General features: G+C 68.6%; 39 protein-coding genes and 1 riboswitch. Of the genes, 14 read left to right on the top strand and 25 right to left on the bottom strand.

The window, feature by feature from the left end; all coding sequences use genetic code 11:
- Positions 1 to 266 precede the first annotated feature (266 nt).
- From ASC91_RS07485 to ASC91_RS07475, 3 genes are all read left to right on the top strand, one after another.
- A complete protein-coding gene (locus ASC91_RS07485) occupies positions 267 to 1166 on the top strand; it encodes a hypothetical protein (RefSeq protein WP_056194594.1) in 900 nt (299 codons plus the stop codon).
- Positions 1167 to 1250: 84 nt separating this feature from the next.
- On the top strand, positions 1251 to 1958 hold the full coding sequence (locus tag ASC91_RS07480; RefSeq protein ID WP_056194592.1) for a response regulator: 708 nt from the start codon (positions 1251 to 1253) through the stop codon (positions 1956 to 1958).
- Positions 1952 to 3079, top strand: a complete 1128-nt coding sequence (locus ASC91_RS07475) for an ATP-binding protein (RefSeq protein WP_056194589.1) — start codon at positions 1952 to 1954, stop codon at positions 3077 to 3079. Before ASC91_RS07480 ends, ASC91_RS07475 begins: the two co-directional genes overlap by 7 nt.
- On the opposite strand, the gene ASC91_RS07470 is transcribed toward ASC91_RS07475, so the two are convergent.
- Complete coding sequence (locus ASC91_RS07470) at positions 3076 to 3972, bottom strand: AraC family transcriptional regulator (RefSeq protein ID WP_056194586.1); 897 nt, start codon at positions 3970 to 3972, stop codon at positions 3076 to 3078. The genes ASC91_RS07475 and ASC91_RS07470 overlap by 4 nt on opposite strands.
- A 97-nt stretch (positions 3973 to 4069) precedes the next feature.
- On the opposite strand from ASC91_RS07470, the gene ASC91_RS07465 reads away from it, so the two are divergent.
- Positions 4070 to 4813, top strand: coding sequence for an SDR family oxidoreductase (locus tag ASC91_RS07465; protein WP_056194584.1), 744 nt, complete (start codon positions 4070 to 4072; stop codon positions 4811 to 4813).
- Between the two features lie 4 nt (positions 4814 to 4817).
- On the opposite strand, the gene ASC91_RS07460 is transcribed toward ASC91_RS07465, so the two are convergent.
- Positions 4818 to 5306, bottom strand: a complete 489-nt coding sequence (locus ASC91_RS07460; protein WP_200955241.1) for a cupin domain-containing protein — start codon at positions 5304 to 5306, stop codon at positions 4818 to 4820.
- A gap of 76 nt (positions 5307 to 5382) precedes the next feature.
- On the opposite strand from ASC91_RS07460, the gene ASC91_RS07455 reads away from it, so the two are divergent.
- Together ASC91_RS07455 and ASC91_RS07450 are read left to right on the top strand one after the other, a co-directional pair.
- The gene (locus ASC91_RS07455; RefSeq protein ID WP_056194581.1) at positions 5383 to 6828 is read left to right on the top strand and encodes a PLP-dependent aminotransferase family protein; all 1446 of its coding nucleotides are present in this window, start codon (positions 5383 to 5385) and stop codon (positions 6826 to 6828) included.
- Positions 6829 to 6902: 74 nt separating this feature from the next.
- Positions 6903 to 7697, top strand: a complete 795-nt coding sequence (locus tag ASC91_RS07450; RefSeq protein WP_056194578.1) for a hypothetical protein — start codon at positions 6903 to 6905, stop codon at positions 7695 to 7697.
- Between the two features lie 666 nt (positions 7698 to 8363).
- On the opposite strand, the gene ASC91_RS07445 is transcribed toward ASC91_RS07450, so the two are convergent.
- From ASC91_RS07445 to ASC91_RS07435, 3 genes are read right to left on the bottom strand one after another with little or no spacing between them, the layout of a single operon-like run.
- Positions 8364 to 9161: an ABC transporter ATP-binding protein gene (locus tag ASC91_RS07445; protein ID WP_056194577.1), complete on the bottom strand. Its 798-nt coding sequence runs from the start codon at positions 9159 to 9161 to the stop codon at positions 8364 to 8366.
- Positions 9162 to 9165: 4 nt separating this feature from the next.
- Positions 9166 to 10071, bottom strand: coding sequence for a nitrate ABC transporter permease (gene ntrB, locus ASC91_RS07440; RefSeq protein WP_056194574.1), 906 nt, complete (start codon positions 10069 to 10071; stop codon positions 9166 to 9168).
- 2 nt (positions 10072 to 10073) lie between these two features.
- Positions 10074 to 11321 (bottom strand): CmpA/NrtA family ABC transporter substrate-binding protein, encoded by a 1248-nt coding sequence (locus tag ASC91_RS07435; RefSeq protein WP_056194571.1) that lies wholly within the window; start codon positions 11319 to 11321, stop codon positions 10074 to 10076.
- A 413-nt stretch (positions 11322 to 11734) separates the two neighbouring features.
- Here ASC91_RS07435 and ASC91_RS07430 point away from each other — a divergent pair, with 413 nt between their 5' ends.
- Together ASC91_RS07430 and ASC91_RS07425 are read left to right on the top strand one after the other, a co-directional pair.
- Positions 11735 to 15244 carry a DNA/RNA non-specific endonuclease gene (locus ASC91_RS07430; protein ID WP_056194568.1) on the top strand — a complete coding sequence of 1170 codons (3510 nt, stop codon included), beginning with the start codon at positions 11735 to 11737 and terminating at the stop codon, positions 15242 to 15244.
- Positions 15245 to 15255: 11 nt separating this feature from the next.
- Positions 15256 to 15624 carry a hypothetical protein gene (locus tag ASC91_RS07425; protein ID WP_056194565.1) on the top strand — a complete coding sequence of 123 codons (369 nt, stop codon included), beginning with the start codon at positions 15256 to 15258 and terminating at the stop codon, positions 15622 to 15624.
- Positions 15625 to 15753: 129 nt separating this feature from the next.
- Here the strand turns inward: ASC91_RS07425 and ASC91_RS30760 are convergent, their stop codons facing one another.
- From ASC91_RS30760 to ASC91_RS07400, 5 genes are all read right to left on the bottom strand, one after another.
- On the bottom strand, positions 15754 to 16371 hold the full coding sequence (locus tag ASC91_RS30760) for an ANTAR domain-containing response regulator (protein ID WP_056194563.1): 618 nt from the start codon (positions 16369 to 16371) through the stop codon (positions 15754 to 15756).
- A 39-nt stretch (positions 16372 to 16410) separates the two neighbouring features.
- Positions 16411 to 17388 carry an SRPBCC family protein gene (locus ASC91_RS07415; protein ID WP_056194560.1) on the bottom strand — a complete coding sequence of 326 codons (978 nt, stop codon included), beginning with the start codon at positions 17386 to 17388 and terminating at the stop codon, positions 16411 to 16413.
- A gap of 10 nt (positions 17389 to 17398) precedes the next feature.
- On the bottom strand, positions 17399 to 18682 hold the full coding sequence (locus ASC91_RS07410; RefSeq protein WP_056194558.1) for a TRAP transporter large permease: 1284 nt from the start codon (positions 18680 to 18682) through the stop codon (positions 17399 to 17401).
- Positions 18679 to 19296: a TRAP transporter small permease gene (locus ASC91_RS07405; protein WP_056194556.1), complete on the bottom strand. Its 618-nt coding sequence runs from the start codon at positions 19294 to 19296 to the stop codon at positions 18679 to 18681. Before ASC91_RS07405 ends, ASC91_RS07410 begins: the two co-directional genes overlap by 4 nt.
- 125 nt (positions 19297 to 19421) lie before the next feature.
- Positions 19422 to 20432: a TRAP transporter substrate-binding protein gene (locus ASC91_RS07400; RefSeq protein ID WP_056194552.1), complete on the bottom strand. Its 1011-nt coding sequence runs from the start codon at positions 20430 to 20432 to the stop codon at positions 19422 to 19424.
- A gap of 119 nt (positions 20433 to 20551) precedes the next feature.
- Here ASC91_RS07400 and ASC91_RS07395 point away from each other — a divergent pair, with 119 nt between their 5' ends.
- Together ASC91_RS07395 and ASC91_RS07390 are read left to right on the top strand one after the other, a co-directional pair.
- Positions 20552 to 22477, top strand: a complete 1926-nt coding sequence (locus tag ASC91_RS07395; protein WP_056194549.1) for a sensor histidine kinase — start codon at positions 20552 to 20554, stop codon at positions 22475 to 22477.
- Positions 22470 to 23075: a response regulator transcription factor gene (locus ASC91_RS07390; RefSeq protein ID WP_056194546.1), complete on the top strand. Its 606-nt coding sequence runs from the start codon at positions 22470 to 22472 to the stop codon at positions 23073 to 23075. The genes ASC91_RS07395 and ASC91_RS07390 overlap by 8 nt, the downstream gene beginning before the upstream one ends.
- 59 nt (positions 23076 to 23134) lie before the next feature.
- Here ASC91_RS07390 and ASC91_RS29300 read toward each other — a convergent pair whose 3' ends face one another.
- Positions 23135 to 23737 (bottom strand): hypothetical protein, encoded by a 603-nt coding sequence (locus ASC91_RS29300; RefSeq protein ID WP_157281282.1) that lies wholly within the window; start codon positions 23735 to 23737, stop codon positions 23135 to 23137.
- Positions 23738 to 24282: 545 nt separating this feature from the next.
- On the opposite strand from ASC91_RS29300, the gene ASC91_RS07380 reads away from it, so the two are divergent.
- Positions 24283 to 25032, top strand: coding sequence for a hypothetical protein (locus tag ASC91_RS07380; RefSeq protein ID WP_157281279.1), 750 nt, complete (start codon positions 24283 to 24285; stop codon positions 25030 to 25032).
- 218 nt (positions 25033 to 25250) lie between these two features.
- Here the strand turns inward: ASC91_RS07380 and ASC91_RS07375 are convergent, their stop codons facing one another.
- The 5 genes from ASC91_RS07375 to ASC91_RS07355 form a co-directional block, all read right to left on the bottom strand.
- Positions 25251 to 25688, bottom strand: coding sequence for a hypothetical protein (locus tag ASC91_RS07375; RefSeq protein ID WP_056194538.1), 438 nt, complete (start codon positions 25686 to 25688; stop codon positions 25251 to 25253).
- A gap of 16 nt (positions 25689 to 25704) precedes the next feature.
- On the bottom strand, positions 25705 to 26328 hold the full coding sequence (locus ASC91_RS07370; RefSeq protein WP_056194537.1) for a hypothetical protein: 624 nt from the start codon (positions 26326 to 26328) through the stop codon (positions 25705 to 25707).
- 12 nt (positions 26329 to 26340) lie between these two features.
- On the bottom strand, positions 26341 to 28068 hold the full coding sequence (locus ASC91_RS07365; RefSeq protein ID WP_157281276.1) for a hypothetical protein: 1728 nt from the start codon (positions 28066 to 28068) through the stop codon (positions 26341 to 26343).
- A gap of 543 nt (positions 28069 to 28611) precedes the next feature.
- Positions 28612 to 29868, bottom strand: a complete 1257-nt coding sequence (locus ASC91_RS07360) for an MFS transporter (RefSeq protein WP_056194532.1) — start codon at positions 29866 to 29868, stop codon at positions 28612 to 28614.
- Positions 29865 to 30608, bottom strand: a complete 744-nt coding sequence (locus tag ASC91_RS07355; protein ID WP_056194529.1) for a MerR family transcriptional regulator — start codon at positions 30606 to 30608, stop codon at positions 29865 to 29867. The genes ASC91_RS07360 and ASC91_RS07355 overlap by 4 nt, the downstream gene beginning before the upstream one ends.
- Before the next feature lie 240 nt (positions 30609 to 30848).
- Here ASC91_RS07355 and ASC91_RS07350 point away from each other — a divergent pair, with 240 nt between their 5' ends.
- On the top strand, positions 30849 to 31199 hold the full coding sequence (locus ASC91_RS07350) for a hypothetical protein (RefSeq protein ID WP_056194526.1): 351 nt from the start codon (positions 30849 to 30851) through the stop codon (positions 31197 to 31199).
- Between the two features lie 69 nt (positions 31200 to 31268).
- Here ASC91_RS07350 and ASC91_RS07345 read toward each other — a convergent pair whose 3' ends face one another.
- Positions 31269 to 32261 (bottom strand): hypothetical protein, encoded by a 993-nt coding sequence (locus ASC91_RS07345; protein WP_056194523.1) that lies wholly within the window; start codon positions 32259 to 32261, stop codon positions 31269 to 31271.
- 163 nt (positions 32262 to 32424) lie between these two features.
- Between ASC91_RS07345 and ASC91_RS07340 the strand changes: the two genes are divergently transcribed.
- Together ASC91_RS07340 and ASC91_RS07335 are read left to right on the top strand one after the other, a co-directional pair.
- The gene (locus ASC91_RS07340) at positions 32425 to 33135 is read left to right on the top strand and encodes a response regulator (RefSeq protein WP_056194521.1); all 711 of its coding nucleotides are present in this window, start codon (positions 32425 to 32427) and stop codon (positions 33133 to 33135) included.
- A complete protein-coding gene (locus tag ASC91_RS07335) occupies positions 33132 to 34442 on the top strand; it encodes an ATP-binding protein (RefSeq protein ID WP_056194518.1) in 1311 nt (436 codons plus the stop codon). Before ASC91_RS07340 ends, ASC91_RS07335 begins: the two co-directional genes overlap by 4 nt.
- A 34-nt stretch (positions 34443 to 34476) precedes the next feature.
- Here the strand turns inward: ASC91_RS07335 and ASC91_RS07330 are convergent, their stop codons facing one another.
- From ASC91_RS07330 to ASC91_RS07295, 8 genes are all read right to left on the bottom strand, one after another.
- The gene (locus ASC91_RS07330) at positions 34477 to 36291 is read right to left on the bottom strand and encodes a S53 family peptidase (RefSeq protein ID WP_056194516.1); all 1815 of its coding nucleotides are present in this window, start codon (positions 36289 to 36291) and stop codon (positions 34477 to 34479) included.
- A gap of 49 nt (positions 36292 to 36340) precedes the next feature.
- Positions 36341 to 36427, bottom strand: a riboswitch (cyclic di-GMP riboswitch).
- Positions 36428 to 36590: 163 nt separating this feature from the next.
- Positions 36591 to 38681, bottom strand: coding sequence for an ATP-binding protein (locus tag ASC91_RS07325; RefSeq protein ID WP_056194512.1), 2091 nt, complete (start codon positions 38679 to 38681; stop codon positions 36591 to 36593).
- On the bottom strand, positions 38675 to 39241 hold the full coding sequence (locus ASC91_RS07320; RefSeq protein WP_056194510.1) for a response regulator: 567 nt from the start codon (positions 39239 to 39241) through the stop codon (positions 38675 to 38677). The genes ASC91_RS07325 and ASC91_RS07320 overlap by 7 nt, the downstream gene beginning before the upstream one ends.
- Complete coding sequence (locus ASC91_RS07315) at positions 39238 to 40554, bottom strand: HD domain-containing phosphohydrolase (RefSeq protein ID WP_056194507.1); 1317 nt, start codon at positions 40552 to 40554, stop codon at positions 39238 to 39240. The genes ASC91_RS07320 and ASC91_RS07315 overlap by 4 nt, the downstream gene beginning before the upstream one ends.
- Before the next feature lie 155 nt (positions 40555 to 40709).
- Positions 40710 to 42914 carry a molybdopterin-dependent oxidoreductase gene (locus ASC91_RS07310; RefSeq protein ID WP_056194505.1) on the bottom strand — a complete coding sequence of 735 codons (2205 nt, stop codon included), beginning with the start codon at positions 42912 to 42914 and terminating at the stop codon, positions 40710 to 40712.
- A gap of 138 nt (positions 42915 to 43052) precedes the next feature.
- On the bottom strand, positions 43053 to 45146 hold the full coding sequence (locus ASC91_RS07305) for a diguanylate cyclase (protein ID WP_056194503.1): 2094 nt from the start codon (positions 45144 to 45146) through the stop codon (positions 43053 to 43055).
- A 190-nt stretch (positions 45147 to 45336) separates the two neighbouring features.
- Complete coding sequence (locus ASC91_RS07300; protein ID WP_056194500.1) at positions 45337 to 46398, bottom strand: cupin-like domain-containing protein; 1062 nt, start codon at positions 46396 to 46398, stop codon at positions 45337 to 45339.
- A 142-nt stretch (positions 46399 to 46540) separates the two neighbouring features.
- On the bottom strand, positions 46541 to 47617 hold the full coding sequence (locus ASC91_RS07295) for a hypothetical protein (RefSeq protein WP_082532506.1): 1077 nt from the start codon (positions 47615 to 47617) through the stop codon (positions 46541 to 46543).
- Positions 47618 to 47784: the final 167 nt, after the last annotated feature.

The raw sequence follows: 47784 nt of genomic DNA, 5'->3' as shown, positions 1-47784 counted from the left end.
CGCAGTTCGACCTGCGCGAGCCGACGTTGGACACTTGAGAAGGTGTTACCCATGTCCTGGCACGGGTGTTACCCATGTCTCCGGTCTATACAGCCCCGCAGAAGAAAGTTACCCCGCCGCCGGGCGGGACTCCCGGCAATGCCGCGAGCAGCAAGCCGCACCGCAAAAGCAACCAAGCCATATTTCCACGCCGACACGATCTGTCGATTCCCTCGATACATCCGAGCGATGCAATGCCTCCATCCGACACTGCCGAAGGAGCTGCAATGCACCACGATCACGACGCCAAGCATGACCACGACCTGGGCCTGGCCCACGACCTGAGCCGCCTGCACCAGCAGGCCTTCGAGCGGCGGACCGCGCTGCGCTGGCTGCTCGGCGCGGGCGCCGTGTCGCTCAGCGGCGCCGGCGCGATAGCGCTGACCGGTTGCGGCGGTGGCGGCAGCAGCGCGACGAGCGACTCATCGTCCTCTTCTTCATCGGGCTCCTCCGGCGGCAGTTCCGGCACAACGACCAGCAGCTGCTCCGTCATTCCCAGCGAGACCGAAGGCCCCTATCCGGGCGACGGATCCAACACCGCCAACGGCAGCGTCGCCAACGCGCTGGCCCTGTCGGGCATCGTGCGCAGCGACATCCGCGCCAGCATCGCCGGCGCCAGCGGCGTAGCCACAGGCGTGCCGCTTCAGGTCATCATCGAGCTTGTGAACACCAACGCCTCCTGCGTCGACTTGTCCGGCTACGCCATCTACCTCTGGCATTGCGATGCGCTGGGTCGCTATTCGATGTACTCCAGCGGCGTGACCGGCGAGAACTACCTGCGCGGCGTGCAGGCCACCGCCACTGACGGCACGGCCACCTTCCAGACCATCTACCCGGGCTGCTACTCGGGCCGCGTGCCCCACATCCACTTCGAGGTCTACCGCAGCACGACGACGGCGACCAACTGGAACAACAAGCTGCGCACCTCGCAGCTGTGCTTCCCGTCGGACTCGAACACCGCCGTCTACGCCACCAGCGGCTATGGCAACAGCGCGGCCAACAACAATGCCATCAGCCTGTCCAGCGACGGCATCTTCAGCGACGGTTATTCGACGCAGCTCGCGACGATGACGGGCTCGGTCAGTGCCGGTTATGTGGCCCGTTTGAAAGTAGGTATTGCCGCATGAGTGGGATCGAGCGCCGGGCCGCCTCTAGCCGAGCCGCATCCCCTCGAGGGATCGGTCGGTGTACCCACCGGACGAGGGGCTGACATGCATTGCCTCGTTGTCGACGATGACGCCGAGATCCGCACCAGCCTGACGGCCTATCTGGAAGGCTTTGGCTGGCGGGTCAGTGCGGCGGCCGACGGACGGGGCATGCGCCAGCAGCTGACGAGCGACCAGGTCGATGTCATCGTGCTCGATCTGATGCTGCCCGGCGAAGACGGCCTGGCGCTGCTGCGCTGGCTGTCCACACGGGCCGATGCGCCGCCGGTGCTGATGCTGACCGCACGCGGCGACACCATGAGCCGCGTCGTCGGCCTGGAGCTCGGCGCCGACGACTACCTCGCCAAGCCCTTCGAGCCGCGCGAATTGGTCGCGCGCTTGCAGGCCCTGGTGAGGCGGGCCAACAAGGGCGGCCAGACCCTGGCCGAGGACACACGCCTGCTGCGCTTCGGCCGCTGGCGCTTCGACCGCATGACGCGCCAGCTCATCAATGCCGACGACGTCGGCATTGCCCTCTCCAGTGCCGAGTTCCGGCTGCTCGGCGCCTTCGTGCAGCGACCGGGCCGCGTGCTCAGCCGTGACCAGCTCATCGAGCTGACTCGCGCGCCCGGCGTTGAGGTCAATGACCGCAGCATCGACCTGGCCGTCTCAAGGCTGCGCGCCAAGCTCGGCGACACCGCTCGCGAGCCCAGCCTCGTGCGCACCGTGCGCGGCGAGGGCTATCTTTTTGATGCCGAGGTGAGCCCGTGCTGAAGCCATGGAAGGACTGGGATCGCCTGGGTCTGCGGCTGTTCCTTTTGATGTGGGCCGCGTTGGCGCTGAGCCATCTGGCGGCCTGGAGCCTCGTGGCGCAGACGCTGCACGGGCCGGGCATGGACGGGCGCCCCGGGCCACCCCCGATGCATGCCAACAGAGGCCCGATTTCTCCGCCGGCTGGTGGCTTTGACGACGCCGGCCCGCCACCGCGCGGTGAACACGTCGCCCGCGTGCCCACCTTCCCGTCGCTGCCGCCCAGCTTGCCCTGGCGCTCCAGCCTGCTGGATTACGGTGTGCGCCTGCTCGTCATCGCGTTGGCGGCTTGGTGGGGTTCGCGCTGGCTGGCCCAGCCTGTGCGCCGTCTCGTTGCCGCGGCGCAGGGGCTGACGCCGGCGCTCGCCCAGGGCCGCCCGGCGCCCGCGCTCGACGAGGCCGGCGGCACCCGCGAGGTGCGCGACGCCGCCGCCGTGTTCAACCGCATGGCGGCCGAGCTGAGCGGCCAGTTCGAGGAACGCGGCCTGATGATCGCGGCCATCTCCCACGACCTGCGCACGCCGCTGACGCGCATGCGGCTGCGGCTGGAGACGGGCGAGGTGGAAGCCGGCGTGCGCGAGCGCTGCGTGGAGGACATCCGCGAGATGAACCGGCTGGTGGAGAGCGTCATCGAGGTGTTCCGTCCCGCCGAGGCGGCCGAGGCCCAGCGCGTCGATCTGTCGGCCCTGGCCCAGTCCGCTGTCGACGACCTGGCCGAGACGGGCGCCACCGTCAGCTTCACCGGCCCGCCGGCTGTCGTGCGAGCCGATCCGGTCGCCCTGCGTCGCGTGGTCGACAACCTCGTCGGCAATGCGCTGCGCTATGCCGGCCAGGCCGAGGTCAGCGTCGACCTGTCGGCCGGTGTGACGCGGCTGGTGGTGGAAGACAACGGCCCCGGCATCCCGGAAGCCGAGCTGGAGCGCGTGCGCCAGCCCTTCCGCCGCGTCGAGGGCTCGCGCAACCGCCAAACCGGCGGCACGGGGCTGGGCCTGTACATCGCCCAGCAACTGGTGCGGCGGCAGGGCGCGCTGCTCGTGCTCAGCAACCGGCCAGAAGGTGGACTGCGGGCGGAAGTCGTTTTCTAGGCGCCTCGCGCATAGCGCGCCGGTGGCTGGCCCACGTGGCGCGTGAAGGCCACGCTGAAGGTGCTGGCCGAGCTGTAGCCGACGCGCTCGGCCACGTCGGCCACGCCCAGGCTCTCGTCGCGCAACAGCCGCCGCGCCAGAGCCATGCGCCAGGCCAGCAGATAGCTCATCGGCGCGACGCCCACCGCGCGGTTGAAGCGTTCGAAGAAGGCTGAGCGCGACAGGGCCGCCTCCCTGGCCAGTGAGGTGACGGTCCAGGGCTGGGCCGGTGCTTCGTGCAATCGGCGCAGCGCGGCGGCCAGGCGCACGTCGGCCAGGCCGCGCACCAGGCCCGGCGACGCGGCGGTGCCAGCCGCACAGCGCAGGGCCTCGATGAGCAACACCTCCAGCAGCCGCGCCAGCACCTCGTCGCGCGCCGGCCGCTCGGCGCCGGTTTCGTCGATGAGCAGCCGTACCAGCGCCGTCAACCGCGGCTCGCCGCGCACATGCATCAGCTGGGGAAGCAGCGAGACCAGCAAGGCCGCATCCGGCGAGCCGAAGCTGCAATGCCCCACCAGCAGCCGCACGTCGGCGGGGCCGTCGGCGTTGCCGACGCGGTAGCTGCCGTCCGCCAGCCGCTCGGGCAGTGTCAGGGGCAAGTCCGCCGCCGCCGGGCCGGCGCTGCTGGTCGTGAAGGGCAGCGCTGCGGGCACGAGGGCGAAGTCGCCGGCTTGCAGGTCCAGCGGCGGTTGCCCGTCGACCGTGAGGCGGCACGCGCCTTCCAGCACGACGGCATAGAAAGGCAGGCCGGCGTCCGTGCGGCGCACCCGCCAGTCGCCCGCACCGGCAACCACCTTGGAAAAGCGTGCGCCGGGCTGCAGGAGACCAACGACTTCGGCGAGGGGATCGGTCACGACAGGACGTTTGCCAATGTTTTGCGGACTTTTGATTGTAGGCAGTCCTGCTGCGCCGCCCTATCGTGGCGCATCCCCCAACCCCCAGGAGTTCCCCATGAAAACCGTGCTCATCACCGGCTGCTCGTCCGGCTTTGGCCTCGAAACCGCGCGCCACTTCCTCGACCAGGGCTGGCAGGTCATCGCGACGATGCGCACGCCGCGCGACGATCTGCTGCCGCGCAGCGAACGCCTGCGCGTGCTGCCGCTGGACGTGACCGACGCCGCCAGCATCCGCTACTGCGTGGACGCGGCGGGTCCTGTCGACGTGCTGGTCAACAACGCCGGCATCGGCCTGCTGGGCGCGCTGGAAGGCATCCCGATGGCACAGGTACGCGAGATCTTCGAGGCCAATACCTTCGGCACGATGGCGATGACTCAAGCCCTGTTGCCGCAGATGCGCCAGCGCCGCTCGGGCATCGTCATCAACGTCACGTCCAGCGTGACGCTGAAGGCGTTGCCGCTGCTGGCCGTCTACACGGCGAGCAAGGCGGCGGTGAATGCGTTCACCGAGTCGCTGGCGCTGGAGCTGCATCCCTTCGGCATCCGCGCCTGCGTCGTGCTGCCGGGCCGCTCGCCCACCACCCGTTTCGCCGAGAACGCGCGCTCGCGCATGCAGGGCAGCATTCCCGAGGCCTATGCGGAGCTGGCCGAGCGTGTGTTTGCCAGCTGGGCGCAACAGCCGGCGGGCGAGGTCACGCATGGGCAGGATGTGGCCCTGGCTGTGTGGCGCGCGGCCACGGACCCCAGCTGCGCGATGCGCCTGCCCGCAGGTGCCGACGCGGTGGCGTTGGCGGCCTGACGGCTCAGGCGGCCGGGGCGAGGCGCGGCGTCAGGCCTCGCGACGCGCAGAAGTCACGGTAGCCGGCGATCACGTCGGCCGTCGTGATGTGCCGTTGCACCGTGCCGTCGGCCGCCACGTAGTCCACGTCGCCACGCACGATGACATGCAGCACCAGCACCTCGTCGCCGACCGCCTCCCAGCTGTCGACATTGCCGACGGGCTCGAAGACATAGTCGCCCGCGCCGATGACGCGGCCGTCGTCCAGGCGGCGCTGGCCCTGCAGGTTCAGGCCGTGCACCTCGCCGTGGTGGCGGTGCAGCGTCAACTTCGTTTTAGGCGTGAGCCGCATCAGCTCCACCCAGCCGCCATCGGCAAGGAATTGCAGCGGCAGCGACCACTTGCCCGGGCCTTCGGGGATCCAGGCGTCCAGGCCGGCGCGCCGCAATGCTGCGTCGACATGGGGCCGGACATGGGGTTGCAGGCCGTCGAAGGGTGTCGTCATCGAGCTCATGGCAATCTCCTGTGTTGCAGGGCGCTAGAGTGCCGGCTTGCATGGCTCCACAAAAGAGCCAAATTGAAGAGAAGACATGGAGCCAAGCCTGGAACTCGATCTGCAGCTCGCCGCGCGCGGTTCGCGCCTGGCCAGCCTGCATGCGGCGCTGCGTGACGCCATCGCCAGCGGGCGCCTTGCACCTGGGCTGCGCCTGCCGTCGTCACGCGAGCTGGCGGCGCAGGTGGGCGTGTCACGCAACACCGCGGTGGCCGCCTATGAGTTGCTGGCGTCCGAGGGCTGGCTGGAGTCGCGCGGCGCGGGCGGCAGCTTTGTGGCCGAGCTGCCGCGGGCCGCGGTGGGCGTGTCGGACCGCGCCAGCGTGGCGCCCTGGGCCGACAGCCGCTGGCTGCGCGGCGAGAGTGGCGGGTGGCCGGCGGCGCTCACCAGCGGCCCGGCACCGGCCTATCACTTCAAGACCGGCATGCCGGACACGGCGAGCTTTCCTTTTGACGTGCTGCGCCGCCTGCAGACGCGCGCGCTGCAGGCCGCCGCGCGCGAGGCGGCAAGCTACCCGCCGGCGCAGGGCCTGCCGGCGCTGCGGGCCGCCATCGCGGGCCATGTGTCGTCGTCCCGCGCGGTGGCTTGCACGGCGGACGACGTGGTCATCACGGCCGGGGCGCAGCAGGCCTTCGACCTGATCGCGCGCGTGCTGGTCACACCGGGTCAGACGCTGGCCGCTGTCGAGAACCCCGGCTACCCGCCGCTGCGCGCGGCCCTGCTGGCTGCGGGGGCGAGGCTCGCGCCGATACCGCTGGACGCTGAAGGGCTGGTCGTGAGCGCCCTGCCGACGGAGACACGCATCGTCTGCGTGACGCCGTCGCATCAGGCGCCGCTGGGCATGGCGATGTCGCTGCCGCGCCGGCGCGACCTGCTGAACTGGGCCGCCGCGCACCAGGCCGTCGTCATCGAGGACGACTACGACGGCGAGTTCCGCTTCACGTCGCGGCCCCTGGATGCCTTGAAGACGCTGGACCGCGATGGCCGCGTCTTCTATGTCGGCACCTTGTCCAAGAGCATGCTGCCGGCGCTGCGCCTGGGCTATGTCGTCGCTCCCGCCTGGGCACGCGAGGCGCTGGTGGCAGCCAAGCATGCGGCCGGTTTCGGCACGCCGGCGCTGACCCAGGCCGCCGTGGCCGACTTCATCGCCGAGGGCCATCTGCTGCGGCATGTGCGCCGCATGCGCGCCGAGTACGCCGAGCGGCGCCGCGTGCTGGAGCAGATGCTCAAGCGCCATATGGGCGATCGGGTGGAAATCTTCTCCGCCATTGCGGGCCTGCACCTGGCCGTGGCGCTGCCCGGCGTCGATGCCGACGAGCTGACGCGTCGCGCCTGGGCCGCCGGCGTCGGCGTCGAGCCGCTGAGCCGTTATTCGCTCGGGGAGGGCGGCGTGTCTGGCCTGGTGCTGGGCTATGGCAGCGTCACGGCGGCGCGCATTCCCGAGGCCGTGCGGCGCCTCGCAAAAGCGCTTGGCACCCTCTGAATCGCTGAACTTGGCTCTGTGACCGGGCGACCGGACTGCCTAGGCTGCAGGCCTGGCAAATCACGGAGCACACGATGGCCCACTTCATGTGCCGCACCTGCGGCACCGAACACGACGACAGCGCCCAGCCGCCGGGGCTGTGCCGCATCTGCAGCGACGAGCGTCAGTACGTCGGCTGGCAAGGGCAGGCCTGGACGACACATGACGAGCTGGCCACCCTCCACCGCAACCGGCTGGAGATGGATCACACGCTGTTCGGCATCGGTGTCGCGCCGGGCTTCGCGATTCCGCAGCGGGCGCTGCATCTGCCCGAGGCGGGTGTGTTGTGGGAGAGCACGGCCCTTGTCACAGAAGAGGCGGTGGCTGAGCTGAAGCGGTGCGGTGGCGTGGAGCGCATCGCGATCTCCCACCCGCACTTCTATTCGGCCATGGTGCGCTGGAGCGAGGCGTTGGGCGGCGTGCCGATCTTCGTGCACGAGAACGACCGGGAGTGGGTGGCGCGCTGTTCGCGCTGGGTGGAGTTTTGGCGCGGCGACACGCTGGACCTGGGCCGCGGCGCGACGCTGCTGCGCTGCCCGGGGCATTTCCCGGGCAGCACGGTGCTGCATTGGTCTGGTGGCGGAAAGTCGCTGTTGCTGGCGGGTGATGCGCTGCATGTGGCGCAGGACCGGCGGCATGTCAGCTTCATGTACAGCGTGCCCAACCATGTGCCGGCAAGGCCGGCGTTGGTGAGGGAAACGCAGGCGAGGCTGCGGGGTATTCCCTTCGATGATGTTTATGGGTTCACGTGGGGGCTGAACATCATCGGCGGTGGGCGGCAAGCGGTGGATGCGTCGTTTGAGCGCTATTTCGAGGTAGTGGCTGGGTAGGTTGGAGGGTTGCTTTAGCGGAGAGCGTGCCTGCCCGCTGCATTGCCGGGAGTCCGTCCCGGCGGCCGGGTAACTTTCTTCTGCGGCGCCAGAAGAAAGTCACCAAAGAAGAGGCGCTGAACCGCACGCGAGCGCGACGCCGCGAGGAGCGGCGCGCGAAAACTCTCACTTCCATTTCGGGCAGACGCGACCCGCTGCGCTCTCGCTGCTGTCCCTATGACGAGCATCAAGGATCGCCCCTTCACGCCGGTTAACGTCGGCTGCACGCCGAACTCACCAGGAAATACCGCGTCGCTGGGGCGACGCCACAGGGGTTGGTGCCAGCCACCGGTTGCGTCGCCCGAGCGACGCTGCATTTGGTTTTCTGGTGAGTTCGGCGTGCAGCCGCGCGTTAAGCGGGCAGGTGGTGCGATGGATGGTGCGGGTGACAGGGACAGCAGCGAGAGCGCAGCGGGTCGCTTCGTCCCGCAAAGCCGGAGGGCGTTTTCGCGCGCCGCTGACGGCGGCGCCGCGATGGTGTGCGGTTCAGGGCCTCTTCTTTGGTGACTTTCTTCTGGCCCCGCAGAAGAAAGTTACCCGGCCGCCGGGACGGACTCCCGGCAATGCAGCGAGCAGACGCGCTCTGCGCAAAAGCAGCCCGCCCGCAGCCATCAAGCCATCAAGCCATCAAGCTGCCTGCTCCACATGCGCATGCCTTGTGTACAGGAAGTCGATGACCTCCTTGCGCGCCGCCACGTAGCGGGCATCCTCGGCCAGCTCCACACGCGCGCGCGGCCGCGGGATGCCGACTTCCAGAATCTCGCCAATCGTCGCCGCCGGCCCGTTGGTCATCATGACGATGCGATCCGACAGCAGCACGGCTTCGTCCACGTCGTGGGTCACCATGACCACCGTGCTCTGCGTGCGCGCGACGATCTTCAGCAGCTCGTCCTGCAGCTTGGCGCGGGTCAGCGCGTCCAGCGCACCGAAGGGCTCGTCCATCAGCAGCACCTTGGGCTCCATGGCCAGGGCCCGGGCGATGCCGACGCGCTGCTTCATGCCGCCCGAGATTTCATGCGGGCGCTTGTGCAGCGCATGGCTCATGCCCACCAGCTCCAGCGCGGCGCGGGCGCGCACCTTGAGCTGGGCGGGGCTCTCCTTGCCACTGAAGACGGACTCGACCGCCAGCAGCACGTTGTCCAGGCAGGAGAGCCAGGGCAGCAGCGAGTGGTTCTGGAAGACGACGGCACGCTCGGGCCCCGGCGCGGCGATCTCGCGGCCGTCGCAGATCAGCGCGCCCGAGGTCGGCGCCAGCAGGCCGGCGATCAGGTTGAGCAGTGTCGATTTGCCGCAGCCCGAGTGGCCGATCAACGTGATGAACTCGCCGCGCTGCACGTCGAGATTGACGTCCTGCAGCGCATGGAAGCGCCCCTTGCGGGTGGTGAAGACCATCTCGGCGGCTTGCACTTGGATGAAGGGCTTCATGGCATCAGTCCTCGAAGGTGAAGTGCTTGGCAAGAGACATCAGGAACCATTCGAGCAGCAGCCCGACGGTACCGATGACGAAGATGGCGATGATGATGTGGGCGACGTTGAGGTTGTTCCACTCGTCCCAGACCCAGAAGCCGATGCCGACGCCGCCGGTCAGCATCTCGGCCGCGACGATGACCAGCCAGGCCGTACCGACCGACAGGCGCACGCCCGTCAGCACATAGGGCAGCACCGCGGGCAGCAGGATGCGCGTGATGACCTTCCACTCGGACAGGCGAAGCACGCGGGCGACGTTGAGGTAGTCGACCGGCACGCGCTGCACGCCGACGGCTGTGTTCACCACCATGGGCCAGATCGAGCAGATGAAGATGGTCCAGATCGCGGCCGGGTTGGCGCTCTTGAACACCAGCAGGCCGATGGGCAGCCAGGCCAGCGGAGACACCGGCTTGAGTAGCGCGATCAGCGGCGACACCATGCGGTTGGCGAACTCGAAGCGGCCGATGATGAAACCCAGCGGGATGCCGACGAGGGCCGCCAGGCCGAAGCCCATGCCGACGCGCGACAGCGAGTTCAGGATGTTCCAGCCTATGCCCTGGTCGTTCGGGCCCTTGCGATAGAACGGGTCGGAGAAGAGCTGCACGGCGGCATCGAAGGTTGCTGCCGGGGTGGGGAAGCTGCCGCCCTTCATGGTGGCCAGGCCCCAAAGGCCAATGAGCAGGGTCATGCCGAGGACGGGGGGCAGCACGCGCATCGCCAGCGCACGCCAGTCGTAGGGCGTGCGTTTCGGTGCAGGCTTGGGCATCTCGGCGGGTGCGGCAACCGCGGGGCGGCTGGCGCTGGCGGTGGTGGTGGATGCAGAAGCCGCAACGGCTTCGCCCGGGGAGTGGAAGACTGCGGAGACCATGATTAAGCCTTGATCTTGAAGCCGTCGGCGTACTTCGCCGGGTCCTTGCCATCCCAGACAACGCCGTCGATCAGCTTGCTGGTGCGGAAGTCACTCTTGGGCACGTTGATGCCCATGGCGCTGGCCACTTGCTTGTAGAGCGCCGTCTGGTTGACTTGCTTGGCCACGGCCAGATAGTCAGGGTGGGCCTTGAGCAGGCCCCAGCGCTTGTGCTGGGTCAGGAACCACATGCCGTCGGACAGGTAGGGGTAGTTCACCGCACCGTCGTTGAAGAACTTCATGTGATTGGGGTCGTCCCAGGTCTTGCCCAGGCCGTTCTGGTAGCGGCCCAGGATGCGCTGGTTGATCGCGTCGACACCGGTGTTGATGTAGGCCTTCTGCGCCACCGTCTCGGCCATCTTCAGCTTGTTGGACAGGCTGGCGTCGATCCAGCGGCTGGCCTCCAGCACGGCCATCATGACGGCGCGGGTGGTGTTGGGGTACTTCTTGACGAAGTCGGCGCTGGTGCCCAGCACCTTCTCGGGGTGGTCCTTCCAGATGTCCTGCGTCGTGTTGGCCGTGATGCCGATGCCGTCCATGATGGCGCGGTGGTTCCAGGGCTCGCCGACGCAAAAGCCGTCCATGTTGCCCACGCGCATATTGGCCACCATCTGCGGCGGCGGCACGGTGATGAGCTTGGCGCCGGACATCGGGTTGATGCCCGCGGCGGCCAGCCAGTAGTGCATCCACATCGCGTGGGTGCCGGTCGGGAAGGTGCCGGCGAAGGTGTATTCGCGGGGGTTGGCGGCCATCACCTTGGCCAGCGAGGGGCCGTCGATGGCGCCCTTGTCGGCCAGGGCCTTGGACAGCGTGATGGCCTGGCCGTTGTTGTTCAGGGCCATCAGCACGGCCATGTCCTTCTTGGGGCCGCTGGTGCCCAGATGGACGCCGTAGACGAGGCCGTAGAGCACATGCGCCATGTCCAGCTCGCCGTTGACGAGCTTGTCGCGCACGCCGGCCCAGGAAGCCTCCTTGGTCGGGATGATCTTGACGCCGTACTTCTTGTCGAAGCCCAGCTCGGCGGCCATCACGACCGATGCGCAATCCGTCAGCGGGATGAAGCCGATGCGCACTTCCTCCTTCTCGGGCTTGTCCGATCCCTGGGCCCAGGCACCGCCGGCCAAGCCGAGGGTGGGGAGGGCTGCAGCCGCGGCCAGCAGGCTGCGGCGCTGAAGGTGGGGCGTGGCGTTCGAGTTGTCGCTGGCGGTCATCACGGGCTCCTGTTCATGCAAGGCGCAACGCCGTGCGACCACGCATCGCCCGCACCGCGGCGAGCAGTGCGAGCGACAAAGGAGAGGTCGGACGCCGTTGTCCCGAAGTGCCGGCCGATTCATCAGCCGGCCGGCCCGAGAGGCCTGCGCCATTGCAGGCCTCGCATTGGTTAACGCAGGTTGCGTGCCAGCCCCCGCACCGTGGCGCCAGGCCCGATTTGCACGCGCTTGGCGCATGGCAGGCGCTGTGGCGGGCGGTTTGCGCCGGGTCGGTGCGTGCAGTCACGACGCGTGTTGGTGCGTCCGGGTACGCGGCGCCCCGGGTGCGGGCATGCATTTTTAGGAGCGCCCGCAATTGCCCGCCGACAGGGTCAGCCGCTTCAATGCGGCCATACCAAGACAGGGAGTGCCCCATGCGGCTGGACAACTACAGCGTTGCCCCTTTTGAAAGCCTTGATGCCTTCGATCCGGTGCAGCGTGACGCCGATGCGCCCCGGCATGGCGCATCTGAGGCGCCGGCGCCCGAACCGGTCATCGCCGAAGAGACGCCCAGCCGGTTGCTTGCCGAGATGGCCCGGCAACCGCCGGCCTTCGTGCTGCTGCCGGAACCGGGTCCGATGCGCCGGCTGCCGCGCCTGGTCGATGGCGACCGCTGGCCGCTGCGGCAGCGCGAGCCTGAAGGGCGCTTCGAACGTTTCGAGCGCTTCGAGCGCGACGGCGGCCAGGACGGCGAGCTGCCCAGCCACACGCCTGCCTCGGTTGCCGAGGTGCCCGTGCCGGCCCCGCCGCCCGCACCCGCACCGCCGTCGGCCAGCGAGCCGGCGTCGGTCGAAGCGGCGGCTCCCATCGAGGCGCCGCCCCCTGCTGCCGCGCCCACGCCACCCGCGGCCAACACAGGCACCGTGGCATTGCCGCTCGGCCCGGCAGTCAACCCGGACTGGTTGAACCAGCGCGAAACCGCGCTGAAGGGCGTGCGCGCTGAATTCGAAGCTGCGCGTGAAGCCGCCCGTCAGGCGCCACCCGCCGATGTGGCGCAGGCGATCGGCTCCGGCTGGGTGGCTGCGCAAACCGATCACGACGGCAACCCCGTCAACGGCGCCGTCTTCGTGCCCGACACCGCCGCGGCGGCCGCGGCTCCCGGGCCCGTGCCGGCCTGGATGCTGCGCGAGGGCATGGGCGCCCCCGCGCCGCAGGGCCAGTGGCTGAGCTTCGACGATGGTGCCTACGAGCAGGCCTACCGCGAGCGCCTTGCCGCGCGGCCCGAGGCCTCCGCGCCGCTGAACAAGCTGGCCGAGCTTTACGGCCAGCCCGTGCAGCAACTGCTCGGCACGCAACCGGGGCTGTGGGCGCTGGGCACGCAGGACCACGCCATCAACGCCGGCCCGCCGCCGCAGCCCGGCGTGGCGATGGGCGACGCCGTCAGCCTTGGCCAGCTCGACCTCTATCTGGCTGACCCCTTCATCACCCAGCTGCGCACCCAGCTCGGCGGCGCGCCCGCCGCGCCGACGAGCGGCCTCGCGCTGGAGCAGCAGCGCCTGTACGGCACCGAGCGTGTCGCCGAGCTGACCCAGCTCAGCCAGGCCATGACGGCCGTGCGCCAGACCCATGCCGCGGCCATGCAGGCCGCGCGCGACGGTGGCGGCACGGGCTGGATCGAGGTGCCGCTGCAGTTCGGCACCGACCCGGAGACGGGCTGGCCCACCGGCATCTACCAGACCGTGGGCGACGGCGAGATCCTGCGCGACGCCAGCGGCGCGCCGGTGCTGGCCACGCAGCGCGTCTTCGACGAGGCGGCGTTCACGAACGCCTGGCTGGCCCAGGGCGGGCTGGCGCAGGAGGCGTTCGCCCGCTTCTACGGCCAGGCCCACAGCCAGATCACGCTGCAGCAGGACAACAGCGAGAGTGGCGGCCCGCCCCGCTGGGTCAGCCAGCCCGGCCTGGACAACCCGCACGCCGCCCTCGGGGACAGCGGCGTCTGGGACGGCGACCTGGTGGCGCTGGACCTGAACCGCGCGCCCAAGCTCAACAACGACGCGGGCGTCGGCTTCGACCCGCAACTCGGCTGGGTCACGTCGCGCGACAACCTCTACGAGCACCGCAACTGGTTCGAGCGTGCAATGCCGGTCGTGATGGTGGCCTTCGTCAGCTGGGCCACCGCCGGTGCGGCTTCGGCGGCCGGCTGGGGCGCCGTCGGCTCGGCGGCGGCCGCCGGTGCCGCGGCCTCCTTCGCGGGCGGGGTCATCAACGGCAACCTCAGCCTCAAGGGCGTGCTCATTGGCGCCGTCAGCGGCGCACTGACGGCCGGCCTGACGCCCGGGCTCACCAACACGCTCAAGGAAGCCGGGCTGGGCGCGGCCGCTGGCGTCGCCGCCCGCATGACGGTGCAGGGCGGCATCCAGGCGCTGCTGGGCGGCAAGTTCAAGGATGGCGCGATCGCGGGCTTTGCCAGCGGGCTGGCGGACCTGACGAACGCCAACATCGGCGAGAGCATCAACAAGGCCGTGGCGGCCGGCACGATGAGCACGGCCGAGGCCTTCGCCGCGCGCTCCTTCAACACGGTGCTGGGCAGCGCCATCCGCGCGGCCGCCTCGCCGGACGATCCGGCGCATGCATTTGCCAGTGCCTGGCTGGACGGGCTGATGCGGGACAACCTGCCTCCAGTGCAGGCGCCCGCGCCGGCGCCGGCCGATGGCGACGGCGTGCAGACCTTCCCCGTGCCGGCCCCGCCACCGGCCGTCGTGACGCCTTTGCCGGCAGAGCCGGTCGATCTGAGCGTGATCACGCCTCGCGAGGGCGAGTCCGACTCCCAGTTCACCGTCCGCATGATGCGCGAGATCTACGGCCAGAACGTGGATCTCAACCCGGCGGGCGAGCACGACAAATTCCAGGTCTACCGCGACGAGAACGGTCGCCTGGTCATCAGCGATGGCACGGGCCTGAATCCGCCCGTCGATCCCAAGGTCACCGCCGCCTTCGAGGCGATGCTGGCCCAGCGCATGCAGCAGCTCAATGCCCTCGCGGCGGTGCAGCGCTCACAGGCCTTCAGCGACTGGGCTGCCGCCAACAACCGGCCGGTCGTCGAGCCGCCAGAAACCGGCGTCTGGGGCCAGCGCATCCCCGTCGTGGCCGACGTGCGGGACTTCCTGCTTTCGCAGATCGACCAGGCTGTTGCGAAGACCAGTGGCAGCGGTCAGGTGGCTCTGGAAGGGCTGCGTATCGCCGTGGAAGCGATCACTCCCGAAACCTATGGCGACGCGGCGCTCAACGAACTTGGCGCCGGCGTTGTCAAGGCCGGATTGCCACTGGCGGGCGTCCTCAAGGCGGCGGCGATTGAAAGCCGGCTCGGCAAGGAAGTGGGTGAGCTGTTGCAGGCCGCCTCGCGTGAAGGCGGTGATGTGGCCGGGCATTTGCTGGGCAATGCCGCCGAAGCCGAAGCAAGAGAGGCCGGCCGCTTCGTCATACGCGAGGTTCCTGGCAAGAAAGGTGACTGGAATGCCGCGCTGAGCGGGGAGCTCAAGTCGAACGCCACCTATGTCCTGACAAACGGCCATACCTACACGACGGATACCCTGGGTCGCGTCGTGAAGGCCGAGGGGACGTTGAATCCCGCGACGGTGGACCGCAATGCCTACCAGCAGCTTCTGGCCGGCAGGGCGGGCGGCGATGGCTACGATGGCGGACACCTCATCGGTACGCTGGTGGGAGGCGCCGGCGAGAAGATCAACTTGGTCGCCCAACTCTCCAGCGTGAATCGCGGCGAATTCCGGGTCATGGAGAAATCCTGGGCCGAGGCGATGCAGGCGGGCAAGGAGGTGAGGGTGGAGGTCAGTCCGATTTACTCAGCGGGCAGTCAGGTGCCGTCGAAAATTGAAGTTGTCTATTGGATCGACGGGCAGCGCTACTTCAAGCCTTTCCGGAATTGAGGGAATCGAACATGCAAGTCCTTTTGGAACTTGACCAGGCGACGACGGCGGTCGTGCAGCACGCTTACCGCGCCGTGCCGCCAATTGACTGGCAGCAGGTGGTGGTTCGAACCCGGATCGCTCCGCTCGGAAACGTTTCCAGCATCCAGTTCACGTTTCATCTGGCCGATGGGCGTATAGATCGTGGAATTGAGCCAGTGCGTGAAGAGGAGCGGCAGCTCGACGACGCCACTTTTGCGCATTGGCGTCTGACTCAGGACCTTGGCCAACCCCGCTGGTACATGATGACTGTCAACCTCGAGTGCAGCGGCAAGTACTCGGTGGACTTCGAGTACCGCGACGACTACAAGGAAGGCGACATCATGAAAGAGCTGGATTGACAAGGCTGCACGTGCAAGCTCGACATCCCGATCCTTCTTGGCAGGCCGGTGCCCCGGCGCGGTAAATGACGCACACGCAGCAGCCGCCGCATCGGCCCTGATTGGTGCGCGCGCGCCCCAGGCCGAGGCTCAGCGGGCGCGCAGCAGCTGATCCGCATCAATCAGGCGCATGGCGACCGAGGCCAGCGTCTGCCCGCCGTCCATGGCCAGCTGGCGCAGGCGCTGGAAGGCCGCCTCCTCGTCCAGCCCTTGCTCGCGCATCAGGATGCCGCGCGCCTTCTCGACGAGCTTGCGCTCGGCCAGCTGGGTCTGGGTCTGGCGCAGGTCGCGCTGCAGGGTCTGGTCGTGCTCGAAGCGGGCCAGGGCCAGTTGCAAGAGGGCACCCAGGCGCTGCGGCGGCAGGCCGGCGAGCTGCAGGGTGCTGATGCCGGCCTGCAGGGCGGCGCGCATCTGCTCCGGGCCCATTTGCTCGGCAAAGAGCAGCACCGGGCGGGGCTGTTGCTGCAGGGATTCGCCCAACTGGGCCAGCAGCTCGGGTGTGGGCTGCTCGCAGTCGACCAGCAGCAGCTCGGGTGCCAGGCGCTGCAGGGCCATGGGCAGGGCGTCGGGCTGGGCGACGAGGTCGATGACGTCGACGAGCTGGCAGCGCAGCCGGATCAGCTCCAGGCGGATGACGGGGCTGCGGCGCTGGCCGGCATCCGCCAGCAGCACGCGCAGCCCGGGGAGGGCAAACGGGGGCGTGTTCATGCCCCAGGGCAGTGCAAATAGCGTGCCGTGGGGCGTTTCCTAGGTCTTCAGCGGCAAATACAGGTGCACGACACCGCGCCGGCCGGGTGCCGACTCGCCCAGGTAGCAGGCATAGGGCGGCAGCTGCGGATGCGGCTGGTGCTGCTCGATGCGCAGGCGCTGCATGGCCTGGTACCAGGCCAGCTCCAGCGCCTCGGGCGGGCCGTCGTAGCGCAGTACATAGGCGGCGTGGGCCGCTTGCTGCTGCAGCTTGAGGCCGTTGGGCAATGCGGCATCGGCGGGAAGTTCGACGCCGACCCGGCAGTCGACGATGCGCAGCTTGAGCTGGGTCTTCAGATAGTGGATGGTGGCGGTGCCGGTTGCCGCCAGCCCCGCCGTGGCGAGTTGCTCACGCACCTCCTTGATCCGTGGCGGCAACTCCGCGGCCAGCTTGTCCAGCGGGCCGCGGTGGTGCGCCTGGGCGTAGGCGTGGGCGCGTTGCTCCTGCACGCCGAGGTAATCCAGCGTGTAGGCCGGGGGCGTTGACTCCAGCGTCGCGGCGAGGCGGTCCAGGCCGAAGCGCAGGTCCAGGGCGGTGGCGCCTTGTACGGTGGCGGCAAAGGCGCGCAGCGTGAAGGCGACGCGGCCCTTGAAGCGCCAGGTGACCTGGGTGCCGCCCGGCGCGGGGTCGAAGCGCCAGTCCGAGCGGCCGCGATAGGCAAAGGGCAGGGCGAACTGCAGGCGCTGGCGCAGCGCGCGCGACGGCGTCTGCCTCGTCTGGCGCACGCTGCCGCGGCCGACGTGGGGCACGTCCCAGGCCAGGGCGATGCCGTCGGCCTCGGCACGCGCGCCACGCGCATGCTCCAGCCAGGGGTTCCAGGCCTGCCACTGCGCCAGGTCGCTGACGCGCTGGTAGATGGCCTCAGGCGGCGCGGCGATGAGCCGGCTCTCCTCGGCCCGCACCCGGCCGCTGTAGCGGCCCATGTAGACGAGCAGCAGCACTGTCAGCAGGGCCAGCGCGAAGAGGAGCGCACTCATGGTCGGCTCCTTAGAGCATGCCCATCATTTGGGGAACGACGAGCGTCAGCCATGGCCAGTAGGTGACGATGACGAGGAAGACGATCATCGTCAGCAGCCAGGGCATGACGGCCTTGGTCAGCTCGGTGATGCCCAGCTTCGAGATGCCCGAAGCGACGTACAGGTTCAGGCCCACTGGCGGGTGGCACAGGCCCACTTCCATGTTGACGTCGATCAGGATGCCGAAGTGCACCGGGTTCACGCCCAGTTGCATGGCGGCCGGGAAGAAGATCGGCGCCATGATCAGGATGATGGACGACGGGTCCATGAAGTTGCCAGCACCCAGCAGCACCAGGTTGACGACGAACAGGAAACCGCTCTGCCCCAGGTTCATGCCCAGCAACCAGTCGGCCAGCTGGTGGGGCAGGTTCTCGTTGGTCAGCACGAAGGAGAACAGCACTGCGTTCGTGATGATGTAGAGCAGCATCGCGGACATGTTGGCCGAGTCCTTCAGCACCTTGGGCACGTCCTTGAGCTTCAGGTCCTTGTAGACAAAGATGGCCACGAAGAAGGAGTACACCGCCGCCATCGCCGCCGCCTCGGTGGCCGTGAAGGCGCCCGACCAGATGCCGCCGACGATGATGACGACGAGCAGCAGGCCCCAGAAGCTCTTGCGGAAGGCCTGGAAGCGGGCCATCCAGCCCATGCGGGCCAGGCGCGGGTAGTTGTTCTTGCGGGCGATGTACCAGGTCACCGCGGCCAGCATCAGGGCCAGCGTGATGCCGGGCAGCAGGCCGGCGACGAACAAGGCGCCGATGGAGGTGTTGGTCGAGATCGCGTAGATGACCTTCGGAATCGACGGCAGCATCAGGATGCCCAGTGACCCGGCGGTGATGATGACGCCGGCGCCGAAGCGCATCGGGTAGCCGTGAGCCACCATGGCCGGCAGCACGATGGAGCCGATGGCCACCACCGTCGCGACCGACGAGCCGCAGACCAGCGCGAACATCGAGCAGGCCAGGATGGACGCCAGCGCCAGGCCGCCGTGGAAGTGGCCGACCATGGACGTGGCGAAATTGATCATCCGCCGCGCGACACCACCGTGGGTCAGGAAGTTGCCGGCCAGGATGAAGAAGGGCACGGCCATGATTTCCCACTTCTCGATGCCCGTGAACAGCTTCAGGGCGACCGATTCGATGGGGACCTGGGTCATCGTGACGATGAAGGTCATCACGGTGAGGCCGAGCGAGATGCTGATCGGCATGCCGGTCAGCATCAGCGCCAGCAGCAGGCTGAAGATGATGAGTGCATTCATTTGCGGGCCTCCACTTCCAGCGGGGTCTGTTCATCCACGCCCTCGACGTGGGACTCGTCATGCTTGGGCAGTTCGCCGGTCTTGTGGAAGGTCCAGCAGACCTGCAGGAAGCGATAGCACATCAGCGCCGAACCGAGCGGGATGGCCGAATAGACCATCCAGGTCGGCCATTCCAGGTCAGGCGTCGTCGGGCCTTCGTACACGTCCTCGCGCGGCTGGCCGATGAGGTCCAGGAAGGCGTGGTGGGCGCCGTTGTCCCAGACGAAGGTGCCGCCCAGCACCGCGATGGCGCCGGTGAACAGGGCGCCGGCCAGCAGGCCGAAGATGACGAAGCGGCCGCGATTGGCGGGCGACATGCGGTTGATGATGACGTCCACGCCGACGTGGATGCCGGTGCGCACGCCATAGGCCGCGCCGAACTTGCACATCCACACGAACAGGATGATGCAGAGCTCCTGGGCCCAGCTCACGTGGATCTTGAGGGCGATGTCCTGGATATAGGGCAGCCCGGCCAGGTAGCGGTGCACGACGGCGAAAAAGATCACCAGCGTCGCCGCGGCCATCAGGAAGGAGATCATCCACTCCTCCAGATGATTGAGCGCTTTGTTCAACATGAGTTTCTCCAACCGCTTCCGGCGGACGCCAGGCGGTGTATTGACCGAGCGAAGCCGCGGAACTGGCTTTGCCAGGCCGCTGGCTTGCCCCCTGGGGGGGCCGGCGTCAGCCGGTACGGGGGGGCTTATTTCGGCGCGACGAAGCCAGCCGTCTTGTAGGCGGCCTCGATGGTGGCCTTGCCGACGCGCGATTCCATCTCCTTGTGGACGGGCATCAGCGCCTTCTTCCACTCGTTGGTCTCGGCGGGCGTCGGCGTGTAGATGGTCACCTTGCCGCTGGCTTTGATGCCTTCCAGCGCGCGGCCGTTCTCGGTGCTGGCGATGGCGTTGGCATAGGTCGTGGCTTCCTTGATGGCCGCTTCCAGCTGGGTGCGGATGTCCGCCGGCAGGCCGTCCCAGAACTTCTTGTTGACGATGACCGCGTAGGCCAGGTGGCCGTGGTTGGACATCGTCATGTGCTTTTGCACTTCGAAGATCTTCTGCGTGTAGAAGTTGCTCGGCACGCCTTCGGTGCCGTCCACCACGCCGGTCTGCAGTGCCTGGTAGAGCTCGGAGAAGGCCATCACCTGCGGGATCGCGCCCAGGGCGCGCATCTGCGCGTCCAGCACCTTGCTGGACTGGATGCGCATCTTCATGCCCTTGAAGTCCGCCACGTTGTGCAGCGGCTTGTTGGCGCTCATGATGTGGAAGCCGTTGTCCCAGTAGGCCAGGCCCTTGATGCCCTTGGGTTCCAGCTTCTTGAAGAGATCGGCGCCGAGCTGACCGTCGGTCACGGCGCGGAAGGAATCGGTGTCCTTGAACAGGTAGGGCAGGTCGAAGACCTCGAACTCCTTGACACCCAGCGGCCCGAACTTGGCCAGGGACGGCGCCAGCATCTGCACCGAGCCCAGCTGCAGGGCCTCCATCTCTTCCTTGTCCTTGTAGAGCTGGCTGTTGGGGTAGAGCTCGATCTTGACCTTGCCGCCGGTCTTCTGCTCGGCCAGCTCCTTGAAGCGCTGGGCGCCTTTGCCCTTGGGCGTGTCGGGCGCGACGACGTGGCTGAACTTGATGACGATGGGGGCCTGGGCGAAGGCCGCCGTGGGCAGGCTGAAAGGCAGGGCCAGGGCGGCGGCGAGTGCGAGACGGCGCAGGATCATGGTTTGTCTCCGATATTGGAATGAGGGGTCTGGACGGCATTCTTCCGAGCCCGGGACCCTGCAGATAGTTGTGGAGTTCCACATTTCGCGCGGCCTACTCTCTTCTTAGACTGCACTCCATGACGCTGCGCGAGCTCTTGACCCGAAGCCTGTGGCTGGCACCCCTGGGTTTGTCCCTGGTGTTCGTGGGGGGCGTGCTGACCTGGGTGCGCGCCAACGAGGCCGAGGAGCAGGAGCTGCAGCGCCAGACGCTGATTTCCGACGCCCTCAGCACTGAGGCCCAGCTGCGCGACCGCATCGACGAGGAGCAGGCCCATCTGCGCCAGCTCGCCGCCGGCCTGGCCGGCCAGATGCCCAGCGCCGCGGCGCTGGCGGCCCATCCCGAAGTCAACGCCGGCCTGCGCCGCCTGTGGCTGGCCGTGACCTGGCTGGACTCGCGCAGCAACCGCGTGCTGGCCGAGGTGCCGGCCGAGTCCGAGGCCAACCGCTATGAGGACGGCCTGTCCCTGCACCTGACCGCCCGCGTCGCGCCCGACGGCGTGCTGGTGGTGCGTTATGCGCCAGCCCTGCTGCTCAAGCGTGGCGTGCCCTGGTGGCTGGCGCGCAAATACGACGTGCAGCTCATCGACAGCGCCGATCAGGTCATCGCCTCCACGACCGAGTCGCCGCTGCGCGCCGCCCTGGGCGAGAAGCCGAGCTACCGCGTCGCCCTGACCGGCCCGCTGCGCGCCAGCCCGCTCACGCAGGCGACGCTGACCGACGCCGCGCTGGAGCTGACGGTGCGCGACCCCGCCGTCAACGGCGTCCGGCCGATGGCCTGGGTGCTGGTGGCGGGCTTCCTGCCGCTGATCGCCGTCGCCAGCTGGCTGCTGCGCCGCCAGATGCGCCAGGTGCAGCGGGCCGAGGTGGCCGGCCGCACGGAGGCCGCCTGGCGCCGGGCGATGGAAGACTCGGCGCTTGTTGCGCTGCGCGCCCGCGACTTCGACGGCCGCCTGCTGTACGTCAACCGCACCTTCTGCGACATGGTCGGCCTGCCCGCCGAACAGCTGGTCGGCATGCTGCCGCCGATGCCTTATTGGCCGCCCGACGCACTGGCCGAGGTGGCGGAGCGCAACCGCCGCAACCTGGCCGGCCATGCGCCGCGCGAGGGCTACGAAGCGCATTGGCGGCACGCTTCAGGCCGCATGGTCGACGTGATGGTGTTCGAGTCGCCGCTGGTCGACGCCGGTGGCCGCCAGATCGGCTGGATGGGCAGCATCATCGACATCACCGAGCGCAAGCGCCTCGAAGACCGAGAGCGCCGCCAGGTCGAGACACTGGCCCACAACGCGCGGCTGACCATGCTCGGCGAGGTCGCTTCCACGCTGGCCCATGAGCTGAACCAGCCGCTCACGGCAATAGCCAGCTACGGCGCCGGCATCACGAACTCGCTGGCCAAGCTCGGCGTGCAGGACGAACTCGTGCTCGGCGCGCTGCAGCGCCTGGGCCAGCAGGCCGCCCACGCCGGCCGCATCGTCGCGCGCATCCGCGAGTTCCTGACGCGGCGCGAACCTCGCCACGAGCCCTGCGATCTGCATGAGGTCGTCACCGCCGCCATCGAGCTGCTCAAGCGCGACTGCCAGCGCCGCGGCGTCACGCTGGACGTGAGCCTCGCGCCGGGCGTGCCGGCGATGCTGGCCGACGCCGTCCTGATCGAGCAAGTGGTCATCAACCTGGTGCGCAACGCCGCGGATGCGCTGCAGGCGCGCCCGGCCGGGAACGGCGGCCGGCGCATCGCAGTCAGCAGCCGCGTCGTGGGCGACTTCGTGCGCGTCGATGTGCAGGACAACGGCCCTGGCCTGCAGGGCCGGCGTGTCGAACAGCTGTGCGCGGCCTTCTATTCCACCAAGGCCGACGGCATGGGCATGGGCCTGGCCATCTGCCGCTCCATCATCGAGGCCCATCAGGGCGTGCTCGACGCCAGCGAGGCCGCCAATGGCGGCGCGCTGTTCTCGTTCAGCCTGCCGCTGAGCCCGCAAACCCAGACGGAAACGATCCATGGCTGAAGGCACGATCCATCTCGTCGATGACGACCCTGGCGTGCGTGACGCACTCGCCTTCCTGATGCGCTCGCGGGGCCTCCATGTGCGCGCCTTCGACGGCGGCCCGGCGCTGCTGGAGATGCTGGACCGCGAAGAGAATCCCAAAGGCGTGTTCCTGCTCGACGTGCGCATGGAGCCCATGAGCGGCACGCGCCTGCACGACGAACTGCTGGCGCGCCGGCTGAGGAACCCGGTGCTCTTCCTGACAGGCCATGGCGACATCCCCATGGTCGTCGAGGCGCTGAAGAAGGGCGCCTTCGACTTCCTGGAGAAGCCCTACAGCGACAACGCCTTGGCCGACCGTATCGAGCAGGCCCTGGCCGTGGACGCGGCCATGCAGGCCGAGGGCGCGCACGTGGCCGAGCGCAGCGCGCGGCTGGCCAGCCTGACCGAGCGCGAGCGCGAGGTCATGACGCGCGTGGCGGCAGGCAAGCTCAACAAGGTCATTGCCGACGAGCTGAACGTGTCGGTGCGGACCGTGGAGGTGCACCGGGCCCGGGTGTTTGCGAAGCTGGGCGTGCGGTCGGCGGCGGAGGTGGCGACCTTGCTAGCCGGGCGATAGGCGGCGCGGGGTTCAGCGCCGCGACCTCAGGAGGTCAACGCGCAGATTCGCAGCTGAAGTCAGGCCGTAGCCTTAGTTGCGCGTGAGGCCGCGACGCCTAGGGCCGCCTCGATGCCTTCCGGGGAGACCAAGCCATGGTATTGCCGCTGCAATTCCTCAAACACCGAGTGATTCACGTCCCCGACGAGGAGGCGTGACGCCGTCGCGAACACCGAGCGCCTTTCGCCATCGGGGCCGAGGAACTCATCCTCGGAGCCCTTCTTGACGGCCACGGCCATTCGCGAACGCAGCTCCGCCAGGTCGCGGTTGGACCAGTTGCTGACGATCGCCTCCAGTTGCGACAGCGCGGTCGCCACGATGTGCACGGGCATCTCCGAGAGGGCCGCTGCACCTTGCCGGGCCAGTTGGTGTTCCACGTAGCCCAGATGCCGCATCACCCGCCGCGTCGACGGATGCTGGCCCAGCAATTCGGTGAGGGCCCGTGCCAGCGCCTTCGCTTCTGCGGCTGCCGGTTCCGACAATGGCAGCTGGACCGGCGAGGCCGGCTGGCGGGGAAGCCGGCGCGCGATCCGGCGCAGCGCGGCCCACAGCGCGGCAGTGAAATTCCGGTTCAGCGAGCTGCGACGCCGATCCGGCCGGCGGGAGGAGGAAGGTCTGGACATGGTTCCCTTTACTTCATGGGACGCACGACAAATTGGTCAGGCCAGATTCGATCATGCGGATGGTGGCCTGACCAGAGAACTATTTAACGGTGACGGGCCGATGAAGCCGGCCGGCCACCCGCCGGACGGCCGAGGGACAGGTAGCGCCGTGCTACCGCGAGGCACGGCGTCGCGATGCGGGGCGCTCACCGCGCCCGCGCCCGCGAGTGCCCAGGAACCGACAGTGCCCGGCTCCGTGCTGCGCGAAGCGCTGGGCGAAGACCTGCTGGAGAAGGAGCCGATGGATTTCGAGACCGCATCCGCTCTTGTGGAGGGGCTGAACCAGCTTGACGTCGAGCTTCGAGCCCTCTCAGCGTCGACGGACCGGCCCAAGCGCCTATCCCAGCTCAGGGGCAGGCCGCGCCTGCCGCTTAGGCGGATCAACGAGTGGCATCCAGGCCGGCTTGCCGTTGTAAATAGCAACTGCACCCTGGATCCGGGGGGCTGGCGCAGCTGCAGGCTTCATCGAAACTCCTCGCGATGGAGCCACGCCAGGGAGGGATCAGATGGCTATCGATTTCGCACTGCAGCGGCCCTGTACGGCCCGGCGGTACACGCCGGAGGTCAGGCTGCGGTCCATGGTCAGGCACCGCGGCATTGCGGAATTCGCGATCGCCCAGTTCCGCGAAAAGTTTCCCCACGCCGACAGCGACACGCTGACCAGCAAGTGCACGGTCGAGATCGCCGTCAAGGGTCCGGACGGCATGGCCATACAGATGCAGGTGACGGTCGGCCAGCTGCTGGAGATGATTGCGCCGCTCAGCGAGCTGGATGGCGAATGCAAGGGTTGCCCGGCCAACCTGTCGGGCCGGGCCTTCGGCTGCATCGGCAAGGTGGACTACCCCATCCGCAAGGAGGCCGAGGACTGGCTGCTCGCGCGCCTGCCCGATGACGGCAAGGACGCCAACCTGGTCCTGCTTCTCAAATACCTCGCCGACCTCGGCATCGACGGCGCCCCCGTCGAGGCTCAGCGAGCCAAGCCGCGCGTGTTCGAACGCAAGGAGGCCGCCGTCAGGAAATGGGGCGGCTGGCTGGGCCCCAAGATGCAGATCACGTCCAGCCAACTGCTGCATATGCTGGCCTTCAGTGAATCCATCGGTCTCGAGCAGGCCCAGCTCTACAGCCGGCCGCTCGGCTTGGCCAAGCTGGGCTCGGAGCCGGGGGAGATATCCGACGCGGTGGAGCAGTTTCGGGTCTTCCTGCGGGCGGTCAATCTGGCGGCGAGGTTGAATGCGAAGCTGGCTGTTGAAGCTTAGGGTTCTCGTTGGGCAAAGGCGGCTCAAGGCTGATCTCAGTCGTTGGCAGATCAGGCTCTGAACGGCCGCTTCCGCCACAACAGGCCACTCGTATTCGCGACGCCTGACCAGCGGCCTCGGTGGACGCCTGAGGCGCGCTACAGCGATCGGTACCTTTGCTCTAGCCGGTAGCGCAAGCGCGGACCTGCGCAAGTAGCAAGTAAAGCGAGCCTCAGGAATCAATTGCCTTGGATCTGGTTGACCAGCCCAGCCAACTGGCCCAGCGCGACCATCAGGCTCTGGATGCCCTGGTCGCGGGCCACCATGGCAGCCACTCGCGTGCTGATGGCCTTCACCTGCTGAATCAGGGCGGCCGTGGGTGGGTTGATCGCCAAGGTGCTGGCCTGGAAGGCGAGCATCTTCGCGTCCTGCACCTTCTTGCGTGACTGGATGCCCAGCACCAGGCCCTGCAGGTTGAGGATCTCGGCGTGATCGACGCCGGCCGGGTTGGTGGACTCGGCTGCGATGGCCATTTCGGCCTCCGTCTTTTTCGTGATGAGTGCGTTGTATTCGTCGTTGTAGACGCTGTAGTAGTTCGCCAGCGCGGTGGCTGCGGCGAGCGCGTCGGCGGGGTCGTCCCCGTTCATGCGCGTCTGGAATTCTGCGAGCGTGGGCATGGGAGTCCTTTCGAGGTCAATCCTTCTTCAGCTGGATGGGCGCTTGGGTCGCGGGTGCGTCCACCTTGTTCTTGAGCTGGGTGTCTGCGGCCGCCTTCGCCTCGCCACTGGCATCCAGCAGGCGCTTGGTCTCTTCGCGGGTGTCCTTCAGGAACTGCACGAGGAACTCGGCGCGTTCGGCGTCGGTCTGTTCCTTGGACAGCGCGGCCAGCGTCTTGGCGGCGCTGTCCAGCTTTTCGGTGGAGATCTTCAGGGGCGTGTACGACGCGGCGATCTCGGCCTTGGCGGCGGCCTGGGCGGCAGCGGCCTGCGCGGAGGCCTGCGCCGCCTTGTCGCCGTAGTCGCACAAGGCCTCGTACAGCTTGGCGACGTCCGCGCCATCGGTCTTCTGCAGCACCGCCACTTCGTTGATGCTGACCTGGTGGCCGGTGTAGGCCAGGTCACGAACGGTCAGGATGTGGGCCGCGCGCGTGGCTGCCGTGGCGTTGAGGTTCTTCTCGAACGCCGAGAGCGCTGTGGAGACATAGGCCATGTTCTTGGCCGCCAGTGCGGCGGACTGCGCCGCCGCGTCGGGGGCCGCCATCGCGTGCCCCGCAAGCAACGGCAGCAGGGCGGCGAGAGTCTTGCTCGTGGTGTTCACGGGTCGCTCCGGTTACTTGATGCGAACGGCGATGCCGACAGCCGCCAGCGCCTGCACCACCTGCGCCGCAAGCGACGCCGCTTCCGCGGGCTTGATGCCGCCGGCGTGGTATGCCTTGAGCTGGTCGACCGGCACGGACAGCAGTGCGTTCCAGCCCGACAGGGAGGCCTCCGACTTGCTCAGCGCCACGCGGTACTCGGTGTCGATCAGGCGCAGCTCGGCTTCCAGCTGGCGGTCGCGGGCAACGCTGTAGCTCTCGGACAGGTAGGCCAGGGCGCGGTAGGCCCTGCGATTGGCCGTTTCCCCGCCATTGCCCGCGGTCTTGGCCAATTTCTTGTCGCTCAGCAGGTCGCCGACCGACGCGCAGAAGACCGTGGGCTTCTCGAGGTCGCAGGGGGTGCCGGTGGCCGGGGCTTTGCCGAGCGAGGCGACTTCCGCCCTGGCCTGCAGCAGCAGGGTGACTTCCAGCAGCGTGGCGGCCTCGTAGGCCTTCGCGTGCTGGACGCGGGACTCGGCGAGCCGCACGCCAGCCTGGGCGTAGGCCGACTGTGCGGTGGTGATCTCCTTGTCGATCAGCAGCGGCTCCAGCGCGGGCAGCTTGCCGGCCTGCTGGTATTGCGTCCAGGCCTGGCCAAACCGTGAGGAGGTGCTCAGGAATACGAGGCCGGGCTCGGCCTTGGCCTTGTCGGCCGGTGTGGGCTCGCCGCCGACGGCGGCAAGGATGTCGTTGATGCGGGTCAGCCGCTCCTCGGAGATGGCCTGAATGCCGAAGTCCTCCAGCCCCTTGAGCTTGGCCAGGGCCTCGCAGAGCTCGCTCTTCTTCTTGGCGGCCCCTTTCTCGGAAGCGGGGGCGGATGCCGCACCTTCGGCCGCTGCAGGCTGTGACAGGTCGCAGGTCAGGTCTGGTGTGGCCTTGGCGTCATTGACCGCTTTCTGGGCGTTGGCGAGCGCCTCGGTCGCCGCCTTGAGCTGGGCCGCAGCGTCTTTCGACTGGCTCTGCTTGTCCTTGAGGGCAACGCTCCGGCTGTTCGTGTCGTTCGCCGCAGCCAACAACTGGCCGCTCAGCTTCTGCTTCTTTCCTTCCAGGGCCTGCCGGCTCTGGATCAGGATGGCGCATCGGTCACCCACGGCCTTGATGCCGCCGAGCCAGGTCGGCGTCACGACGTCATGCTTGGGCTTGAGGTCCGGCTTCTTGAGCAGGGTCTGGGCCTTGCCGAGGTCGGTGCTGTCTCTCAGCCCGGCGACCTCTGCGTTGCAGTCGGGCAAGGCCGCAAACGCGGTGTCGAAGCCCTTCAGGGCGGTGCGCGCGAGCCCCTCGCTCTCGGCGTCGTCGTTCACGGCTTTCATGGCCCCGGTGAGTTCGAGGTAGGCCTGCCGGGCGTCCTGAGAGGTCCCGGTGAGCAGCTTCAGCCGCTCATCCAACCGCTTGTTGAACCGGGCCACGAACCCGCTTTTCGTCGTACGTGGCTCCGACGTGCCGGACTCGCTCAGCAGCGACAGCAGCGCCGCGTTGCGCTCGGCCAGGTTGAGGGCCCGGAAGGCCTCGACCTCCTTGGTGTCCAGCGCGTCGAACACCGCGCGGCTCAGCTTGATCGAGTCGGTGATCTTGCTGGCGTCGTAGTCGGCCTTGGCGCTGGTGGCTTTCTGGTCGTTCGCGCTGTTGTAGAGGTGCAGCGAACTGCATCCCATGAGCGTGCAGCCCAGCCCTCCAATAACGGTCCATCGCAATAGCGTGTGCATGACTTCCTCCTGGGCCGCACGTTGCCGCGCACACGCATGATGGTCATCCCGAGAATTGATGAGCAGCGCTTAGGTGTTTTCCTTGTTCGGTGTCATCTATCTCGGCTGTACGCGTGAGAGGCAGTACGGCACATCAAGGACGCTTGCACCTCAGGAGTGGCAGGGTGACAAACTCTGCGCTCGATCCGACTCGCAACGGCTGGTCTCTTCAGGCCCACATCTCATTCTGGGCATTCCGGCCCCAGCCGCAGCGCGCAGCTCAGTTGGAATGTCGAACATCAGCCTTGCGGCGGCTCACGTGCCTGGCCTCGAATTCCGCTACGGGTCGACATGAGCCGGTCGCGACCAGCGGAAGCGGTAACTCGGACGGGATGACGTAGGGCGGCATCATCGACGGCCGGTTTCACTATCAGACCCGCCGGTCGAGCTGACCGGCCGACGCCCCCGAATGACCGGAATCCGCCGAGCACCGGTCGCACGAAGCTCGGTGCCGACCGACTGAGGTCGCTGCAATGCGGCGGTCCATTGCGAGCCGAATCCCGCTCAACCCACCGCCTCCAGATACGCAATCCGCCGCATCGGCGTGAATAACGCCCCTAACGCAACCACCCCCAGCAGGCACAAGGCCGCCGCCGTGAACAGCTGCGTCACGTCCAGCACCCGCAGCGCCGCCCCGGCTGCCGCCGAAGCCAGCGGTGCCAGCCCCATGACGATGAACATGAACAGCGCCATCGAGCGGCCCAGCATCTCGGGCGGGATGCGCTTTTGCAGCCAGCTGTAGACGGCCACCTGCACGAAGCCACCCAGGGCGCCCAGTGGCAACAGCAGCAGCGCACCCTGCCAGGCCGCATGCACATGGCCGAAGGCGAGGAAGACGCAGCCGGCGACGGTGTCGATCAGCAGCACCGTGCCGCCCAGCGTGGACAGGCGCCAATGCGGCTTCAGACCTGACACCGCCATGCCCGCCAGCGCGCCCAGGCCGTGCACGGCCAGCATTGCGCCCAAGGCCGCGGCGCCACCGGGCAGGCGCTCGGCGGCCAGCACCGGCAGCGCCACCTGGATGGGGCCGCCGACGAAGAAGGCTATTGCCGAGAAATACGTGAAGAGGGCGCGCAGCTCGCGGTCCTGCCAGCAGCTCTTCAGCGACTCGGCAATGGCCGCGAAGACGGGCTGAGGCGGCCTGGCCTCGCTGGCTGCCACCTGCACGCGCGACAGCGTCCAGGCCGAGATCGCAAAGCTCAGCGCATCGAAACCGAAGGCCAGTGCCAAGCCGTGGCCGCTCAGCGCCGGCTCGCTGCCCGCCGTCACCAGCAGGCCGGCCAGCACCGGCCCGAGCAGCAGCACCAGCTGGCGCGCGCCCATCAGCACGCCGTTGGCCGGCTGGATCAGCGTGGCCGGCACGGTCTGCGGCAGGATGGCGCTGCCGGCCGGATAGCTGAAGGCAGTCGCCAGGCCGATGGCCAGCGTCAGGCCATAGACCCAGGGCAGCGTGACCGCGCCCGTGGCGGTCAGCGCGGCCAGCAGGCCGAGCAGCGCGAAGTTGATCCACTTGGTCAGCAGCAGCACGGCCTTGGGCGAGTGGCGGTCCACCAGCGCGCCGCCAACCAGGATGAAGATGGCGCGCGGCAGGCTGCCCAGGGCCAGCACGGTGCCCAGCACCAGCGGGTCGCGGCTCAGGCCCATGACGAGCCAGGGCAGGGCCAGCAGCGTGAACTGGTCGCCCAGCATGGACAGCAGGCCGCCGCCGATGATCCAGCGGAAATTGGCGTTGCGAAAGAGTTCGCGGCGCGGGTCGCTCATGACTGTTCCCCGAGGGGCAATGTTTCTTTGGAGCGGCGCAGGTAGGCGATCAGTTCAGGCGTCACACCGGACTGGCGCGCCAGTTCGGGCTCGGCGGCATACATGCGCTGCATCGTGTCCTTCATGCCGGGCGCCACTTCCAGGAACTGCTTCTGCAGCGCCAGCCAGCGCCGCACCAGGGCCTGGACCTCGGGCGCGGCCGGGTCGAGGCCGGCGTCCATCGCCGCGCGAGCTTCCTTGATCAGCTGCGGCCATTCCAGCTCGACGGCGTCGCGCTCCGGCTCGGGGATGGCTTCCCATTGCCGGCGCATGGCGCGCAGCTGCTCCGGGCTGAACCAGCGCTCGTGCACGCGTCGGATGGCCATGGCGTCCAGCAGCACCTGCACCGCATCGCCGCCATCGCCCTGCAGTTCCAGCCGCTTGGCAGCATTGCGCAGCGTCAGCAGCAGGCTCTCCTGCGCCTGCAACTGGGCCTCGACCTGTTCGATCTGGGCCTGCAGCACGTCAGCCAGCGGCTGCGGCGCCTCGCCGTCCAGCAGCGGCGCGATGGCCTTCAGCGACAGGCCGGCGTCGCGCAGCGCCAGCACCCGGTGCAGGCGCAGCACGTCGGCATCGCCGTAGCGGCGGTAGCCAGCCTCGCTGCGGCCCGAGGGGCGCAGCAGGCCGAGTTCTTCGTAGTGGTGCAGGGTGCGCACCGTCAAGCCGGCCCGTTTGGCCAGCTCTCCCACCGTGTAGTCCATATCCAGGCTCGTGCATGAAACGGGCCGGATGATGAAGCCTCACGTGACGTGAGGGTCAAGCGCCGCGCCATCGCGAGGCGTGGTGTCGCGATGCGGGGCGCTCAGGCCCAGACCTGGGGCGAATACTGATTGAAGACGCCGTTTGACCGTGAAGTTCTTGGCATTTCGAGCTGGCATGGGGTTTGCACTATGGTTTGTGCCGAGGCGACTGGCCTCGGGGAACCTAAGGAGTACCTCACCATGAAGACCTGGACGAATCTGCGACCCCTCACCCTGTCGGCCGCTCTGCTCGCAACCATGACGCTGATCGCGCCCGCGAGTGCCCAGGAACCCACCGTGCCCGCCATGACCGGCCGCGCCATGCTGCGCGACGCACGAGGCGAATTTCTGCTGGACGATGGCCGCACGCTGAAGGTCCATGTCGGCGTGCGCAGTCTGGGCGTCAGCCTCGACGAGAGCCCGCTGGAGACCTGGCGCGCCGAGAACACCGAGCTGCTCGTCAGCCCCGACGGCATGCGTCGCGTGCGCCTGTTCCGCAACGTCGACGGCAGCGTTGATCGCATCGCATTCGAGACCGACCGGATGCGCTGAGACGGCAAGTTATCCCAAGCCGGCGCGCGCTCGCGGAGTGCGCCGGCTTCGGCGGCATCTCTTCTCCATTCAGCGACGAGGCTGGCCGTCCATCCACGCAGCGCGGATCTCGCGCCCGCAGTTCACCGAAGCCACCGCCGGCTTGTCGCTGGGGTCGTCGCCCAGGGCGCCACGGCGCTGCTCGCGAGCGACGATGCCGTAGAAGCGCTGGTCGGCGCTGATCCACGGATAGAAGCCGAAGGCGCCCGGGCTGCTGAAGGCACCGTCACCGACCTGCGGGTCGTCCTCCACCCAGTGGCCGAGGCTGTAGTGCCAGCTCTCCGTCGCAGGGATGGGCGTCTTCACGGCATCGCTCGGGCAGACCTGCGGGTTGGTGCAGACGGCCTCCTTGCCCAGCAAGCGGCCGAGTTGCAGCTGGCCGCCCAGCAGGGCGCGCAGCAGGCGGCTGTAGTCTGCCGCGCTGGTCTGGCCGCCGCCGGCCGGCATGGCCTGGCTGTAGCTGAAGGACCAGTCCGTGCCGAGCGTGGGTGCGAGCGACTGCCGCATCGCAAGGGCCAGACCCTCCGGGTCCAGCGAGCCCAGGCCCATCAGGATGGCGTGCTGCTGCATGTGGCCGCCGTTGTAGTCGAAGCGGTTTTCGGTGGCCGGATTGAGGCGACCGCGGCCGTTGATGAGGCTTTGCTGGCAGGCCGCCACGCTCTGGTTCTGGCGGCACACGTGGTAGTAGGTGTAGCCGGACTGGAAGTGCAGGAACTTGACGTCCTCGGCGCTGAGCTGGCCCTGGCGGCGCTCGGCCACGAAGGCGGCGTAGACCCATTTGGAGGCGGAGGCGATGGCCATCTCGGTGTGGCGCTCGGGGCCGTTTTCGCCGGCCTTGCCGCCGGCCAGCGGCTGGGTGGCGTTGCCGATCTCCCAATAGAAGGGCTGGGCGGCCACGCAGGCCGCAGACTTCTCGGCCGTCAACCGTGCGGCGCCGGCGCGCTGCAGTGGCGTTGGTTCGGCTTGAGCAATGAGCGGGGCGGCAATCAGCAGGGTGAGCAGGGTGAAGGCGGCGTGGCGCATGGCGATCTCCGTTTGAGGTGGGGCCATGCTGCCCAGCTGTGGCCGCGCAAAGGTTGCCGCGCGGGTTGCAGTGCTTGCAGGGCCTGACGGCGGGCGCGGCTTGCAACGGTTTGTCATTGTTTTCCGGCAAGGTGGGGGGCGGGCTTCTCCCTAACATCCCCCCATGAGCCGCATCCTGATCGCCGACGACGAGGCCGAGCTGCGCGGCCTGCTGCAGCGCTATCTGACCGAGCAAGGCCAAAGCGTGCGCGCCGTGCCCGATGCCGCCACCGCCGCGCAGCTGCTGGCGCGCGAACGCTTCGACGTGCTGGTGCTGGATTTGATGATGCCGGGCGAGGACGGCCTGTCGCTGTGCCGCCGCTTGCGCGGCCAGGGCGAGACCATTCCCATCCTGATGCTGACGGCGCGCGGCGACCTCGTCGACCGTGTGCTGGGCCTGGAGATGGGCGCCGACGACTACCTGGCCAAGCCCTTCGCCCCGCGTGAGCTGCTGGCGCGCATCCAGGCGATGGTGCGTCGCCAGCAGCAGCTCGGTGCCCACCTCGGCCCTGCGGGCGAGGAAGCGGTGCGCTTCGGTGACTTCACCCTCTATCCCACGCAACGCCGGCTGGAGCGCGCTGGCGCGGCGGTGGAGATCAGCACCGTCGAGTTCCAGCTGCTGCGCGCGCTGGCCAGCCAGCCCAACCGGCCGCTGGGCCGCGAGAAGCTGCTGGCCCTGGCGCATGGCGACGAGCACGGCGTCAGCGACCGCAGCCTGGACGTGCAGGTCATGCGGCTGCGCCGCCTTGTCGAGGCCGACCCGAGCGCGCCGCGCCACATCCAGACGGTGTGGGGTCTCGGTTATGTGTTCATCCTGGAACCGGGCGCGCAATGAAGTTCGGCCTGTCCACGCTGTTCGGCCGCAACCTGTGGCTCATCGTCTGCCTGATCGTGCTGGGCCAGCTGGTCAATGCGCTTGCTTATGCGCAGTTCGTCGCCCGGCCGCGCCTGCAGCAGTCGGCCGAGGCGACCGCGCGCAGCCTGCAGGCCGTCGCCGAAGGCATGCGCCTGTTGCCCGAGGCCGAGCGCGCCGGCTTCGTGGATCGCTTCAATGCGCGCGCCGGCTCGGGCCAGCAGCAGCGCCTGCTCGAGCGGCCGACCTGGGTGGAGCGCGGCTTCCTGGCCGAACTGGCGACGCAACTGGGCCTGGAGCGCGGCGAGCTGCCGTGGCGGCGCGAAGCCAACGGCCTCATCGCGGTGCAACTGCCTGGCGCGCCGATCTGGCTGGTGCTGCCTGCCGTGCAGCCGGCTCACCATTTCGCGCGCACCTGGCTGATCGCCAGTGGCGCCAGTGCCTTGCTGGCCTTGCTCGGCGCCTGGTTGATCCAGCGCCGCATCAACCGCCCGCTGGCCCGCCTCGTCGACGCGGCCCGGGCGGTCGGTGCCGGCCAGCGCCGCTTGCTGCTGCCCACTGACGGCCCGGCCGAGACCGCGGCGCTGGCGCGCGGCTTCAACGACATGGCCGAGGCCCTGGCGCGCGACGAGGAGGAGCGATTGCTGATGCTGGCCGGTTTGTCGCATGACCTGCGCACGCCGCTGGCAAAGATTCGCCTCGCCAGCGAGTTGCTGCGTGGTTCTTTCGATCGGGCGGGCCAAGGGGACAGGGAATTGCTCGACACGCTGGACCGCAGCCTCCACGGCCTGGACGGGCTGCTGACCCAGTTCCTCGACTACGCGCGCGCCGCCCACCCCGCCGAGCAGGAGCTGCCGGCCGTGGACGTCGAGCTGCGCGAATTCCTGGCCGAGACGCTGGCCCTGGCGCCGGGCCTGCCGCAACCGGTGCTGGCCAATGGGCAGGCAGTGCATCGGCGCGCACGGCCGCAGGCGTTGCGCCGCCTCGTCCTCAACCTCATCGCCAATGCGCAGAACCATGGCGCGCCACCCATCGAGCTGGCCTGCGGTGAAAACGCCGGTGCCGCCTGGATCGAGGTGCGCGACCGCGGCCCGGGCATCGCGCCGGCCCGGGTCGACGATCTCAAGCGCCCCTTTCAGCGCGGCGACACGGCGCGCGGCGGCAAGCCCGGCTCGGGCCTGGGCCTGGCCATCGTCGAGCGCATCGCGCGCGCCGAAGGCGCCGAGCTCAGGTTGATGCCACGCGATGGTGGCGGCCTCATTGCCCGTGTCAGCTGGTCTGGATCGTGACGAAGCAGTATTCGAGCAGTCGCCAGTGCTGAGTTCAGCTCGCGTTGATCGTCACCGTCACGTTGCCCGTGCTCGTCTGGCCGAGGTTGTCCTTCAGCGTGATGACGAGGTTGGTGCGGCCGGCTACCGGGTTGGCCCAGTTCAGGGCGAGGCCGCTGCTGGTGGCCGAGAAGCTCATGCCGCTGGCGGCGCCGCTGATGCTGATGCTCAGCGAGCTCGCGCCCGGCGCCGAGTAGCCGATGGTGGCGGCGAGAGCCTTGCCGGCCGTGCCGCTCAGGCTGGTGGTCGTCAGCGTGGGGCCGCTGCTGGTCGTCGGCGTGGGGGTGGTCGTCGAGGTCGTGACGCTGGCGCCGCTGAGGCTGCTCAGCAGGGCGCTGACGTTGGGCGTGCCCCAGCCGGTCGGGGTGTCATAGCCGGTCTTGGCGGTGCAGCTCGTGCATGTGCCGTTGCTGCCGCTGGCCACGTCCTTGAAGGCGGCGGCGTACTGCGTCGGCACGGCGCCGATCTGCTGGTAGAGGGCCGCGTGCGGTTGGCCGAGCAGGGCCTTGCTGGCGGCGGCGCGCATCGCGTTGGCCACGGCCAGCAGGCCGGCCCATTGCGGCGTGGCCAGGCTGGTGCCGCCGGCGCTGACCCAGCGCGTCGTCGTCGTGCCCTGTGCAATCAGCGCCACGTACTGGCCGGAGTTGGGGTCGGCGTTGAAGGCGACGTCGGCGACGGCGCGCTTGGCGTAGCCGCCAATGGTGCCGCTCTGGTAGCTGGGCAGGGCCACATAGGCGCTGGTGCCGCCGCCGGTGCCGGTCCAGGTGGTTTCGCTGCGCGCACCGCTGCTGTAGCTCAGCGTGGTGCCGCCGACGGCCACGACGCGGGTTGACACCGAAGGCCAGGACACGGCCGCGCCGTTGTCACCGGTGGCGGCCAGGTAACTCATGCCGGCGGTGGCGAAGGCGCTGTCATAGCTCGACGTCCAGCTGCCCTCGGCGGCGCCGAAGCTCATGGACACCACGCCAGCGCCCATCTTGTTGGCCAGGGCCACGGCCTTGGACAGGCTGCCGACGCCGGCGTCCGGCGCTTCGATGAGGACGAGGCGCGCCAGCGGTGCCGTCGCGTGGGCCCATTGCACGTCCAGCGCAATCTCGGTGGCCCAACCGCTGTCGTAGGCGGGCGCCGTGGCGGTCAGGGCGCCGGCGGTCGTGCTGTAGGCAATGACCAGCTCGCAGCTGGACGCGGAGGCTTTGGCCAGCGGCAGGCTGGCGTTGGCCGCCAGGTTGCGCGAGCTGCAGGCCGGCAGCGCGAACTTGGCGTTGAAGGCGGCCAGCTCGGCGGCGATGTTGGGGTCGTGCTTGGCGTTGACGATGTAGATGGTCTGGCCGGCGCCGAGCTGGGCGGCCTGGGCTGCGGTCAGGCCGGCGGTGCTGGCGGGCAGGGCCGGCTGCGCGTAGGCGGCGCGGATCTGTGCCGGCGTATAGGTCGTCACCGCAGTGGACGTCGCCATCGGGGCGGCTTCGCCTGCACCCGCCGCGAAGGCGCGAGGCCGCATGGCGTCGTCCAGGCGGTCGCGTGTCAGGCCTTGGGTGGCGACACCGGCCAGGGCGTGGCTGCGGTGGGGTGCGGCACCGTTGTCGGGTTCTTCGAGATCGACGGCGGCGGTGTGGAAGCTGGGCTGGGCGACGACATTGGTCGCGGCAGTGCTGCCTTCCTCAAGATCCACGCTCAGGTTGATGACCGAGCTTGCCTCGCTGACCTGGACGGTCGGGCTGTCGCTGCTGCCACCGCCGCAAGCGGTCAGGGCCGCGGCGGTCAGCAGGCTGAAGGTCCAGGAAGTCCAGGAGACAGGGCGGGTACTGCGCATGGCCGGGTTCTCGTACGAAGGAGGGCCACGCCGATCAAGACCTGCCGGTCTTGGTGGCCCCGCTGCCGTGGCGCTTGCGCGCTGTAGGCCGGTGGCTTTGCGTCCCCGCCTTTCGACGGGTTTGCCCTCTGGGTTGTGAAACAGGTTCAGTCTAGGCGCCGGGGTGCCGAGATACGGGGCCCCACAAAGGCGCTGCGTGACTTCTGACTCGGCGGGCAGCGCGAGCTTTCGATGCCGCCAGTCTGCGTTTCGTGAGTTACTGCCCTGTGGTTGCTTTGTGTCACCCAGGACACAAAAGCTCAGGCGGGCTGCGGCGGGTGCAGCGGGATCCAGACCGTGAAGCGCGTGCCGACGCCGGGTTGGGAATCCACTTCGATGCGGCCGCCGTGCTTTTGCACGATGGAAAAAGACAGGGACAGGCCCAGGCCCGTCCCTTGGCCGACGGGTTTGGTCGTGAAGAAGGGCTCGAAGATGCGCCGCTTGACCTCCTCGCTCATGCCGCTGCCCGTGTCTGCGATCTCGATGCGAACCCAGCCATCCTCGGCGCGCGTGGTCAGCGTGATCGTGCCGCGCTCCTTGATGGCATGGGCCGCATTGACGATCAGATTCATGAAGACCTGGTTGAGCTGCGCGGCGATGCAATGCACCGGGGGCAGCACGGCATAGTCCTTGCGAACCTCGGCCTTGTACTTGACCTCGTTCATGACGACGTTGAGCGTCGAGTCCAGCCCGGCATTGAGGTCGGCGTCCTGCCAATCGGCATGGTCGACGCGCGAGAAGTCCTTGAGGTCCTGCACGATCTTCTTGACCCGCGACAGCCCCTCCTCGCTCTCGTCGAGCAACTGGGGCAGGTCCTCCTGCACGAAGCTCAGGTCGACGGCGGCATCCACCCGGTCCAGCTCTTCTCGCACATCGCGAGGCAGCGCGTCGGCCGGCGTCTTCCTCAGCAGTGCGAGCAACGCGAAGACAGGTTGGACATAGCCGCGCAGCGAGCCGAGGTTGGAGCTGACAAAGCCGATCGGGTTGTTGATTTCGTGGGCGACACCGGCGGCGAGCTGGCCGATGGAGGCCATCTTCTCGGCCTGCAGCAGCTGGTTCTGCGCTTCCTCAAGCCGGTTGTTGGTCTGCTTGATGCGCTCGTAGTTGAGCTCCAGCTCACGCTGCACGCGGCGCACCTCCGTGCGGTCCTGCAGCAGCCACCAGGTGCCCGCTGTCGGCTCCTCGGGGTTGGATACGTAGGCAATGATCTGCACCCACAGCGTGTTGCCGGCCAGCGTGCAGACCTCCATCTCGTGCAGCAGCGAGCCGCCCCGCGACAGCACCGGGATGGCGATCTGGCTCAGCGCTTCGAAGTCTTCGTCGCTCTTGAACAGGCGGCGCGTCGGCAGTCCATGGGGCGGGACGTCACCGAGTTCGAACATCTCGATGAACTTCTTGTTGCCGCGCTGGATCTGCTGATTGGCCGTCGCGATGATGCCTACCGACGCGTTCTCCAGAAAGGCTTCGAGTTCATGGTGGGTGCTCAGCAACTCGGCCGTGCGGTCCGCGATCATGTTCTCGAGTTCGTTGCGATGGCGGCGGAGTTCGTCCTCGGCCTGGCGCCGTCGCGTGATGTCCTGGAGTGTCTCGATGGCGCCGACGACTTCGCCGTGGGCATCGACCAGCGGGGCGGCCGTGAAGTAGAGCCAGCGCCCTTCCCGGCCGAAATTGGGGAAATAGCCCTCGACCTCGTAGGCGTTGGCGATGTGCGGCGACGGTTGGCAGTGCCGGCCGTACAGGCGCTGGCGCTCCTGCTCGACATTGCCGTCCAGGATCAGGTCGACCAGCAGCGGCCTGGCTTCGGGGTAGAAGGCGCGCCAGGTGTCGTCGCGGCCCAGCATCTCGGAGGCGTCGCGGCCGGTGAGCTGGGCACAGGAGGCGTTCCAGTGCGTGACGCGGTGAGACTTGTCGATCACGAGCGTGGCCACAGGGTTGTTCTCGAGGATCTGGTAGAGCACGCGGCCGATGTCCAGCAGGCTGGTCTGCACGTGGCGGATGTCGCTGAGGTCCTGCCCGGTCAGCACCGCACAGGGTTGGCCGTCGAGCATGACGCGATGCGCCTTGACTTCCAGCACGCGCAGCGAGCCGCTGCCCGTCAGCGCCTCGATCTCGATCGCGGGCAGCTCGCCTTCCTCGGCCAGCGCCCGCTGGCCATAGCGCCGCAACTCATCGGCGAACTCGGGCGCTGCCCAGCCGTGCGGCGGCATCTGCTGCAGCGCCTCCAGCCCATAGCCCAGCAGGCGTTCCATCGCCGCGTTGGCGAACAGGATGCGGTCCGATCCATGCACCAGGACCGACGCACTGACGGCCTGCAGCGCCAGGCTGAAGTCGACCGTCAGTACGGTCACCACTTCACCTCTTCATCCGGGTCCTCCAGGATGAACGAGCCGTCGCTGCCCCATTTCACATGGGTGATGCCCGGTTCGAGCCGCTCCAGGCGGCGCAGCTCCGCCTCCTGGGCGGTGAGCACGCCCATCTGCTGGCGCACCTGGTCAGCCAGGCGCTGGTTCTCCATCGTCAGCTCGCGGATGCGCAACACCTGGCGCACGGCGCTGAGCAGGTCGAAGTCGGCCCAGGGCTTGGAGATGAAACGGGCGATCTCGGCCTCGTTGATGGCCGCCACCAGCGCGTTCAGGTCGGCATAGCCGGACAGGATGATGCGCCCGCAGTCGGGCTGCACCTGACGCAGTTCGCGCAGGAATTCCACGCCGGTCATGCCCGGCATGCGCTGATCGGAGATGGCCAGCGCGAAAGCGCACTCGCGCGCCCGCGCCAGAGCCACGGCGCCGTCGGTGAAGCTTTCGACGTCATAGCGCGCGCCGCCGGTGTCCTTCAGCCCGTTGCGCAGCAGGCGCTGCAGCGCGCTGAGGATGTGAGGCTCGTCGTCGACGAGCAGGATGCGTTCGCTCACGTCGCACCTCCTTCAGGCAGCTTCACGAAGACATGCAGCTTTGCGCCTTCACGGCCGGCGAATTCGCGCAGCTGCCTGACGACCCGGTTGTCGAAGACGAAACCCGCCGCCAGCAGCAGCGTGCCCTGCGGCGACAGCAGGTCGCGGGACAGCACCATGCCCGGCATCACTTCGTGAGGCTGCAGCTCCCGGTCACGCGGCTTCTCGGAGGGCTCGTCCTTGAGCGCCAGCTCGAAGGCCTCGACAACAGCCTTCTCGTAACGCGTGCCGGCACCGCCGAGGATCAGCGAATGCGCCTCGGCCGCCGAATGGCGCTTCAGCGACAGCCGGCCGGACTGTGCGGCGTAGTAGTCGCAAGCCACGCTCACCACCTGCGCGCCGAGCGGCACCTCGTCGCCGCTCAGCGCATCGGGGTAGCCCTTGCCGTCGATGCGTTCGTGGTGCGACCGCACCAGGCGCGCCACGCGTTGCAGCCGCCCCAGCGGCAGCAGCGCCGCCTCGCCATTGAGCGGGTAGCGGCGGTACAGGGCGAGCTCATCGCTGGACATGGCCGAGAGCGGCTTGCGCAGCATCGTGTCCGGAAGGCCGATCTTGCCGACCTCATGCAGCAGGCCGGTGATGTAGATGTCTTCCTCTGCCGCTGCACCCAGGTTGAGCCGCCGCGCCGTGCGGCGAGCCAGGTCGGCCACCTCGCGTGAATAGCCCGCCATGCCACCACCACGCAGCTCGATCAGACCTGAGAACACGTTGATCGACAGCAGGAAGTTCTCCTGCAACTGCGCGAACGAGGTCTCCAGCATGGCGTTGACCTGTTCCAGCTCGCTGGTCCGCGCCTTGACCCGCGCCGCCAGGTCGGTGTTCAAGGCCTGCAGTTCGTCGTTCTGCCTTTGAGTCAGCAGCTGCAGCGCGCGGTTTTCCTTCTCCAGCCGGCGGCGCTCCAGGCCGTCCTGCACGCACATCACCAGCTCGCGGTCGTCCCAAGGCTTGGCGATATAGCGGTGGATCTGCCCGCGGTTGATGGCTGCGACGGTCGAGCCGATATCGGCATAACCCGTCAACAGGATGCGCCCGACGGTCGGCCAGCGCTGGTGGACCTGTTCGAGCAGCGCCGCGCCGTCCATCTCCGGCATGCGCATGTCGGACACGACGAGATCGACCGGTTCGGTCTCCAGCATGGCCAGCCCGGCCTTGGCGCTCTCGGCCAGCAACACCCGGTAACCCTGGGGCCGGAACAGCCGTCGCAGCGCACTGAGGATCGACACCTCGTCATCGACGAACAGCACGACCGGAGGGTCGGCAACTTTTGCATCCATCAAATCGCTCCCGCTGGCGGATGCGTCGCGCCATCGCCGTCCGTGGCGAGCGCGCCAGGGACGACCGCCGCTTTACTGGGAGTTTAGGCAGGTCGGCCCGGCGATGCTTGACAAGTTGTTCGCAAAATGTGGCGGGTCGTCGCGGTCCCGGCAGGTCAGGCGGGTGCAATCTCCACGGCGATGCCGCTCAGCACTGCATTGCCGCTCAAAGGGTCCCGTGCCGCGTCGTCCAGCAGCTCGTTCATGTTGACGCCCGGCCGCTCGCGCGCCACGCCGAGCTGCACGCCGTCCAGGTCATGCCCCCAGCCATGCGGCAGGCTGACCACGCCGGGGCTCATGTCGGCGCTGCGCTCGACGCGCGCGATCAGCTCACCGACCGCGCTTTTGATCCGGGCAAACTCGGCCAGGCCCAGGCGATCCGCGTCACCCGGGTTGACCAGCAGCGTGCAGCGGTCCGGCCCCTTGGCCAGCACCGGCAGGTTGTGCATCCAGCTGTTGCCCGAGCGCGTGTCGCGCCGGCCGATGAGGCTGAACTCGGGGGCGGGCTCGGTCCGGACTGAGGTCAGGTCGGCCAGCACCGAGGGCGGTGCGAGTTCGATCCTGCCGCTGGGCGTGCGCAGGATCTCGGGAATGCGCGCGGTCAGCGCACCGAGGTCGATGCCACCGCGTTCGACGGTGCTTGCCGCCTTGACCTTGGCCAGGTTGATGCCATCGGGCTTGCGGCCGAACTGATCGCCATAGGGGCCGACGCGCAGCTGCAGGTCGATCAGCCGCTCGGGGCCGCGCCAGGGCTGCAGTGCGGCCAGCACGGCGGGCGTCTGGTCGCCGGCAAAGCGCTTCACGTCGGACTCGATGGCGTCGTCGTCGAGCTGGGCCACGTCGACATCCAGGCCGCGGCCTTCGAGCAGGGCGCACAGGCGCAGGATGGTCTGCCACTCCTGCGGCGTGCCGGCCGGCGCGTCGAACACGGGGCCGGAGAAGCGCGCGTGGTTGCGGTGGCTGAGCTGTGGGAAGGCGACGTCGAAGTGCAGGTCCTCCAGCGGCGACAGGCCGGGCAGGATGACGTCGGCATGGCGGCTGGTCTCGTTGACGTAGATGTCCAGGCTGAGCATGAAGTCCAGCTTCTCCAGCGCTTTGGCGATGCGCGGGCCGCCGGGGGCCGACAGCACCGGATTGCTGGCGATGCTGATCAGCGCCTTGATCTGGCCCTCGCCAGCGGTCTCCATCTCCTCGGCCATCACGGTGATGGGCAGCTCGCCGAAGACCTCCGGCGCACCGGACACGCGGCTCTTGCGGCGCCCCGTCGTGATGCCCTTGCCGCTGCCGGGCTTGCCCTGCGTGTTGGACGCGAAGGCGGCGGCCTTGGCGAACATCGCACCGCCCTCTCGGTCGAGGTTGCCGGTCAGCGCGTTGATGAGGTCGACCAGCCAGGAGTTGACCGTGCCGAAGCGCGTCGTGCAGGTGCCGATGCGGCCATAGACGGCGGCGCGCGGCGCGCTGGCGATCTCGCGGGCGATGCGGCGCTGGACCTCGGCCGGGATGCCGCAGCCGGCGGCCGTCATCTCGGGCGCGAAAGGCTGCACGGCGGCGCGGGCTTCGTCCAGACCGTTGATGTGATCGGCCAGCCGACCGAGCTTCAACAGGCCTTCGTCGAACAGCGTGTGGGCGATGCCGGCCAGCAGCAGCGCATCGCCGCCGGGCCGGATGGCCAGATGCTCGTCGGCCGCCGCGGCCGTCTCGCTGCGGCGCGGGTCGACGACGACGATGCGCCCGCCGCGCGCGCGCATGGCCTTGGCCTTGCCGCGGTAGTCGGGCACCGTCCACAGGCTGCCGTTGCTGATCATCGGGTTGCCGCCGAGGATGAGCAGGTAGTCGCAGCGCTCGATGTCGGGCAGAGGAATGGACAGCCAGTGGCCGAACATCAGGCCGGCGCTGAGCTGCTTGGGCATCTGGTCCAGCGTCGATGCGCTGAAGGCATTGCGGGTGCCCAGTGCCCGCACCAGGCGCGGCGTGTAGGCCAGCAGGCTGACCTTGTGCGCGGCCGGGTTGCCGATGGTCAAGGCCACCGAATCCGGGCCGTGCTCACGCCAGATCGGCAGCAGGCGTTTTTCGATCTCGGCAAAAGCCTCGTCCCAGCTCGCCGGCACAAACTTGCCGTCGCGCTTGATCAGCGGCGTGCGCAGGCGGTCGGGGTCTTCGTGCAGGTCCTTCAGGCTCACGCCCTTGGGGCAGAGGTAGCCGTGGCTGAAGACGTCGTTGTCGGCGCCGCGGATGCTGATGACCTTGGCACCTTCGGTTTTCACTTCCAGGCCGCAGCAGGCCTCGCACAGCGGGCAGATGCGGTAATGGCTTTCGGGCATGGCATGTCTCCAGGGCTGTCATCGGCTTTGGGGCCGATTCTGCGGCGCGAAGACTAGCCCTGGCGTCAACCCGGCGACATGCCCCGACAGGTCATTGACCGGGCGGCGCCAGGTTCTCGAGTTGCTCGAACCCGCGCTTCATGACGCCGGCCAGACGATCTCGCGCCCGTCACTGCACCGCAGCGTGTAGACGCCGGCATCGACCCCGGCCCGCAGTTCCCGGATGTCCGGGTGCCCGCATGATCGCGGGGTGTCTATGGCGGTGACGCCGACCCAGACGTCGCGGCCGCTGGCCTTGGCGACGTACAGGCATTGGTCGGCCAGTGCCACGGTGTCGTTCCAGTCCGCCGGCGCCGCGCCCTGGGCATCCGGTTGCAGGGGGTGGCAGGCGTAGCCGATGGAGCAGGTCTTGCGCAGCACCTGGCCGTCGTCCAGCACGAAGTCGTGGGCGGCGATGCTGGCGCGCAGCCGCTCGGCCAGCACGTGGATCTCACCGGCATTGGCCTGGCGGGCGAAGACGAGGAACTCCTCGCCACCCCAGCGCACGAGGGTGTCGGACTCGCGCAGCTGTCGTTGCAGCACGGCGGCGCATTGCCTGAGCACCGCGTCGCCGGCCGCGTGGCCGTGCACGTCGTTGACGGCCTTGAAGTGATCGACGTCGATCATCATGAAGATGATGTCGGTGTTGGCCGGCCCGACGCCAGCGCCAGCGTTGGCACGCAGGCGCCGTGCTCGCGCCATGTCCTCCTGCACGTTGCTCACCAGGTGGCGGCGGTTGCGCAGGCCGGTCAGGGGGTCCGAGAACGCCATGTCGCGCATCGCCTGGTAGGCCCGCTTGACGTGATGGCGGCTGACGGCCGCGACGATGGCCGCCACCAGCCCGGCCACGGCGGCCAGCGCCAGCAGCCAGTGGAAGCGTTGCTGATACTGCTGCTCATGCTCCAGCGCTTGGATCTGACGCTGGCGCTTGTCGGCCTCATAGGCGGCCTGCGCCTGGGCGATGCGCTTGTGGTCGGCGGCCTTGCGCACCTCGTCGCTCAGGCGCTTGAATTGCATCGCCGCCTCGTAGGCTTGCGGGTAGTCGTGGGCGAAGGCCAGCTCCTCGGCCAGCAGGCCCTGGACGTCAGCCGCGTTGGCGGCCATGCCGGGTGTCGCGGTGAAGACGGCGATGGCCTTGCGTATCCAATCGAGGCCGCCGGGCCGCCCCAGCCGGTTCAGGGCAATGCCCTTGTTGACCCAGCAGATCCAAAGTGACTCCTTGTCGCCGCTGCGCTCCACGAGGGGCATGGCCTCCTCGGCATAGCTCAGCGCGGCGCGGTAGTCCTTCTTCTGCAGGGCGACGTCGGCCAGGTTGGTCGCTGCGACGGCGAGGTTGTAGTTCCTCAATTCGTCCCGCGCGGTGGCCCGGGCCTTGAGCAGCGCTTCATGCTGTTCGTCGGGGCGCCCGAGCAGGCCGAGAAAATAACCCTTGCGCAGGTAGTAGCTGGACAGGGCGGAGCGATCCCCTGCGGCCTCCGAGACGTCGATGGCGCGTTGCACCGTGCGCAACGCTTCGTCGACGCGACCGGAACGCGAATGCACGAGGGCCGTGTAGGTCAGCGCCTGCGCGAACTCGTAGACGGCGTCGGGGCGCTCATCGAGGATGCGCAAGGCCTGTGTCAGCAGTTCCGCGGCCTCGGGCAGCCGGCCGACGCCAAACGTGGCGATGCCGGCAAGCCGCCAGATGTCCGCCGCGATCAGGCGCGCTTCGGCATTCGCTGCGTCCCTCGCCAGCGCTGGCAGCCGGGGGGCGACGCTCTGGTAGCGCTTGAGCACGTCGTCGTGGCGGTGCGCATCCACCAGCGCCATCATCTCCAACCGGTCGAAATGCAGCCGTTCCTGCTCGTCGCGAGCTTCCCGCCGGCCGATGCCGGCCTGGGCGACGGCCTCCTCCGTCCGGTCCAGGCGGTCCAGGTCGCGCACCAGGCGCGTACGCAGCCAGCGGCGATCCTCGGGCGCCAACCCGGCTGCTGCGAGCGCCTGTTGGGCCAGTTCGATCGAAGCGGCAGGCCGCCGGCGGTCGTCCGAGGCGATCCTGGCCTTCAGCTCGGCGATGTCCAGGGCGGGCGCCCGGGCGCCGGGAGCGGAGGCCGCACTTGTCGCCGCAGCCGCCTGAGCCTGGCCGGCGACCGGCGTGCCGAAGGCTGCGCATCCGGCCAACAGGGCGGCCGCCAGCCGCGCAGCGCCTCGCATCGCAGTCCTTCTGATGCGAAACCGGTCCGTTCGAAGATTTCTTTGCGCCATAGCCTGGCGAATGCGCGCCCTCGATGCCGTGGGCAGCTCCGCTGGCCGAGTCTATGGTGGCCTCTGCCGCCGCGCGCCACTGCCGTTGCCTTTGGAAAAACGGATGCGTGCAGCTTTCCTCGCTCGGGGTGCTCCTGAGCTACCAGTTGCCGATGCTCGGGTTCACATAGCTGAACTCGTTGGGCACGCCGGTATCGAAGTTGGTGTACGAGAAGGACATGCTCATCTCCAGCGATGACACCTGGTGCCACCAGCCCAGCGGCAGGAAGAGGGTGTCGCCCGGTTCCAGCACCGTCTCCAGCACGACGGCCTCGCGCAGCCGCGGGTAGCGGGCGTAGTCGGGGGCATCCAGGTCGATGGGGCTGTAGACGCCCATGCGGTTGTAGAGCGCCGGCGTCTGCAGCGGCGACACGAAGCGCCAGCGTTTGCGGCCGACCACCTGGGTGTGGAAGAGCATCAGCGTGTCGTGATGCAGCGGCGTGCGCGTGCCCGCCGGGCCGAACCAGAAGGAGGCGGCCGTGTGCAGCAGCGCCGGATCGCAGATGGGCGGCATGCGGCCGATGTCCTGCAGCAGCGGCATGAACTCGGGCCGGCGCAGCATCTCGTCGTTGGCCGTCAGGTAATGGTCGTTGGTGGCGCCGCCGCTGACGACGAGATCGACGAACTGCGACACCTTCATGCGCTGTCGCAGCTTTTCCTTGTTCTGCTCGAACAGGGTGTCGGTGTTGCGGCCCACCTGCACGTCGACCTCCAGATGGCCGAAGCGCTGGCTCAGGTCGGCCGGCGACCAGCGGCGCATGGCCGGCCAGTCCTCGGCGATGTCCGTCAGCACGACGGGCCGGCAGCCGTAGACATAGCGTGCCAGGAACTCCTCGCGGCCCACGCCGCGGCGCTTCTCGACGACGGCGTAATTGGGGTCCTGCTGCCAGACCTTCTGCAGATTGCCGCAGACCGACTCCAGCTTGCGCAGCATCTGCTGGTGGCGGCGAGCGGCCTGGAAGACCGGGTCCTGGTCGATCTGGCCGATGGCGGCGGCGGCGGTCTCGGTGTCCTGGCCGGCGGTGACCATGGTGTCCAGCATGGAGGCGGGCGCGCAGTCCCAGAGCCGGTTGTCGGCCAGCCATTGCAGCCAGTCGGGCGTCAGGTCGAGCAGGGCTGCCGGCCGGGGCCGGGGCGGAGGCTTGATCGGAGAAAGCGTCATGGCGGCAAGGGTGGAAGCGGGCCAGCGAGCGGCATTGTGGGCCTGCTGCAACTGGTATTGCCGGGCGGAAGTTAGGGGCCCGCCCTGCCTTCCCGACGGGGACCACCTCTGGCGGCCGGCTGGTACGCGGCAGCTGTCGCGATCATGGCTTCAACCAGCGCTGCAGTTGATCCAGCACGGCGGCGTCGGTCTGCAGGCCCAGATGGCCCAGACCGGTGAAGAGGGCGGTGTCGGTGAAGGCGAGCCGGCGCGCCGGCGAACGGTGCTGGCCCAGCGCGCTGGCCACCGGCACCAGGCCGTCGCCGAGCCATCGAGCGGGTGAGCCGCTGGCGGACTTGGACGTGGTGGCCGCCACGGCGTAGCAGGCCACGCCTTCAGGCAGCGGCAAGGCGCTGGCCTTGCCGGCATCGGCTTCAAGCAGGCTGGCATGGCGCAGGTCACGGATGCCGGCACTGCGCCGCGCGGCCAGCAGGGACAGCGGGCGCGAGTAGGCGCTGATGTTGAGCAGCTGCTGCACCTGCTGGCCGCCGCGTTCCAGCGGCGCGCCCTGGTGCGGCGTGCCGAGCGTGACGAGGGCTTGCAGCCGCTTGGGCCAGCGCCGCCGCCCGGCCTGGGCAATGGCGCTGCGTGCCACCAGGCCGCCCATGCTGTGGCCGAGCAGCGTCAGCGGGCCGGGCACGTCGTCCATCAGCTTGGCCAGCTCGGCGCCGTTGCGCCAGATCGGTCGGCCGCTGTTGTAGCGCAGGCCCAGCGGCTGGTAGCCGAGTGCCGCGAGCGCGGCGGGGAAGTCGGCTCCGTCGCGGCGCCACTGCGCCTCGTTCATGCACAGGCCGTGCAGCATGATGAGGGCCGGTCCGGTCGCACCGTCCACCAGCGGGCGCAGGCTCATCGCCGTGGCCAGCGGGTTGAGGGTGTCTTCGAGGTAGTCGCCCAGTACGCCGTTCAATGCGGCCTGCGCGGCGTTGGCCCGATCGGCCTCGGCCTGGCCGAGCAGTGGGGTCAGGGCGCCCAGCGCGATGTCGAGGCCACCGCCCACCAAGCGGGTCACGCCGCGCACGCTGCGATAGACCAGGCCGGTGATGCCGGAGGTGCGTTCGCGTTGCTGGGTCAGCGGCAGCCGGGCGATCTCGGCGTGCATGGCCTCGACGAGATTGGTGACGCCGGTGGTGGCGTCGACGGCGAGGCGGCTGGCGCCGCGGAGAGTGTGCGCTGATTGCATGGGTGAATCATGCGTTGCTTTTGCGATGGGTGTGGCTGCTCGATGCATTGCCGGGAGTCCCGCCCGGCAGCGGGGTAACTTTCTTCTGCGGGGCTGTATAGACCGGAGACATGGGTAACACCCGTGCCAGGACATGGGTAACACCTTCTCAAGTGTCCAACGTCGGC

The sequence above is a fragment of the Pelomonas sp. Root1237 genome (assembly GCF_001425055.1).
Classification (GTDB): domain Bacteria; phylum Pseudomonadota; class Gammaproteobacteria; order Burkholderiales; family Burkholderiaceae_C; genus Pelomonas.
Note: the sequence above shows the minus strand (reverse complement) of the source record. Positions and strands in the feature narration are given on the sequence as shown.

Excerpts from the sequence above, each read along its gene's own strand:
- ASC91_RS07485 (WP_056194594.1), top strand. The coding sequence starts at position 267 with ATGCACCACGATCACGACGCCAAGCATGACCACGACCTGGGCCTGGCC.
- ASC91_RS07480 (WP_056194592.1), top strand. The coding sequence starts at position 1,251 with ATGCATTGCCTCGTTGTCGACGATGACGCCGAGATCCGCACCAGCCTG.
- ASC91_RS07465 (WP_056194584.1), top strand. The coding sequence starts at position 4,070 with ATGAAAACCGTGCTCATCACCGGCTGCTCGTCCGGCTTTGGCCTCGAA.
- ASC91_RS07460 (WP_200955241.1), bottom strand. The coding sequence starts at position 5,306 with ATGAGCTCGATGACGACACCCTTCGACGGCCTGCAACCCCATGTCCGG.
- ASC91_RS07455 (WP_056194581.1), top strand. The coding sequence starts at position 5,383 with ATGGAGCCAAGCCTGGAACTCGATCTGCAGCTCGCCGCGCGCGGTTCG.
- ASC91_RS07450 (WP_056194578.1), top strand. The coding sequence starts at position 6,903 with ATGGCCCACTTCATGTGCCGCACCTGCGGCACCGAACACGACGACAGC.
- ASC91_RS07445 (WP_056194577.1), bottom strand. The coding sequence starts at position 9,161 with ATGAAGCCCTTCATCCAAGTGCAAGCCGCCGAGATGGTCTTCACCACC.
- ntrB (WP_056194574.1), bottom strand. The coding sequence starts at position 10,071 with ATGGTCTCCGCAGTCTTCCACTCCCCGGGCGAAGCCGTTGCGGCTTCT.
- ASC91_RS07435 (WP_056194571.1), bottom strand. The coding sequence starts at position 11,321 with ATGACCGCCAGCGACAACTCGAACGCCACGCCCCACCTTCAGCGCCGC.
- ASC91_RS07430 (WP_056194568.1), top strand. The coding sequence starts at position 11,735 with ATGCGGCTGGACAACTACAGCGTTGCCCCTTTTGAAAGCCTTGATGCC.
- ASC91_RS07425 (WP_056194565.1), top strand. The coding sequence starts at position 15,256 with ATGCAAGTCCTTTTGGAACTTGACCAGGCGACGACGGCGGTCGTGCAG.
- ASC91_RS30760 (WP_056194563.1), bottom strand. The coding sequence starts at position 16,371 with ATGAACACGCCCCCGTTTGCCCTCCCCGGGCTGCGCGTGCTGCTGGCG.
- ASC91_RS07415 (WP_056194560.1), bottom strand. The coding sequence starts at position 17,388 with ATGAGTGCGCTCCTCTTCGCGCTGGCCCTGCTGACAGTGCTGCTGCTC.
- ASC91_RS07410 (WP_056194558.1), bottom strand. The coding sequence starts at position 18,682 with ATGAATGCACTCATCATCTTCAGCCTGCTGCTGGCGCTGATGCTGACC.
- ASC91_RS07405 (WP_056194556.1), bottom strand. The coding sequence starts at position 19,296 with ATGTTGAACAAAGCGCTCAATCATCTGGAGGAGTGGATGATCTCCTTC.
- ASC91_RS07400 (WP_056194552.1), bottom strand. The coding sequence starts at position 20,432 with ATGATCCTGCGCCGTCTCGCACTCGCCGCCGCCCTGGCCCTGCCTTTC.
- ASC91_RS07395 (WP_056194549.1), top strand. The coding sequence starts at position 20,552 with ATGACGCTGCGCGAGCTCTTGACCCGAAGCCTGTGGCTGGCACCCCTG.
- ASC91_RS07390 (WP_056194546.1), top strand. The coding sequence starts at position 22,470 with ATGGCTGAAGGCACGATCCATCTCGTCGATGACGACCCTGGCGTGCGT.
- ASC91_RS29300 (WP_157281282.1), bottom strand. The coding sequence starts at position 23,737 with ATGTCCAGACCTTCCTCCTCCCGCCGGCCGGATCGGCGTCGCAGCTCG.
- ASC91_RS07380 (WP_157281279.1), top strand. The coding sequence starts at position 24,283 with ATGGCTATCGATTTCGCACTGCAGCGGCCCTGTACGGCCCGGCGGTAC.
- ASC91_RS07375 (WP_056194538.1), bottom strand. The coding sequence starts at position 25,688 with ATGCCCACGCTCGCAGAATTCCAGACGCGCATGAACGGGGACGACCCC.
- ASC91_RS07365 (WP_157281276.1), bottom strand. The coding sequence starts at position 28,068 with ATGCACACGCTATTGCGATGGACCGTTATTGGAGGGCTGGGCTGCACG.
- ASC91_RS07360 (WP_056194532.1), bottom strand. The coding sequence starts at position 29,868 with ATGAGCGACCCGCGCCGCGAACTCTTTCGCAACGCCAATTTCCGCTGG.
- ASC91_RS07355 (WP_056194529.1), bottom strand. The coding sequence starts at position 30,608 with ATGGACTACACGGTGGGAGAGCTGGCCAAACGGGCCGGCTTGACGGTG.
- ASC91_RS07350 (WP_056194526.1), top strand. The coding sequence starts at position 30,849 with ATGAAGACCTGGACGAATCTGCGACCCCTCACCCTGTCGGCCGCTCTG.
- ASC91_RS07345 (WP_056194523.1), bottom strand. The coding sequence starts at position 32,261 with ATGCGCCACGCCGCCTTCACCCTGCTCACCCTGCTGATTGCCGCCCCG.
- ASC91_RS07340 (WP_056194521.1), top strand. The coding sequence starts at position 32,425 with ATGAGCCGCATCCTGATCGCCGACGACGAGGCCGAGCTGCGCGGCCTG.
- ASC91_RS07335 (WP_056194518.1), top strand. The coding sequence starts at position 33,132 with ATGAAGTTCGGCCTGTCCACGCTGTTCGGCCGCAACCTGTGGCTCATC.
- ASC91_RS07330 (WP_056194516.1), bottom strand. The coding sequence starts at position 36,291 with ATGCGCAGTACCCGCCCTGTCTCCTGGACTTCCTGGACCTTCAGCCTG.
- ASC91_RS07315 (WP_056194507.1), bottom strand. The coding sequence starts at position 40,554 with ATGGATGCAAAAGTTGCCGACCCTCCGGTCGTGCTGTTCGTCGATGAC.
- ASC91_RS07310 (WP_056194505.1), bottom strand. The coding sequence starts at position 42,914 with ATGCCCGAAAGCCATTACCGCATCTGCCCGCTGTGCGAGGCCTGCTGC.
- ASC91_RS07305 (WP_056194503.1), bottom strand. The coding sequence starts at position 45,146 with ATGCGAGGCGCTGCGCGGCTGGCGGCCGCCCTGTTGGCCGGATGCGCA.
- ASC91_RS07300 (WP_056194500.1), bottom strand. The coding sequence starts at position 46,398 with ATGACGCTTTCTCCGATCAAGCCTCCGCCCCGGCCCCGGCCGGCAGCC.
- ASC91_RS07295 (WP_082532506.1), bottom strand. The coding sequence starts at position 47,617 with ATGCAATCAGCGCACACTCTCCGCGGCGCCAGCCGCCTCGCCGTCGAC.